Below are 57,671 nucleotides of genomic sequence, written 5' to 3' on the forward strand. Positions count from 1 at the left end.
TCCCATGCCGAACTCAGAAGTGAAACGCGGTAGCGCCGATGGTAGTGTGGCATTCGCCATGCGAGAGTAGGACACTGTCAGGCACCTATTTAGAAGAGGCCTCCCATTCGGGAGGCCTTTTTGCATTTCTGCGTTCCAAAAATCTGTCATGCCGCCGGCATTTTAGTAAAAGTGCTGGGCTATCAAGGGATTGCCCGTTACTCTTTAGCCGTTGCCGATTAACACGTGATGCTGCCAGCGAGGTATTGATGGCTACGTTGAAGGAAATTGCACAGGAGGCGGGGGTTTCGCTCGCCACGGTATCCCGGGTACTGAACGAGGATCCCAGCCTGAGCGTCAAGGAAGAGACCAAGCAGCGGATCTTCGAGATTGCTGAACGGCTGGAGTACAAGACCAGCAGCGCCCGTAAGGGGGTACACAAGAGCAAACTGCACTTTCTGGTGGTCTATGCCTATCCCCAGAGTACCGAGGTCAACGACCCTTACTATCTCGCCATCCGTTATGGTATCGAGACCCAGAGTGCCCGCCTCAATATCGAGCTGACTCATCTCTACAACTGTGGTGAAGGGCGTGAATTGAGCGCCGTGGATGGCATTCTGGTGGTCGGCACCCTCACGTCCGAGCGTCTGGCCCAACTCAGGGCTTGTTCCAGCCAGCTGGTGTTTGTCGACTGCCGTTCACAGGGAGAGTTCGACTCGGTCGATGTGGATCTTGCCCTGATCAGCCAGCAAGTGGTTGATTACTTTATCGCGCAGGGGCATCAGCGCATCGGTTATATCGGTGGCCAGGATGAGAATCCGGATCTGCGTGAATTGGCCTTCCGCGATTATGGCCAGCGGCTGGGGGTGGTGCAGGAGAGCGATCTCTATCGTGGGGACTTCTCTAGTGCCTCCGGCTACCAGTTGGCGAAGGAGATGCTGGCGGGTGACTGGCCCAAGGCGCTGTTCGTTGCCTCCGACTCCATCGCCATTGGTGTGCTGCGTGCCATTCATGAGAAGGGATTGGCGATTCCCCAGCAGATCGAGCTTATCAGCGTCAACGATATTCCGACCGCCAAGTTCACCTTCCCGCCACTCTCAACAGTGCGGATCCACTCCGAGTTGATGGGCACCCAGGGGGTCAATTTGCTGGTTGAGCGGCTGCGAGACGAGCGGAATATTCCACTCCGGGTGCTGGTACCGAGCAAGTTGACCCTGCGCGGCACCACTCGCTGATTTTAGTAAAATACTCTGCTTTTTAGTCGCACCATCTTGCGGTGGTGCGACACCTCTCCCAAGCAAACCTCTTTCCCATATCATCCAGCTATTTCATATCATATTGTTTTATAGTTGATTTTATTGCAATTCAGCCAGCTATTATCAACATCCATGCCACTCCTCCATATCTTGCCTTCCTTTATCTCCCGCTTCTGATCTCGCTCACAAAACCATCTGTTCATTGTGATCAGGTTAAAAATTTACCAATTCAAAGCTGATATTTAGTAAATGTTTGTCTAGAGTTTACCCAGTCAAAGTTGCCTTGTTCCGGGAGGACATGTGAATAACTGGGAAAACGTCCAATTCGTTGGTGAAAACAGGCTGGCTCCGCGCGCCTACTTCTTCTCTTATGCCGACCACTGGCTGGCGGCCACCATGCAGCGCGAGCTGAGCCGCCGTTTTCTGAGCCTTGGCGGCCAGTGGCAGTTCCACTACTTCGACCACCCCCTGCAGGTACCGGAGGCCTTCTATCACAGCACCATGAACGAATGGGGCCAGATCACCGTGCCCAATATGTGGCAGATGGAAGGACATGGCCAGCTGCAGTACACCGACGAAGGTTTTCCCTTCCCCATCGACGTGCCCTTCGTGCCGACCAACAACCCCACCGGCGCCTATCAGCGCAGCTTCACGCTGAGCCCGGCTTGGGACGGCGAGCAGGTAATCATCAAGTTTGACGGGGTGGAGACCTACTTCGAGGTCTATGTGAACGGCCACTATGTCGGCTTCAGCAAGGGGAGCCGCCTCACCGCCGAGTTCGATATCAGTGCCTACGCCAACATTGGCGAGAACCTGCTGTCGGTACGGGTGATGCAGTGGGCTGACTCCACCTATATCGAAGATCAGGACATGTGGTGGATGGCGGGGATCTTCCGCGACGTCTATCTGGTGGGCAAACCGGCCGCCCATGTGCAGGACTTCTTTATCCGCACCGCGCTGGCTGATGACAACCAGAGCGCTACCCTGAGCTGCGATATCCAGCTCGAGAACCTGGGGGCGGCCGCCCGTGAGCACCGTCTGGTCTGGTCGCTGCTGGATCAGGGCAACGAGATCGCCAGCGGCTCGCTCGACCATCTCGCCATCGATGGCAAGTGTGATTGCCGCTTCACGCTGGATCTGGCCAACCCCCATCTGTGGAGCGCTGAAGACCCGTACCTCTATCAGCTGCAACTCTCCCTCTACAACAGTCAGGGTGAGCTGCTGGAAGTGATCCCGCAGCGGGTCGGGGTGCGTGAAATCAAGGTCAAGGATGGCCTCTTCTACGTCAACGGCCACTACCTCAAGCTGCACGGGGTGAACCGCCACGACAACGACCACCTCAAGAGCCGCGCGGTCGGCATGGATCGGGTGGAGCGCGATATCGTGCTGATGAAGCAGCACAACCTCAACTCGGTGCGCACCGCCCACTACCCTAACGATCCTCGCTTCTACGAGCTGTGCGACCAGTACGGCCTGTTCGTGATGGCGGAGACCGACGTGGAGACCCACGGTTTTGCCAACGTCGGCGCTCTCAGCCGCATCACCGACGATCCCTTCTGGGAGCCGGTGTTCGTGGATCGCATCGAGCGCCATGTTCACGCCCAGAAGAACCACCCCTCCATCATCATCTGGTCGCTCGGCAACGAGTCCGGCTACGGCTGCAACATCAGAGCCATGTACCAGCGCTGCAAGGCGATCGACCCGACCCGGCTGGTGCACTACGAAGAGGATCGCGATGCCGAGGTGGTGGACGTGGTGAGTACCATGTATTCCCGCATCTCCCAGATGAACTGCTTTGGCGAGTTCCCGATGGCGAAGCCGCGCATCCTCTGCGAATACGCCCACGCCATGGGTAATGGCCCGGGTGGCCTTAGCGAGTACCAGCAGGTGTTCGACCGCCATCCCCACATTCAGGGTCACTACATCTGGGAGTGGTGCGATCACGGCATTCTGGATCAGGACGAGCAGGGGCGCCCTGTTTACAAGTACGGCGGCGACTATGGCGACTACCCCAACAACTACAACTTCTGCATGGATGGCCTCATCTATCCGGATCAGACCCCGGGGCCGGGCCTGCGCGAATACAAGCAGGTGATCTGCCCGGTCAAGGTGCGCGCGCTGGATCTGGAGAGCGGCAAGCTGGCGGTGGAAAACCGCTACTGGTTCTCCAATCTTGACGATATCCGCCTGCTGGTCGAAGTGAAGGCCGAGGGCGAGCTGCTGGCGAGCCAGCAAATCCGGCTGGAAGGGGTTTCCCCCGGAGCCACTACCGATCTGCAACTCGAACTGCCATCCCTCGATGGGCGGGAAACCTTCGTCCAGCTGCGGGTCATCAAGGCCACCGCCACCCGCTACAGCGCGGCGGAGCACGAGCTGGGCCAGTACCAGTTCCAACTGAAGGCATCGACTCGCCAGCTGCAGCCCTTTGCCAATCCCAACGCTACTGCGCTGCAGATTGCCGACGAGCGCCTCGCGTTGACCTTGAGCGGCAGCGGCTTCGCCCTGCGTTTTTCACGCCTCGACGGCAAGCTGGTGAGCTGGCAGCAGGATGGTATCGAGCTGATTGAGCGCTCGCCGCGCCTCACCTTCTTCAAGCCGATGATCGACAACCACAAGCAGGAGTACGAGAGCCTGTGGCACCCGAACCACCTGCAGATCATGCAGGAACACTTCCGCACCTTAAGCTGGCGTCAGCTGGGTGAGGCGGTCGAGGTGACGGTGGAGAGCCTGATCGCACCGCCGGTGTTCGACTTCGGCATGCGCTGCCGCTACGTCTACACCCTGAGCCCGAACGGTCAGCTGCACGTGGCCCTGTCCGGCCAGCCCTACGGCGGCTATGACGACATCATACCCAAGATCGGCTTCGAGCTGGGCATTCGTCAGGATCTCGACCGGGTGCACTACTACGGCATGGGGCCGGGCGAAAACTATCAGGACAGCCGCCAGAGCAACTGGATCGACAGCTTCCAGAGCACAGTCAGCGAGATGTGGGAGCACTACCCCTTCCCGCAGGACAACGGCAACCGCCAGCAGGTGCGCTGGGCGACCCTGACCAACCGTCACGGCGCCGGTCTCTACGTGCGACCCGATGCCCCCATCAACCTGAGCGTCTGGCCCTACAGCTGGGAGCATATCCACGCGGCGCAGCACATCAACGAGCTGGAGCCCTGCGGTTATCTCACCCTCAATCTGGATCACAAGGTGCTGGGGCTGGGCTCCAACTCCTGGGGCTCCGAGGTGCTGGACTCCTGGCGGGTGCGCTTCGAGCCATTCAGCTTCGGCCTGACCCTGCTGCCCATCGCCCGTGGCAACCTCAATCCGGCTGCGCTGGCCGGGCTCGATCTCACCATCAACGGCGGGAGGAACCTCGCATGATCACCCTGGACAACCTGACCCTGTTCAAAAACATCTACCGGGAGGGCAAGAAGTGGGGCCGCTGCGTGGAGGCCATCAACAACCTGCCGAACCTCAAGCCCGGTATCTGCCACTCCATCGGTGACTCCCTCACCTACCGCTTGCAGGAGGGGGCCAGCCCGGCCACCTCCCTGTTTGAGGGGCAGCGCCGCTACTTCGACGTTCATTACTACCTGGAAGGGGATGAGACGGTGGAGTGGGCAGCCAAGAGCGAGCTGGCGGTCGAGCAGGCTTATGACGATACCACCGACCGCGAGTGGCTGGCCGGTGAGGTGCGTGAGCGCCAGCAGGTCGGCAATGGGCAGGTGGTGATCTTCGAGAACGACGAGGCCTACCGCTTTGTCGGCGATGCGCCGGTGCGCAAGGTGATCATCAAGGTCACCGTCGAAGGCGGCTACTTCAAGAACAAATAACAAGCCGCCGGTTCTGCACTGACAAAGCCGGAAGGGCGGGGTTCACCCTACAACCCATACCCCGCCCTTTCGCGAGATAACTACAGGTCTGGAGATGCACCATGTCTGATTCCAAACGCAATACGATAGGCAAGTTTGGTTTGCTGTCGCTCACCTTCGCGGCGGTATTCAGCTTCAACAACGTCATCAACAACAACATCGAGATCGGTCTGGCCTCGGCCCCGATGTTCTTTCTGGCCACCATTTTTTACTTCATTCCGTTTTGCCTGATCATTGCGGAGTTCGTGTCACTGAATAAGAACTCCGAAGCGGGCGTCTATGCCTGGGTGAAGAGCTCCCTCGGCGGTCGCTGGGCCTTCATCTCCGCCTACACCTACTGGTTCGTGAACCTCTTCTTCTTCACCTCGCTGCTGCCGCGGGTCATCGCCTACGCCTCCTATGCCTTCCTCGGCTACGAGTACATTCTCACCCCGGTGGCGACCACGGCATTGAGCATGGTGCTGTTTGCCTTTGCCACCTATGTCTCCACCAACGGCGCCAAGATGCTCGGCCCCATCACCTCGGTGACCTCGTCCCTGATGCTGCTGCTGACCCTCTCCTACATTCTGCTGGCGGGTGCGGCACTGGTGGGAGGCGTGCAACCGGCTGACCCCATCACGGTAGAGGCCATGGTCCCCGACTTCAGCTGGGCCTTCCTCGGCATCACTACCTGGATCTTTATGGCAGCCGGTGGTGCCGAGTCGGTGGCGGTATACGTCAATGACGTGAAAGGGGGCTCCAAATCCTTCGTCAAGGTGATCATCATCGCCGGGATCTTTATCGGCGTGCTCTACTCCATCGCATCGCTCTTGATCAACGTCTTCGTCCACAGCGACACCCTGAAATACACCGGCGGCTCGGTGCAGGTGTTCGAGGGGCTGGCGGCTTACTTCGGCCTGCCGGAGATCCTGATGAATCGCTTCGTGGGTCTGGTCTCCTTCACCGCCATGTTCGGCTCCCTGCTGATGTGGACGGCGACCCCGGTGAAGATCTTCTTCTCCGAGATCCCGGTCGGCATCTTCGGCAAGAAGACGGTCGAGCTGAACGAGAATGGCGTGCCCGCCCAGGCAGCCTGGATCCAGTACCTCATCGTGCTGCCGCTGATGGTGATCCCGACCCTGGGCTCCAACACAGCGCAGGATCTGATGAACACCGTCATCAACATGACCGCTGCCGCCTCCATGCTGCCGCCGCTGTTCATCATGCTGTCCTACCTCAATCTGCGCCTGAAGCTCGACCACCTGCCGCGGGATTTCAAGATGGGTTCGCGCACCACCGGCATCGCCGTGGTCTCGGTGCTGATCGCCATCTTCTCGGTGGGCTTCCTCGCCTCCACCTTCCCGACCGGTGCCGACATCATGACCATCATCTTCTACAACGTCGGCGGGATCGTGATCTTCCTCGGCTTCGCCTGGTGGAAATACAACAGATACGAGGCCTCCCTCAGCGCCGAAGCACGTGCCAAAGAGGCCCAGCCGACAGCGCAGGTTGCCATGCAGACGCCATAAGCACGGCATTGAATACCAATCAAACCGGGTGGCCGTTGGCCACCCGCAAACCGTTGAACCAGAAAAGGAAAAGAGCATGAGCGAGACGATCGAGTTTGCCGAATTCAAACGGGTCGAGATGAAGGTGGGCAAGGTGCTGGAGGTGGTGCGCCACCCCGGGGCCGACAAACTCTACATCGTCCAGATCGACGTGGGTGGCGAGCGGCCGCTGCAGACCGTCACCAGTCTGGTGCCTTACTACAGCGCAGAGGAGCTGATGGGCAGCGAGGTGGTGGTACTGACCAACCTCAAGCCCACCAAAATGCGCGGCGAGCGATCCGAGTGCATGTTGCTCTGCGCCGAGACCCCGGACGAGAGCCAGAGCGTGCTGTTGCAACCGCGGGTGCCGATGGCGCCGGGCACTCCGATCGTCTGAATGGTATTGCGAGCTGGTGCGGGAGACGGTACCGGTTCAGCAACGAGGCCGCCCACGCGGCCCGATCATAACAAGAGAGTAAAGCGCGGGGCCGACAGACCCTTGCCGAACACATCACAGAGTCACAGCGCTCCCCGCAGGGAACGCGAGTCCACTGGAGGACACCATGTCTGAATCCGTACGCGGCACCATAGGCAAGTTTGCCCTGTTGTCGATGACCTTTGCCGCCGTGTTCAACGTGCGCAACATCGTCAACAACAACATCGAGCTGGGGCTCAGCTCCGCCCCCATCTTCCTGCTGGCGACCATCGTCTACTTCATCCCGTTTGTTTTCATCATCGCCGAGTTCGTCTCGGCCAATAAAAACTCCGAGTCGGGGATGTACGACTGGCTTAAAAAACCGCTCGGCACCCGGATGGCCTATCTGGGTTCGTTTCTCTACTGGTTCGTGAACCTGTTCTGGTTCGTCTCCCTGCTGCCCAACGTCATCGCCTACGCCTCCTACGCCATGCTGGGCTATGAGTACAGCTTCTCACCCATGGTCACCTCGATCATCTCCATCGTGCTGTTTGCGGCGGCGACCCATATCTCCACCAAGGGGGCGAGCTGGCTTGGCAAGATTGCCGAAATAGTGGCCTACGGGGTGTTTGCCCTGTTTGCCATCTATGTGCTGGGCGCCCTGATGGCTCTTGGCGGCGATCACGTGCCGGCCCAGCCCATCACGCTGGAGGCGATGACTCCCACCGTCAACTGGGCGACCCTCGGCATCATGTGCTGGATCTTCCAGGCGGCGGGCGGTGCCGAGACGGCGGCGGCCTACCTCAATGACGTGAAGGGCGGCCAGAAGTCCTTCATCAAGGTGATCATCAGTGCCGGCATCGTCATCGGTGCCATGTATGCGGTCGGTTCCCTGCTGGTGAACGTGTTCGTGCCGCGCGAGAGCCTCACCTATGCCGGCGGCATGGTGGAGATCTTCACCGGCATGGCGCAGTATTTCGGGCTTTCCGAGGCGCTGGTGGGCCGCTTCGTCGGCGTGGTGCTGTTTATCGCCATGTTCGGCTCCATGATGATGTGGACCTCGGCGCCGGTGAAGATCCACTTCTCCGAGATCCCGCAGGGGGTTTACGGCGAGAAGACCACCCAGCTCAACGAGCACGGCGTGCCGGTGCGCGCCGCCTGGTGGCAGTTTGTCTTCGTGTTCGCGATGCTGGTGGTCAACGGCTTCGGTTCCGAGTCGGTGCAGCAGATGATGAACACCGCCATCAACCTCACCGCCGGCACCGCCATGTTGCCGCCGATCTTCATCATGGTGGCCTACTTCGTGTTCCGCTGGAAACATGACGACACTCCCCGCGACTTCCGCATGGGGTCGCGCACCTTCGGGATGGGCGTGGTATCGGTGCTGATCGCCATCTTCGTGGTGAGCATGAGCGCCTCCGCCTTCCCGGCCGGGGTGGATCTGGTGCGCGCCTTCTTCATCAACGTCTTTATGACTGCAGTCTTCTCGGCGCTGGCCTACTGGTGGATCTCCCGCTTCGAGAAGCGGCAGTCCCGCAAGCTCGCCGGCAATGACAAGAAGATCGGCAACTGCAAGCTGGCCAGCCAGCGCTGATCGGCAGAACGAAAAAGCGAGACGGGCGGCCTTGGTCGCCCGTTTTTTTATCCATTTCGCGCCGGTTTGGCGCTATCTGGCCGCGGGTCAGCAACTTCCGCTGTTCGACAAAGCAAAGGCGTTAAGCATTGATGAACAATTAACCGCTGCACAACGTTGCGCCTCTCCGTTATCGGGGTAAGCTGGAGGTTCGTTTTAGCGGGAGGTGCCAGACATCTCCCGCTCTGTTTCTTGTCCTCCCCAATCCTGACTGTCGCTATGGCTGCAGGATGCCCTTCTGATGGAGACCTTTCGTGCGTCTGGATCCCTTTACTGTTGTGCTGATTACGGTGGTCACTCTGGCCTCCCTATTTCCCTGCGAGGGGCAGGTGGCTGTCTGGTTCGGTCTGCTGACCAAGCTGGCGGTGGCGCTCCTGTTCTTCATGCATGGCGCCAAGCTGTCGCGCCAGAACCTGCTGGCAGGCCTCGGCCACTGGCGGCTCCATCTGGTGGTGATGCTCAGCACCTTCGTGCTCTTTCCGCTGCTGGGGCTGTTGCTCACGCCGCTGGTACCGAGCTGGCTGAGCCCGGCCATCTACCTCGGTTTCCTCTATCTCTGCGCCCTGCCTGCCACCGTGCAGTCGGCTATCGCCTTTACCTCGATGGCGGGGGGCAATGTGTCGGCGGCGGTGTGCAGCGCCTCGGCCTCCAGTATCCTCGGCATCTTCCTCTCGCCGGTGCTGGTGGGGATGATGATCCACGTACAGGGGGAGGGGATCGACACCTGGCACTCCATTCAGTCCATCATGATGCAGCTGATGCTGCCGTTTGTGGTGGGCCACCTGTCGCGCCCGCTGATCGGCCGCTGGGTCGACAGCCACCGTCCGCTCATCGGCAAGCTGGATCAGAGCTCCATCCTGCTGGTGGTCTACGTCGCCTTCAGCGAGGCGGTGGTGCAGGGGATTTGGCATCAAGTAGGCTGGTACGATCTGGCCAGTATCGTGTTGCTGAGCTGCATCTTGCTGGCGCTGGTGCTCTGCTGGAACGTCTGGATCAGCCGTCGTCTCGGGTTCGACAAGGCGGACGAGATCACCATCGTCTTCTGCGGCTCGAAAAAGAGTCTGGCCAACGGGGTGCCGATGGCCAACGTCATGTTCCCCGCCGCCAGCGTCGGGGTGATGGTGTTGCCGCTGATGATCTTCCACCAGATCCAGCTGATGGTGTGCGCCGTACTGGCGCGCCGCTATCACGAGCAGGGAGAGTGATACTCGCGCCGTTTTGACTGCCATAACAAGAGGGAGGCCCGTTGGCCTCCCTCTTCTCATCTGCATGTCGACCGGCGTGCTAGCGTTTGCGCCAGACGGTCAGCTGCGCCACCGTGTGCTGGTATTTGCGGGCGGTCTCGCGGATGACGAAGGGCACATCCCGCGGCGGGCAGTGCTCCTCGAACTCCGCCGCCAGCAGCCGTTGCAGCGCCTGATAGGTGGTGAGCGCCTCGCCGTTTTCACGAATGCCGCCGAGCCAGTTGGCGGGCGGGGTATATTCCGCCAGCCATGTATAGGGGCTGGTGAGCACCAGCAGGCCACCGCTGCGCAGCCGGGGAGCGATATCCCGCAGGAAGCGGGCGGGCTCCCGCAGCCGGTCGATCAGGTTGGAGGCGAGCACCAGATCGTAGTGGTCATATTTGGGCTTGAGGTTGCAGGCATCCCCCTGACTGAAGTGGATGCGCTCAGCCTGACTCGCCCCCAGCCCGTGGCTCGACAGGCGTGCCTCGCAATACTCCACCAGTTCACCCTCCAGCGGAATGGCGTAGCGGAAGCTGTCCTGGCTGGCGAGGGCCAGCGCCACGTCGATGAAGCGGGCTGAGTAGTCCACCCCGTCCACATGCTGGAAGTGGCGAGCCAGTTCGAAGCTGGCACGACCGGTGGCGCAGCCGATATCCAGCGCCCGCTGGTGGTTGCTGCACAGCTCGCCAGCAAGATCAGCAAGCGTCTTGGCGTAGTTGGCTACCCCGAAGTGGCTCGGGCCGTACTGGAAGTCGAGGTACTGAGCGACCAGCGTGTCGGTTTCATAGGGATTCACGATAACGGGTTCCTGATAACGGGAGACCAGATAGCGGAAACCCGCATGCTGGAAGAAGTGACGCCGGAAGGCGTAACGGGATGATTTGAGCGCTTCGTTACCCGTGCTGATCCAGCTGCCCCCCTTGATCAGGGTGTGCTTGCCATCAAAGGTGGGGGTGGAGAAGTCGTCGTAGAGCGGGTGGATTTTAAAGCCGTCGAAGCCGTCGATGGCGGTGCTGGTCCACTGCCAGACATTGCCCACCAGATCGAAGAACTCCCCTTGCGGGCAGGCATCCACCGGGCAGGAGGAGGCGAAACGGGCCAGATTGATATTGCCGGGGGCTTCCGTCCAGTCCGGCTGATCGCCGGGTAGCTGTTCGCGCAGCAGCTGCCACTCCGCCTCGCTCGGCAGCTGGATTGGCAGACCGGTGCGAGCTGCCTGCCAGCGACAGAAAGCGGCCGCCTCCAGCTGATTCACCTCGACTGGCCAGTCCCAGGGCATGGCGACCTGCTCGGTCATCAGCCGCAGCTGCAATTGTTCGGGCTCGGCGGGGTCACCCACCCAGAAGGTGGGCATCTGCGCCTTGGCGTACTGGCACCAGCTCCACCCCTCTTCATCCCACCACTGTTGCTGGCCGTAGCCCCCCGCCTGGACGAAGGCGAGGTACTCGGCATTGCTCACCAGCATGCGGCTGGCCTGAAACGGGGCCAGCTCGATATGGCGCTCGCCATATTCGTTGTCCCAGCCGTAGGTGGCGTCCTGCTTGCCAAGGCGCACCTTGCCGCCGGCCACCGGCAGCAGACTGTTGGCGGGTACCTGATCAATGCGGTGGCGGACTTCGGTACAGGCGGGCCAATAAGGCTGCGGCCGCACCCAGGCGAGTGGCAACTGGCGGAGCAGCACGCTGGAGGTCTCGAGGTGGATACGCTCGTGCTCTATCCCCATCAGGATGACCCAGGCCGGGCTCTGCCAGTCGATGGGCAGGGTGAGCGGCATCTGGCGAATAAAATCGCACACCAGCGAACGGACTTTGGCCCGATAGCTGCGTAGCTCGCTGACTTTGGGCCAGTCGTAGTGGGTCTCGTCCAGATCATCCCAGCTCATCTCGTCCACCCCGATGGCGACCATGGCCTCGATGCGGGCATCCAGCCGCTGATCGATCAGGCGTGCCGCCAGCAGCTTGTTGATAAAGAAGGCGGCGGTGTGGCCGTAGTAGAAGATGAGCGGATGGCGCAGGGGGATCGCCTTGTTGAACCAGGCCCTCTCATCGGCCAGACAGTCGAACAGCGAGTCGTAGAGATCGAAGGTCTGGCAGAAGTAGGCGAGCAGCTCGCGCCGTTTCTGCTCGGGATCGCTGCCGGTCAGCAGCGGGGTGCGAGTCGGTTCCGGCAGACCGGTGGCGGTGGCATAGAGAGGGCTTGCTTGGGTCACGCTCTGGCTCCTTGTTGGCAGTGAAGACTGACAAGACAGTGGTAATGACATTACCGCAATGGAGAGCTTGGTACGCACGAAGTACCACTATTGGCTCAACAGACCGGCAGGGCAATCAAAAACTTCCACGGGCTGTCAGCATAGTGACCGGCAGGACGACCCGCCAATCAGCCAAAATCATATCCGTTCGAGAATGGTTATTTTCACCAAAATATGGTCTAAATGGCTCTCTAAATTATTCTGTCTGTTCTGGTTTAAATAGTTATTTCCTTTTGAATCATAATGTTAATTTTTGGCTCGCGCTTTGCAAAGCATGAAAACCAATTGGCCCTGGATGGCCAACACATAAGGAGGAGAGTAGTGATGAAATGGATGATGGTTGTCATGTTGATGGCTGGGCTCAGTGGTTGTCACTGGCTGGATCGGACCAGAGTGACCGGAACGGGGGCTGTGGTCGAGCGCCAGCAGGCGCTCGGTGACGGGGTGACCCGGGTGCTGGCGGGGGTGCCTGCCACCCTCCATCTGGTCGCGGGGGAGCCGCGCGGCATCCTGATCAAGGGGCAGGAGAACCTGCTGCCCTATCTGGTGCTGACCGAGAGCGGCGACAAGCTGGAGATCGAGGTGAAGGAGGGTTACCGGCTCGATCCTACCGAGCCGCTGGAGCTGACCATCACCTTGCCGGTGTTGAACGAACTGGCATTGGCCGGGACCGGTAACGGCGATCTGAGCGGCTTCAAGGGCGATGAGCTGGTGCTGTCGGTGGCCGGTACCGGTGACATCGTCGCCAGTCAGCTGGAGCTGAAACGGCTGGAAGGGAATATCGCTGGCACCGGCAGTCTGGAGCTGGGCAGCGGTTCGGCACAGGCCATCGAGCTGAACATTGCCGGATCTGGCGACGTGCTCGGGAGCGAGATGCGCGGCAACGAGGTAGAGGTCAATATCGCCGGCAGCGGTGATGTGGCGGTGCGGGCGCAGGAGACGCTGAAAGTCGGCATCGCCGGTTCAGGCAACATCGCCTACTGGGGCGATCCCGAGGTGGAGCAGCAGATCGCAGGCTCCGGCGGAGTGACCCGAGCGGGCAGTTGATATCAACCGATCACCACAACTAAAACAGGCCCGCAACGGGCCTGTTTTGATCAGAGGTGGCGGGCGTGAAAGCGCAGGTGCGCCTCGATAAAGCTCGCCACGAAGTAGTAGCTGTGGTCATAGCCCTCGTGGCGGTTGAGCTCCAGTGGCCACTCCTTGCTGGCGGCTACCTCGGCCAGCGCATCGATATGCAGCTGCTCGGCGAGGAAGGGATCATCCAGCCCCACATCTACTAGGGTGGGCAGCGGCGTGACCGGCTGGTGGCGCAGCAGCTGGCAGGCATCCCACTCCTGCCACAACAGCGGATTGCTGCCGAGATACGCCCCGAGCGCCTTCTGGCCCCAGGGGCAGCGGCTCGGGTGGCAGAGCGGGCTGAACGCCGACACCGAGCGGTAGCGACCCGGCTCCCGCAACGCGGCGATCAGCGCTCCGTGACCGCCCATGGAGTGGCCACTGATGGCGCGTCGGGTCGAGACCGGGAAGTGGGTCTCTATCAAGTCAGGCAGCTCGCGGGTGACGTAGTCATACATCTGGTAGTGCGCCTGCCAGGGGCTCTGGCTGGCGTTGACGTAGAAGCCCGCGCCCATGCCGAGGTCATAACCGGGATCGTCCGCCACCCCGTCGCCGCGGGGGCTGGTGTCCGGCGCCACCAGGGCGATGCCGAGCTCGGCGGCGATGCGTTGGGCACCCGCCTTCTGCATGAAGTTCTCATCGGTGCAGGTGAGGCCGCTGAGCCAGTAGAGCACCGGCACCTTCTGGCCGGTGAGGGCCTGAGGCGGCAGATAGATGGCAAAATTCATCTCGCAGCCGAGCACGCTGGCGCGGTGACGATAGCGCTTGTGCCAGCCGCCGAAGCTCTTGTTGCTGCTGATAATCTCCAGATTCATCGAAGGACTCCTGCACCCCGCCCGCAGTGGCGGGCGGGGTGATCATGCTCAGTAGTGGATGACGGTGCGGATGCTCTTGCCTTGGTGCATCAGATCGAATGCCTCGTTGATCTGCTCAAGCGGCATGGTGTGGGTGATGAAGTCATCGAGGCGGAACTCGCCCTGCATGTAGCGCTGCACATAGCTCGGCAGTTCGCTGCGACCGCGTACCCCGCCGAAGGCGCTGCCGCGCCAGACCCGACCGGTCACCAGCTGGAACGGACGGGTGCTGATCTCCTGACCCGCTCCGGCGACGCCGATGATGACCGACTCGCCCCAGCCCTTGTGGCAGCACTCCAGCGCTGCGCGCATCACCTTGACGTTGCCGATGCACTCGAAGGAGAAGTCGACGCCGCCATCGGTCAGTTCGACGATCACCTCCTGAATCGGTTTGTCGTAGTCGTTCGGGTTGATGCAGTCGGTGGCACCCAGCTTGCGGGCCAGTTCGAACTTGCTCTCGTTGATGTCGATGGCGATGATGCGACCGGCCTTGGCCAGACGAGCCCCGATCACCGCCGAGAGGCCGATGCCCCCCAGCCCGAAGATGGCGACGCTCTCACCCTCTTTCACCTTGGCGGTGTTCATCACGGCGCCGATGCCGGTGGTGACGCCACAACCGAGCAGACAGACCTCTTCCAGCGGGGCGGCCGGGTCCACCTTGGCGATGGAGATCTCCGGCAGTACCGTGTATTCGCTGAAGGTGGAGGTGCCCATGTAGTGATAGATGGGCTGGCCATCTTTCGAGAAGCGGGTGGTGCCGTCCGGCATCAGCCCCTTGCCCTGGGTGGCGCGGATCTTCTGGCAGAGGTTGGTCTTGCCGGATTTGCAGAATTTGCACTCGCCGCACTCGGGGGTGTAGAGCGGGATCACGTGATCGCCGACTTTGACGCTGGTGACCCCTTCGCCGACCGATTCGACGATGCCGCCCCCCTCGTGGCCGAGAATGCAGGGGAAGACCCCTTCCGGATCTTCACCTGAGAGAGTGAAGGCATCGGTGTGGCAGACACCGGTGGCGACGATGCGCACCCGCACCTCGCCCGCTTGCGGCGGCATGACCTCGACCTCTTCGATGGAGAGGGGCTGACCCGGGCCCCAGGCGATGGCGGCTTTACACTTGATGCTTTGAACCTGTGCCATGAATGACATCCTTCTTGTTGAGCAGGGTGAACAGAGATGAGTTCGGACAGTCAGTGTAGTTTCCCGCCGATTTGGTGATAATGAGGGCAAATCTCAAATCACTTTTACACACAGGTAATAATGTTCGGCTGGGAAGGGATCTGTGAATTTGTCAGCGTGGCGGAGCAGGGGGGCTTTACCCCGGCGGCGCGCAAGCTGGGAGTGTCGGTGGCGCAGGTCAGCCGTCAGGTGGCACAGCTGGAAGATCGGCTGCAGGCCAAGCTGCTGCTGCGTACCACCCGTCAGGTGCGGCTCACCGAACTTGGCGAGATTTACTATCGCCACTGTCGTCAGCTGCTGGACAACCTCTACGAGGCGGAGCTGGCGGTGGGGCGCCATCAGGCGGTACCGCAAGGGTCGCTGCGCATCACGGCACCCGTCTCCTACGGCGAGAGCCGCATCGCCCCGCTGGTGAACGACTTCATGGTGCGTTTCCCCCAGCTGGAGGTGACCCTCAACCTCACCAACCAGCTGCTGGACCTGGTGCACGAAGGCTACGATCTGGCGCTGCGGCTTGGCCACCTCAAGGATTCGACGCTGGTGGCACGCAAGCTGGCGCAGCGGGTGCCCTATGTCTGCGCCTCACCGGCCTACACCGCTCGCCACGGCATGCCCAACAGCCTCTCCGAGCTGACCCGCCACACCTGTCTGGTGGGCAACAGCGACGAGTGGCACTTCACTCTGGATGGCCGCCCCCACAGCGTGCGGGTGCGCGGCCTGCTGCAGTGCAACAGCGGCCACGCCCTGCTGGATGCGGCGCTCAAGGGAATCGGCATCATCCAGCTGCCGGACTACTACGTGAGCGACCATCTGGCCCGAGGCGAATTGATCGAGCTGCTGCCCGAACTGCGGGCCCCGGCGGAGGGGATCTGGGCCCTCTATCCCCATAACCGCCACCTCTCCCCCAAGGTGCGGATGCTGGTGGACTACCTCGCCGAGCGGCTGAGCGACCCGCACCAACCGGCACTGGTGATGCCTATAGGCTAGGGCGTCTCTCGCTCGTTGGCTCACTGGTGGAAATCTCATGGCCAGAAAATAAAAGAGCCCTTGAGGAATCAAGGGCTCTTTTGCAGGCAACAACCGGATAGTCAGCGACCCATCATTCGATGTTCTGGATCTGCTCGCGCATCTGCTCGATCAGGACTTTCAGCTCGACGGCGGACTGGGTCACTTCGGCGTTGATGGACTTGGAGCCAAGCGTGTTCGACTCGCGGTTGAACTCCTGCATCATAAAGTCGAGACGACGGCCGCAGGCGCCACCCTTTTTCATGATCTTGTTGGTTTCGCTGATGTGCATCTCCAGACGATCCAGCTCTTCGGCCACGTCGATCTTCTGGGCCAGCAGCACGATCTCCTGCTCGATGCGGGCCGGATCCAGCTCAACCTTGGCTTCGGCCAGACGGTCGGTGAGCTTCTGGCGCTGCCACTCGATGATCTGCGGCAGGTGGACGCGCACCTTCTTCACTTCCACCTGAATACCGGCCAGACGCTGCTCGATCAGCGCCTTGAGGTTGGCCCCTTCGCTGGCGCGGGAGGCGAGGAAATCTTCCATGGTCTGGTCAAAACCGCCGAGCAGCTCGGTGGCGACCGCGTCCATGTCCTGCTCGGCGGCAGCCATGACGCCCGGCCAACGCAGTACGTCGACCGGATTGAGTTGGCCCTGACCCGCCTCTTTCATTACCCAGCTGGCGCTGTCGATGATGAGCTTGGCCAGCTCTTCATTGATGTGCAGCTGGCTGGCTGCGGCCTGAGCAGCCTCGAAACGCAGGTTGCACTCCACCTTGCCGCGCTGCAGTTTGGCGCGGAAACGCTCACGCAGTACCGGTTCCAGGCTGCGCAGTTGCTCCGGCAGGCGAATGTAGGTTTCCAGATAGCGCTGGTTGACCGAACGAATTTCCCAAACGGCTGTGCCCCAGTCGCCCTTGAATTCCTTGCGGGCGTAGGCGGTCATGCTGTGAATCATTGATTGTTCCGGGCTTGATGAAGTGTGCGGCCAGTATACTCAGCCCGGCCCTGCTCGTCAGCCGATGCCGTGGTTTTAGCGGCTGATATTTGGGGCGGGATCACTTATAATCCCCCGCCAATTTGAGCCAGCCCAGAGGTCCGTTCCATGTCACGTCCAAGCGATCGCAGTGCCGCGCAACTTCGCCCGGTTACCATTACCCGCAATTTCACCAAACATGCAGAAGGCTCAGTGCTGGTGGAGTTCGGTAACACTCGCGTGCTCTGCACCGCCAGCGTCGACACCAGCGTGCCTCGCTTCCTGAAAGGGAAGAACCAGGGCTGGGTGACTGCAGAATACGGCATGCTGCCGCGCTCCACCCACTCCCGGATGAACCGCGAAGCGGCCTCCGGCAAGCAGAGTGGCCGCACTCTGGAGATCTCCCGGCTGATCGCCCGCTCCCTGCGCGCAGCGGTAGACCTGACTGCGCTGGGCGAGCACTCCATCACAGTTGACTGTGACGTGCTGCAAGCCGATGGCGGCACCCGCACCGCCTCCATTACCGGTGCCTGCGTGGCGCTGGTGGATGCGCTGAACTGGATGGTCGAGAAGGGCATGATCAAGCAGAGCCCGCTCAAGCAGATGATCGCCGCCGTCTCCGTCGGCATGTATCAGGGAGAAGCCATCTGCGATCTGGAGTACATCGAAGACTCCGCCGCCGAGACCGACATGAACGTGGTGATGACCGAAGATGGTCGCATCATCGAAGTGCAGGGCACTGCGGAGGCCGAGCCCTTCACCCATGAAGAGCTGCTGGAGATGCTGGCGCTCGCCAAGGGCGGCATCGCCGACATCATTGCGCTGCAGAAGCAGTCGCTCTCCTGATTTTAAAAACGCGGCATTGACCGCGTTTTTTTATACCCCCACACAAGACAACGACAAGCCAAGCAAGGAGCCAGAATGAAAGCCTACCAGCGTCAATTTATCGAATTCGCCCTGGAGAAACAGGTCCTCAAATTCGGTGAATTTACCCTGAAATCCGGTCGTAAAAGCCCCTACTTCTTCAACGCCGGTCTGTTCAACAGCGGCCGCGATCTGGCCCGTCTCGGCCGCTTCTATGCCGCCGCCCTGATGGATGCCGGTATCGAGTTCGATGTGCTGTTTGGCCCGGCCTACAAGGGGATCCCCATCGCCTCCGCCACCGCCGTGCAGCTGGTGGAGCAGCACGATGTGGACGTGCCCTGGTGCTTCAACCGCAAGGAGGCCAAGGATCACGGCGAGGGCGGCAATCTGGTGGGCAGCCCGCTCAAAGGTCGCATCATGCTGGTGGACGATGTCATCACCGCCGGTACCGCCATCCGCGAATCCATGGATCTGATCCAGGCCAACGGCGCCTCGCTGGCGGGCGTGCTGATCGCGCTGGACCGTCAGGAGAAGGGCAAGGGCGAACTCTCCGCCATTCAGGAAGTGGAGCGTGACTACGGCGCCCACATCATCGCCATCATCCAGATGAGCGACTTGATCCAGTATCTGGAAGAGAAGCAGGCCGAACAGCCGGAGCTGGCAGCGCAACTGGCGGCCATGAAGGCTTACCGCGCTCAGTACGGTATCTGAGTTCAGCTCACACCGCGCAATAGCTGAATGCGGCGCCCGTTTGCTCTCTGGCAGCAAACGGGCGCCGTTTTTTCATCTGCAAAAAGTGGATCATGTGGCTTGAGCTTGCCCTTACAGTAAAGGTTAGGGTTTGCCAGTCGGCGTTTTGTGGTGCCGACGGGTTCCGGGGAGGAACAACATGACCACTCATCTTCAATCACCCATTCATCTGCAGTTGCCGCTCAGCGGCATGAGCTGCGCCAACTGCGCAGGCCGCATCGCGACCAGCCTCAACAAACTCGACGGGGTATCGGCCACCGTCAATTTCGCGCTGGAGCAGGCGGCCATCGAGTTGGCCAGCCCCGACCGCCTGCCTGTGGTGCTCGACAGTATCAAGAGTCAGGGTTACGACTACGGCAGCGAGACCCTTTTGTTTCAAATTACCGGCATGACATGTGCCGGTTGTTCGGCCCGCCTGAACAAGATGCTGGCGGCGCTGCCCGGCGTTATCTCGGCCGAGGTCAACTTCTCCATCGAACAGGCCCGGGTCGTGCTGGTCCCCGGGATGCAGACCCCGGCCGCTTTGCGCGAGCAGATCGAAGCGCTCGGCTTTGGTGCTCAGCTGGCACAAGGCTCGGCCAGTGGCCGCCGCCAGCAGTTGCTGGAGCGGGAAGCGCAGGAGGCCGCCACAGCCCGTCAGGCTCAAACTCGGGTCATCGTCTCGGCTTTGCTGACGTTGCCGCTGCTGGTGGGGATGCTGGCCATGGCCGGACTGTTCCCCTGGCATCTACCCGCCTGGCTGGAGCTGCTGCTCGCCACCCCGGTGCAGTTCTGGATCGGCGCCCGCTTCTATCGCGGTGCCTGGCTCGCCATCAAGAACCGCGCAGCCAATATGGATGTGCTGGTAGCAACCGGCACCAGCGCCGCTTACTTCTACAGCCTCTATCTGTTGTTGACGCTGGGGATGGCTGCTAGCGGCAAGCTCTATTTCGAGGCGAGCGCCATCATCATTACCCTGATCTCCCTCGGCAAGTTGCTGGAGGCACGGGCCAGACGCAGCACCCAGTCCGCCATTCGCGAACTGATGGCGCTGCGGCCGGAAACCGCCACCGTCTGGCGTGGCGAGAGCTGGCAAAGCGTCGCCATCGACGAGGTGCTGCGCGGCGATCGGCTGCGGGTGCTGGTGGGCGAGCGGGTGCCGGTGGATGGCAAAATCGTTAGCGGCGCCAGCGAACTGGACGAATCGATCCTCACCGGCGAGAGTCTGCCGGTGCCGCGCAGTGCGGGCGACAAGGTGCTGGGCGGAGCCATCAACCGCTCCGGCGTGCTGGAGATCGAAGCCACGACCGTGGGGGAGGATTCCAGCCTCAGCAAGATCATCGCGCTGGTGGAGAGTGCCCAGATGGGCAAGGCACCGCTGCAGCAGCTGGTGGACAAGGTCTCCGCCGTGTTTGTGCCGGTGGTGATGGCCATTGCCCTGTTCACCCTGCTGGTGTGGTACGCCATCAGCAACGACTTCGGTCAGGCGCTGCTGGCAGCGGTGGCGGTGCTGGTGATCGCCTGCCCCTGTGCGCTGGGGCTGGCGACCCCGGCGGCCATTGTCACCGGCACTGGCGTCGCGGCGCGCCACGGCATCCTGATCAAGGATGTGGATACCTTGCAGAAGGCCCACGCCATCAAGGCGCTGATCTTCGACAAGACCGGCACGCTCACTCAAGGCAAGCCTGTACTGGCGAGCTGGAGTGGCACTGCCGATCAGTTGCGTCTCGCCGCCGCCCTGCAGCAGGCGAGCGAACACCCGCTGGCGCTGGCGATGCGCGAGGCGGTCGGCAGCGGGGTGGCACTGCCTCAGCCCGACGCGGTCGAGGTGCGGGTCGGTGCCGGCATAGTCGGTCAGGTGGCGGGCCACAGTGTCGCCATCGGCAATGGTTCCCTGCTAGCCCAGCTCGGCATTGAACCGCCGCAACAGGATGAACAAGCCGCCGATGGGGCGACCCGGGTTTGGGTTGCCATCGACGGTGCTGTGGTTGGTATCGCTGCTTTGGCCGATACCCTGCGCCCCGAGAGCCCGGAAGCCATCGCCACCCTGCGCCAGCGCGGCATCGCCAGCTGGCTGGTGAGCGGCGATGCACCGGCGCCGGTGGCCCATATCGCCGCCAAGCTGGGGCTGGACGGGGCCTTTGACTCCGTGCTGCCAGCGGGCAAGGTGGAGAAAGTGGAGGCGCTGCGGGCGCAAACCCGCGGGATGGTGGCCATGGTGGGGGACGGGGTGAACGACGCCCCGGCGCTGGCGGCGGCGGATGTCGGTATCGCCATGGGCTCCGGCTCCGACGTGGCGATGGAGACCGCTTCCATCACCCTGATGCGCTCTGATCCGCGGCTGGTGGCCGATGCCATCGACATCTCGGCGGCGACCTGGCGCACCATACAGCAGAATCTGTTCTGGGCCTTCGTGTTCAACATCATTGGCATTCCGCTGGCGGCGCTAGGCTACCTGAGCCCCGAGCTGGCGGGGGCGGCCATGGCCCTGAGCAGCATCACCGTTTTGAGCAATTCCCTGTTATTGAAACGCTGGCAGCCCAGGGCGGCGCACGGGCCAGCATCCAACCCGATCAGTAAGGAGGCATAAATGAACATCAGCAAGGTTGCCAAGGCCACTGGGCTGACCGCCAAGACCATCCGTTATTACGAGAGCATTGGCCTCATCACAGCCCCGGTACGCAGTGACAACGGTTATCGCAGTTACACCGAGGGGGCGCTGCGCGAGCTGCGTTTCGTCAAGCGGGCGCGGGAGACCGGCTTCAATCTGGAAGAGTGTCAGGAGCTGCTGGCACTCTATCGGGACGAACACAGAACCAGCGCCCAGGTGAAGAAGCTGGCGCAGGAGAAGATCGTCGATCTGCGCGCCCGCATTGCCGGTTTGCAGGCCATGCTTACCTCCCTGGAAGGGTTGGTTTGCTGCTGCCACGGGGATGAAAATCCCGAGTGTCCGATCCTCGATGAATTGGAGAAGGGGTGAGCAAGGACTCACCTGCCAGCGCAGAAGAAATCGTTATTGATTGATTAACTTCTTAATAAGCGGCGCTTTATTGTTGCGGGTCAGGGGGTAATGGTAGACTGCTCGGCTCTTGTACAGGAGTACTCAGTTGACCCAGAGTGTGACACGTCAGGTTAAGCAGGCCATCATGGCCCAGCTCTATACCCATGCATCGTTCAGTCTCCCCTGTTTGGGCGTGTTGGCATTTGGCTGGAGTCTGCTGTTTCACGACTATCTACCCGCCATCGAAGCACTCGGTTGGCTGGCAGGCACTTTCCTGTGGCTACTGGGTCGGGGCTGGCACCTGCGCTGGCGCCGAGCCCGCCTGCACCAGACGCCGTTGCCGGTGCTGGAGCGGGAGCTCTTTATCGGAGCCACCATCACCTCCATCATCTGGGCCCTCGGGGTGCTGCTCTACATGGACAAGCTGCCCGATACCTACCGGGCCGCCATGATGATGCTCTCCAGTCTCATTCTTACCGGCAGCGCCATCATGCTGTTTGGCAGCCGCCGCACCCTCTATGGTTCCGCCCTGCCGCTGGGCATGGCGATGCTGTTCGAGCTGGGCAATGGCAACGAGCAGGAGCGGATTGTCTCCTGCATGCTGGCGGGCTATCTGTTTGTCTTTCTGCCGACCCTGTTGCGCCGGATGCGGCGGGATCAGATCGCCTCGCTCCACCACCGTTTCTCCAACGCCGAGCTGGTGGCCGAACTGAAGGCGGTCTCCGAGCATTTGCGTCTCACCTCCCGCCTCGACGGCCTGACCGGCATCGCCAACCGCGCCCATCTCGACGACTCTCTGGAGCGGGCCTGGCGGCGCTGCCATCGCGCCCGGGCGCCGTTGTCGCTGGTGCTGGTGGATGTGGATTACTTCAAGCAGTTCAACGATCTCTACGGCCATCAGCTGGGGGATGACTGTTTGCAACAGGTGGCTGGTTTGCTGGCCGAGGTGGAGCGGCGCGAGGACGATCTGGCGGCCCGGTACGGGGGCGAAGAGTTCGCCTTGCTGCTGCCCTGCACCGGCATGCAGGGGGCACTGCAGGTGGCCGACAATGTGCGGCAGGCGCTCAAGGAGCTGGCCATCCCGCACCAGAAGTCACTGGTCTCCGGTCGGGTCACATGTAGTTTTGGTGTTGCGACACTGATACCGGACAACAGCATGAAAATCGCCGATTTGATCCAAAAAGCGGATGCGGCCCTGTATCAGGCCAAGCATAATGGGCGGGATCGAATCGAAGTAGCCTTGATGGGTAAGGTTGCCTGAATTTAACGTGACAGATTAAAGAGGTTGTCTATGCAATGTCATCGTATCGAAGAGCTGCTGGAGTTGTTGCAGCCTGCCTGGATCAAGGAACAGGATCTCAGCCTGGTGCAGTTTGTTGCCAAACTGGCCCAAGAAGCGGGATTTGAAGGGCCTCTGTCCGAGCTGACCGACGACATGCTGATCTATCACCTCAAGATGCGGGAATCCGACAAGCAGGCGATGATCCCCGGTCTGGCCAAGGATCATGTGCCCGATTTCAAAGAGGCACTGCTCAAGGCTCGCGGAATCAAGTGAATCTTTAGCGGAAGCGCATCACCTCGTGGTGATGCGCTTTTTTGTTGCCGAAAATTGCGATCCAACCCCAATATTAGATACATCTAATCCACACAATTAGCATGCTGTTTAAGATATAATCCGCTCCATAACAAATAAGGGAGCGATGTCTTGCAATGGCCGACCACGATAAAATCGATATCAAGGACGTCACCAACAAGGGCGTAACCGGGACCTTCAACCCCAATACGTTCAAAGCCAGCGACGACAGATTCAACCCGGGCAACCGCATCTATGTGCGGGCCCAGAAAGGGTATTGGCAGCGGATGCGCAAGGCCATGGGCTGGTTCTTTGTGGCGCTGTTCGTGCTGCTGCCCTGGCTGCGTTACGACGGGCGACAGGCGGTGCTGTTCGACCTCGGTCACCAGCAGTTCCATATCTTTGGCGCCACCATCTGGCCGCAGGATCTGACCCTGCTCGCCTGGCTCTTCATGATCGCCGCCTTCGGACTCTTCTTTATTACCACCTTCCTCGGTCGGGTCTGGTGTGGCTATCTCTGCCCGCAGACGGTCTGGACCTTCATGTTCATCTGGTTTGAAGAGAAGCTGGAAGGGCCCGCCAACAAGCGGCGCAAGCTGGACGAGGCGCCCTGGAGCGGCGAGAAGCTGGCTCGCAAGGGGGCCAAGCATCTGGCCTGGCTGGCGATCTCGCTGGTGACCGGCCTGACCTTCGTTGCCTACTTCCAGGATGTAACTGAACTGGTGCCGGACCTCTTCACCCTGCAGGCCAGCGGATGGGTGTTGTTCTGGGTGATCTTCTTCACCATCATTACCTACGGCAACGCGGGCTGGATGCGTGCCATCATGTGTATCCACATGTGCCCCTATGCCCGCTTCCAGTCCGCCATGTTCGACAAGGACACCTTCATCGTCGGTTATGACACCAAGCGTGGCGAGACCCGTGGCGCCCGTTCCCGCAAGGCGGATCCCAAGGCGATGGGGCTGGGTGACTGTATCGACTGCGATCTCTGCGTGCAGGTCTGCCCGACCGGTATCGATATCCGCGACGGCCTGCAGTACGAGTGCATCAACTGCGGTGCCTGCGTCGATGCCTGCGACCAGACCATGGAGCGGATGGGCTACCCGAAAGGGCTCATCAGTTACACCACAGAGCACAAGCTGGCCAACGACTCCACCCATGTGGCGCGGCCCAAGTTGATCGGTTACGGGCTGGTGATGGCGGTGATGCTGGGGGTATTTGTCTACAACGCCATGTCCATCATGCCGATGGGGCTCGATATCCTGCGGGATCGCAACCAGCTGTTCCGCGAAAACAGCGAGGGGCTTATCGAGAACACCTACACCCTCAAGATCCTCAACAAGACCCTGCAGTCCCAGACCTACCAACTGGATGTGGAGGGCTTGCCCGAGTATCAGTGGTTCGGCCCCCGTGAAGTGACCCTGAAGGCGGGCGAGATCTATACCCTGCCGGTCAGTCTGGCGGTCGACCCCTACAACCTGAAACGACCAACGCTGGATATCCAGTTCGTGCTGAAGCGGGAGGGAGCTGCCCCTGATGACAGCAAGGGCAACCTGCGCCAGGGCAGCAAGTTTATCAGCCGGCTGTAACTGCATGTGGTGGTGTGCCGGATGTGACACCAATCCGGTCACCAGCGAGCACGGCAATGGCGGTCAGTAGTGATAGAATGGGGCGCAACGGCGCCCCTTTCTTATGGTGGATGACATGCGTTTCAACTATTCCGACCTCAATCCCGACCTCATCATGGATGCGCTCGATCTCAGTGGCCTGCGACTCGACTCCGGCCTCATCGAGCTCAACAGCTACGAAAACCGGGTCTATCAGTTTCAGGATGAGGATCGTCGCCGCTATGTGGTGAAGTTCTACCGTCCCGGCCGCTGGAGCCGGGCCCAGATCCTCGAAGAGCACGAGTTTGCCACCCGTCTCGCAGAGGCTGAGATCCCGGTCGCCGCGCCGCTCGCCTTCGCGGGCGAGACCCTGCTGGAGCACGAGGGCTACCCCTTTGCCATCTGGCAGAGCGTCGGTGGCCGCCAGTTCGAGGTGGATAATCTCGACCAGCTTGAGTGGGTGGGGCGTTTCCTCGGTCGCATTCATCAGATCGGCGCCAGCAAGCCGTTTCACCATCGGGTGCGGCTCGATGTGGAGAGCATGCTGCATGAACCGCGTCAGCTGCTGGCGTCTGGCGAGTGGCTGCCAAGCGGGCTGGCGAAGCAATTCTTCGGGGTACTCGACGAGCTGATCAAGCATGTCAGCGACGCCATGACCCTGGATGTGGCGCAGATCTCCCTGCATGGCGATTGCCACCCGGGCAACATCCTCTGGCGCGATGGCCCCATGTTTGTCGACCTCGATGATTGCCGCACCGGCCCCGCGATTCAGGATCTCTGGATGATGCTGAGCGGCGAGCGCCACGAGCAGCAGATCCAGCTCGATACCCTGCTGGCGGGCTACGAGGAGTTTATGGAGTTCGACTCGCGGGAGCTGGCGCTGATCGAGCCGCTGCGGGCGATGCGCATCGTTCACTACATGGCCTGGCTGGCACGGCGCTGGGAAGATCCTGCCTTCCCCCGTCACTTCCCCTGGTTCAATACCGATCACTACTGGCGTCAACAGATAGCGACACTGCACGATCAGCTGGAGGCACTCAAGGCGCCACCGTTGAGCCTGATGCCAAACTGGTGAAATAGAAGGGATCTTGCGAGGAAAGCGGGACTCGATCTCCGGCCCTGACCATTGACGTCAGCATGGCGAAACAATAGGCTTGGCACTGCTTCGGTTCGCCGGGCGTGCCTCACAGTGATCCCTTAACAGGAAACATCATGAAAAAAATCCTATTTTTCCTTGCTGCCATGCTGATGATCCCCATGGTTCACGCCGCCCCCGAGTTCAAGGAAGGCGTCAACTACGATGTGGTGAAACAGACTGGTACCGCCCAGCCGGAAGTGATGGAGTTCTTCTCCTACTACTGCCCGCACTGCGCCACCTTTGAACCGATCGTCGAGCAGATGAAAGCCGAGCTGCCCAAGGGCGTCACCCTGAAGAAGAACCCGGTCGGTTTCCTCGGTCGTGAAATGGGCCCGGAGATGCAGCGTGCCTACGCCGTTGCCAGCCTGCTCAACGCCGAAGCCAAGCTGACCCCGGCCATCTTCAACAAGATCCATGTTCAGCGTCAGCCGCCGATGAGCCGCGATGACGTGAAGCAGCTATTCGTCGCTAACGGTGTACCGGCCGAAGAGTTTGACGGTGCCGTCGACAGCTTTGCCGTGTCCGGCATGGTCTCCCAGTTCGATCGCAACATGGAGAGCTACAACATCCGTGGCGTACCTGCCTTCCTGGTGAACGGCAAGTACATGATCAAGATTGAATCCATCTCCTCTCAGGAGCAGTTCAACCAGCTGGTGAAATTCCTGCTGGCCAAGAAAGACTGATACCCCTTGAGTCGATAAAAAGCCCGCCGGTGTGAACCGGCGGGCTTTTTGTTTTCTGGCGATTTCGAAGATCAGACCCCGACGTGGAACGCCTGTTTGAGGTTGCGGATAAACTCCGCATCCCGGCAGAGGGTCTTGCCCGGGCTGTCGGAGATCTTGGCAACCGGGCCGCCATTGCACTCGATCAGCTTGAAGACGATGTTCATCGGGCTGACACCGGGCAGATCGCAGGTGAGCTTGGTGCCGATGCCGAAGCTGGTGTTGATGCGGCCACGGAAGTGGCGGAACAGCTGCACCGCCTTGTCGAGGTTGAGCCCGTCGGAGAAGACCAGGGTCTTGTCGGTGGGGTCGATGCCGAGCCGCTGATAGTGGCTGATCGCCTTCTCGCCCCACACCACGGGATCGCCGGAGTCGTGACGCAAGCCCTGATAGCTGCTGGCCAGCTCGAAGTCGAAGTCCCGCAGGAAGGCATCCATGGTGATGCAGTCGGTCAGGGCGATGCCGAGATGGTCGGTGAACTCGTCCAGCCAGCTGGTGAGGGCAGCGCGCTGGCTGTGCTCCAGCGGGAAGCCGAGCTGCTGGTGCGCCTGGAACCACTCATGGGCCTGGGTGCCGACCGCGGGCAGCTTGTACTTCTGGGCCAGCATGTAGTTGCTGGTGCCGCGAAACGCCGGCAGCCGCTCCTTGAGGCGACCCACTACCGCATCCTGTACCGCGTGAGAGAAGCGGCGGCGGGTGCCGAAGTCGATGAGGTTAAACTCGCTCATCTCGTCGCTGCTCAGCTCCTTCTCCAGCTTGTCGATCTTCTGATCGAGCCGCTCCAGCGCGTGGCTGACGCCGAACTGGGGGTAGCGGAAGCGGTTGCGCATCTCGCTGATGATGGCGAGCACCGGGATCTCCCACAGGATCACATCCTGCCAGGGGCCCTCGACCCGCACATTGATGCGGCCATCCTGCTCGAACACCTTGAGCAGGGAGGCGTCGAGCGGCTTGCGGCGCAGGTGGTCGAGGTAGTCAGGGGTGAAGAAGGGACGCTCGGCCAGAAAATCGAGCTCTGGCCTGGTCAGTCGCAGGGAACCGGCGAGGCGCAGTTGCTCCTCGATCTGCCCCATCATGGGCAGCAGATCCTCTTCATTGCGGCTGTGAAACTCGGCCACCACCTCGGCATCCGGATAGCGATGGAACACCGCCTGCTGCATATGCAGCTTGTAGGCGTCGGTGTCGAGCAGGCTGGTGAGGATTGGGGGCATATCAGGCTCCTCGCAGACTGGTGAGCACGATGGAGCTCCCCTGCCGCATATGTAACGTGCAGGCGTCGGTGTCGAGCAGGCTGGTAAGAATCGGTGGCATATCAGGCGTCCAGCAGGCGTTGTACATCGATCAGGGTCTGGGCCAGTTCGGCGCCAGCCTCAATCATCTGGGTGTGGGCGCTGGCAACCGTCGCGGGGGCGATGCCACGGCAGGCATCGAGATGGACGATCACCCGGAAACCGGCGCGGCGCAGTTGCAGCACGCTGGTTTTGACACAGTAGTCGGTGGCGAGGCCGCCGACCAGTACGGTATCGACCTTGCGGGCTTGCAGGAATTCGATGAGTCCGGTGCTGCGCCGTTCGGCCAGGTCGTGGAAGCAGGTGCCGTAGGGATGGAGATCCGGTTCGACCCCCTTCCAGACGAAGAAGTCATAGTCGATGGGAGCGGGTAGGCCGTCGAGCAGCTCGAAGCCTTTGCTACCCGGTACGCAGTGCACCGGCCAGGTGAGGTCGGCGTTGGGCAGATCCAGCGGCAGCAGCATGCCGGCGGGGTCAGAAACGGCCCAGTCGGCATTGGCAGGGTGAGAGTCTTTGCTGCCGATCCGCAGCGTGGCGAGGGTGGCCTGAGCGTTGAGCGCAGCCACAATATCATCACCGCCCGCGACGGGCAGTTCGTTCGGGCAGAGGGGGGTAAAGCCCTTCTGCGCATCAATATCCAGGCTGGCGACGGTTCCCATGATTGGCTCCTGCACATACTATTCGTGTGATATTATCTACCAAACATTAATGGAAGGCGAGCAGGGCGATCGGCATGCTGAGAATGAGTCTGGATATGGTGGTGCTGCGGTTGCATGAGGAGCGGCTCGAGCTGCTGCTCGAGACCCGCGATCGCCCCCCCTTTGCCCACTGCTGGCAACTGCCGGCGCTGCGCATCGACGAGACCCGGGATCGGGATCTGGATGCCGCCCAGCGCCGTCTGCTGGCGGAGTGGGGGCTCGGTCACTGCTACAGCGAGCAGGTCTGCACCCTCGGCAATCTGGAGCGGGATCCCCGCGGCTGGTCCACGACCCTGGTCTATCTCTGTCTGGTCGATCCGGAAGTGGAGGCGATCCACGGTTGCTGGCATCCGCTCGCCAACCTGCCGGGGCTGAGCCTCGCCTTCGACCATGTCCAGCTTATCGCCAAGGGACTGGAGCGGCTGCGGATCAAGAGCCGTTACAGCACCCTGCCGCTGCAACTGCTGGGGCCCGAGTTCACCCTCTCCGAGGTGCAGCGCGCCTTCGAAATCATCCTGCAAACACCCATGAATACGGCGGCATTTCGCAAGCGGATCCATCGCGCCGACATTCTGGTGGATACCGGCCGCAAGCGCACCGGCAAACAGCGTCCTGCCATCCTCTACCGGCTGGAGAGCCCCTGCTGCGTGATGTTCGATCAGGTGATGCACGGAGCGGAAGCATGAGTAAGACCAGCGTGCACAAGGTGCTGGTGAGTGCCTGCCTGCTGGGTCAGCCGGTGCGTTACGACGGCCAGAGCAAGGGGATTGTCAGCGACTGGCTGAGTGCGCTGGGTGCCGAGGGGCGGGTGCTGGCCTTCTGCCCCGAAGTGGCGGGCGGTTTGCTGACCCCGCGCCCTCCTGCCGAGCGGCAGGGCGAGCGGGTAGTGACGGCGAGCGGGCTGGATGTGACTGCCGAGTTTGATCGCGGCGCCGCGCTGGCGTTGGCTATTTGTCAGACGCAGGGCATTCGCTTCGCCCTGCTGAAAGAGGGGAGCCCCTCATGTGGCAGCGGCCGTATCTATAACGGCCGCTTCGAAGGGGTCTCTGTGGCGGGCGAGGGCAAGACCACCGCCCTGCTGCGCCGCCACGGGATTGCTGTCTTTTCCGAAGATCAGTTGGCCGAGTTGGCTTCTGCGCTCTCTTTGGATTCCTCCCCGGATTTGGCGGCAACCGGCAGCGGCGTCTGACCGCTCTGCCACCCCTCCAGCACCTCGTCTTTCTCCTGCCAGCGCTGGTTTAGCCACTCCTGAAAACCGCGCTTGAACTGCTTGTCATTGAAGTAATCCCCAATGAGCGCCTCATCCACCGGCAGCTCTTCGATCCGCACCTGAATGCGTTTCACCCGCCCCATCAGGAAGTCCTTGAACGGGGTCTCGGCGTTGTCCGGATAGCGGATGGTGACGTTGATCAGGCTGTCGAACTGCTCGCCCATGGCTGCCAGCGTAAAGGCCAGTCCTGCCGCTTTGGGCGGCATCAGGTGGCGATAGCGGGAGCGGGCAGCATCCCGTTTCTGCTCGGTGAAGCGGGTCCCTTCCACGAAATTGATGACGGTAGTGGGGATATGGCGAAACTTCTCGCAGGCATTACGGGTTGTCTCGATATCCTTGCCGCGCAGGTGCGGGTTGCGCAGCAGGAATTCCCGTGAGTAGCGGCGCATAAAGGGCATATCGAGCCCCCAGCAGGCGAGCCCCAGCAGCGGGATGTAGATGAGCTCGTGCTTCATGAAGAACTTGGGCACCGGCAGCCGATCCCGGAACTGGTGGCCGAGCACCACGATGTCGGTCCAGCTCATGTGGTTGCTGATGATGAGATACCAGCCATCCTTGCGCAGCCTGGTGCAGTCCTCCACCTGCCAGTCGATGCGGGTGGTGAGGCGTATCACCAGCGCGTTGCAGGCCAGCCACAGGCGCATGAAGCGGTTGTTGAGGCGGCTGCAGGCGCGGCCAAAGGCTGGCACCGGCAGCAGCAGTTTGGCCAGCGAAACCAGCAGGATCAGGCTGGCGCACAAGGCGGTAAAGAGAATGGTCAGGCCGGCGCTGATGAGCAGCACCAGCGGGCCGGGAAGCATGGATAACATGAGTGTTTACTGCGCCTTGGTTGCCAGCAGCTGGTTCAGGGTCTGGTCCTTCTCGTGCCAGATCCCGTTCAGCCACTGCTGAAACTCTTGTTGGAACTCGGGGTCATTGAAGTAATCCCCCACCAGTTTGCGGTCGATCGGCAAATAGCGGATCTGAACCTTGATTTGCCCGACCCGGCCACACATGAAATCCCAGTAACTGGGAATGCCCTCCGGGTAGGCGATGGTGACATCTACCAGTTGATGCAACTGGTCACCCATGGCGGCCAGAGTAAAGGCGATGCCGCCTGCGCGCGGATGGAGCAGGTGACGATAGGGCGAACCCTGCTTCTGATGTTTGCCCTTGGTGAAGCGGGTGCCTTCGACGAAGTTCATCACACTCACTGGAATGTGGCGGAACCGGGCACAGGCTTTACGGGTTGTCTCTATGTCTTTTCCCTTCAGATGGGGATGCTTTTCCAGAAATTTCCTGGAATATCGCCGCATGAAGGGGAAGTCGAGCGCCCACCATGCCAGACCGAGAAAAGGTACCCAAATCAGCTCTTTCTTGAGGAAAAACTTCAGGAAGGGAATTTTTTGGTTAAAAACCCGCTGCAGTACCAGTATGTCGACCCAAGATTGATGGTTGGCAATCACCATATACCACTCATTCCGGCGCCCTTTGTCCACTCCGACCACATCGAAAGGGGTTCTGATGATGGTTTTCTGGATCAAATTGTTGAAACCGATCCAGCAGCTGGCACAGCCATCCAGCAGCCAGTTGCAGAGGGTACGCCACCCTTTGATGGGGAGCAGAAGTTTGAGCAGACCCAGCGAGAAGATGGGAACAAACCAGAAGAGGGTGTTGAAAAAATAGAGCAGGGTGGAGAGGCTGCCGCGCAGTCGCTCTATCAGCTTGTTGGGCATGAGTCGGGTCCGTCTTGCTGTCGATAAAGGGCCATCAAGTGGTCAGATCTGTGGCCATAATATCAGCCGTTGGCCCGTGAGACCATTCAGAGCAGTTATGGGGGCGGACTCACCCTTTCCCATCTGTCAGCTGCTGCGCAGTCGCGATAGCAGCCGATCCATGGCCCGGTAGCCGAGCGCCTCGATAAGATGCTCTTTGCCGATGGCGGGTTGTCCGGCCAGATCGGCGATGGTACGCGACACCCGCAGGATGCGGTGCCAGGCCCGGATACTGAGCCCCAGCTTCTGGATGGCACTCTCCAAAAATTCGGCATCTTGCGGTGATAGTCGGCAAATATCCTCTATCTCGCGGCTGTCAAGCAGGTTGTTGAGCTTGCCGCTTCGGCTCAGCATCCGCTCCCGTGCCGCCAGCACCCGATCACGGATCTGCCGGCTCGACTCCCCCCGCTCCGCCTTGCCGGTCAAGCTCCCCTTGGGCAGCAGCGGCACCTCCACCGTCAGGTCGAAGCGGTCGAGAAAGGGGCCGGAGAGCTTGCCGAGGTAGCGCAGGATCTGATCCGGGCTGGAGCGGGTCTGGCCGTCACCATAGTGGCCGCAGGGGCTGGGATTCATGGCGCCCACCAGCTGGAAGCGGGCGGGGAAATCCACCTGACGGGCGGCCCGGCTGATGGTGATGTGGCCCGTCTCCAGCGGCTCGCGCAGGGAGTCGAGCACCTTGCGCTCGAACTCGGGCAGCTCGTCGAGAAACAGCACTCCGTTGTGGGCCAGCGATATTTCGCCGGGTCTTGGGTGGCTGCCGCCTCCCACCAGCGCCACCGCCGAGGCACTGTGGTGCGGCGTGCGATAGGGCCTGTGATGCCAGTGACCAGCGCGCGGGGTGAGACCTCCGATGGAGTGGATGGCGGCGGTCTGCTGCGCCTCCTGCTCGCTGAGCGGTGGCAGAATGCCGGGCAGACGGCTGGCCAGCATGCTCTTGCCGGTGCCGGGCGGGCCGATGAACAACAGGTTGTGGCTGCCGGCGGCGGCGATCTCCAGCGCCCGTTTGGCCTGTGATTGGCCGATCACATCCTGCAGATCCGGTACATCGGGCAGGCTCTCCGCGCTTTGTTGATCCGGCAGTGGCAGCTCGTACTGGCCGGCCAGCCAAGCGGTGACGGCCAGCAGTTGGTGAGCGGTGCGCACCTCGGCATCCTGAATGAGGGACGCTTCGGGGCCGTTCTCCTGCGGCACCAGCAGGGTGCGCCCCGCATCGCGGCAGGCGAGTACGGCGGGCAGCACGCCGAGCACGGGGCGAATTTCGCCGGTCAGGGCCAACTCCCCTAAAAATTCGTGATCGAGCAGATATTTTGCCGGTATCTGCTTGGAAGCGGCGAGAATGCCGATAGCGATAGCCAGATCGAAGCGGCCTCCCTCCTTGGGCAGATCGGCGGGGGCCAGATTGACCGTGATGTGTTTGCTCGGGAACTCGAAATTGCCGTTGAGCAGGGCGCTGCGCACCCGATCCCGCGACTCCTTCACCGAGGTTTCCGGCAGGCCGACCATGTTGAAGGCGGGCAGGCCGTTGGAGAGGTGAACTTCCACTGTAACTTGCGGGGCCGCGATCCCGAGGCTGGCACGGCTATAAACCACAGCTAATGACATAAATCCCGTCCTTGAGTTGATATATGTTCTGACTAACTGCTTTTTGTTGGTTTTTTATTCCAGAGTTCTGGCTGGGGAATAGCCAAAATCAGTGGGTTGTCATAGAAAAAAGTCTTGCCCAATAAAAAACACCGTGCTAGTTCTAATAGCCATTCGCGGTAGAAACCGCCCCAATTTCACAGGATTTCCGGTTGTAACTATGAACATGGCCTCCCGTTTCGTCAGCATTATTGTGGTCCTAGTGGTGATTATTATCTCACCGCTCGGGGCTCGTTTAGCTGCACGGAACAAGGGATAGACCCACCACCGGACAGAACGAAACAAGCGACCCCCGAGCCTCACAGCCCGGGGGTTTTTTTTCGACCAAAGGACAGGATTTTCCACATGAACGGCGCGCAGTTTTTGGTACAGGCTCTCAAGAAACAGGGTGTGACCCAGGTGTTTGGTTACCCGGGCGGGGCCATCATGCCGGTCTACGATGCCCTGTATGACGGTGGTCTGGCCCATCAGCTCTGCCGCCACGAGCAGGGTGCCGCCATGGCCGCGGTCGGTTATGCCCGCGCCTCCGGTCAGGTGGGGGTCTGCATCGCTACTTCCGGCCCCGGCGCTACCAATCTGGTAACCGGTCTGGCGGAGGCGCTGCTCGATTCGGTGCCGCTGGTGGCCATCAGCGGTCAGGTGCCCTGTTCTGCCATCGGCACCGATGCGTTTCAGGAGGTCGACGTGCTCGGCATGTCCCTCTCCTGCACCAAGCACTCCTTCATGGTGACCGATGCCGCCGATCTGGGGCGGGTGTTGGCAGAGGCTTTCGCCATCGCCACCGAAGGGCGCCCCGGCCCTGTGCTGATCGATCTCCCCAAGGATGTACAGCTGGCTGCCGTGCCGCCCCAGAGCCCGCTGTTTGCGGTGGAAGAGCCGGAGGCGCTAATCCCCTCGGAGCTGACCGCCGCCCGCACCCTGCTGGCTGCCGCCGAGCGCCCGGTGCTTTACGTCGGTGGCGGGGTGGGCATGGCCAATGCCGAGCAGCAACTGCGCGACTTTGCCGCCGCAACCGGCATGCCTGCGGTCACCACCCTCAAGGGGATCGGCGCGCTCGACCCCGATAGCCCCGTTTACCTCGGCATGCTCGGCATGCACGGTACCAAGGCGGCCAACTATGCGGTGCAGCAGTGCGATCTGCTGCTGGTGGTGGGTGCCCGTTTCGACGACAGGGTGACCGGCAAGCTGGAGGAGTTTGCTCCCGAGGCCAAGGTGATCCATCTCGATGTGGACGCCGCCGAGTTCGGCAAGCGCCGCGCTGCCGAGGTGGGTATCACCCAGGATCTCAAACAGGTGCTGCCGCGCCTCGCCATGACTCTCGACATCGCCCCCTGGCGTGAACACTGCGCCGCCATGGCCCGCGAATATGCATTTCGCTACGACCACCCGGGTCAGGCCATCTACGCCCCGGCTCTGCTCAAGCAGCTCTCTGCCCGGCTGCCGGAGAGCAGCGTGGTGGCCTGCGATGTGGGTCAGCACCAGATGTGGGTGGCCCAGCACATGCGCTTCACCAGCCCGCGCAACCACCTCTCCAGCGCCGGTCTGGGTACCATGGGCTTTGGTCTGCCCGCCGCCATCGGGGCCAAGATGTCGCGCCCGGAGGATGAAGTGGTGCTGGTGAGCGGCGACGGCTCTTTCATGATGAACGTGCAGGAGCTTGGCACCATCCGCCGCGCCCAACTCAAGGTGAAGATGGTGCTGCTTGACAACCAGCGCCTCGGCATGGTGCGCCAGTGGCAGGAGCTATTCTTCGACGGCCGCTACAGCGAGACCATCCTTTCCGACAACCCCGATTTCGTCGCCCTGGCTGCTGCTTTCGGCATCCCCGGCGAAACCATCACATGCAAGGAGCAGATAGCCGGAGCCCTCGATCGCCTGCTGGCAAGCGAGAGTGCCTACCTGCTGCATGTGGCTATTTCAGAGGAAGAAAACGTCTGGCCCCTGGTTCCACCGGGAGTCGCCAACCACCAGATGATGGAGCAACGCCCATGAACCCGCACACCCTTGCCCAGCCAGCATTTGCACAACACACCCTGCATATCCACGCCCAGCCCAGACCCGAAGTGATGGAGCGGGTACTGCGGGTGGTGCGCCACCGCGGCTTCAATCTCTGCGCCTTGAATATGGAGCAGGATTGCCAACAGCTGCGGATCACGGTTACTGTCGAGTCGGTGCGTCCCATCCAGCAGTTGTGGAGCCAGCTGGTGAAGCTGGTGGACGTCTCCCGGGTCGATGCACTGGAACAGCAACCCCGGATCAGAGCTTAAGGAGCAAAGCCAATGTCACAGCCTTCCCAATCCGCCACTCACCCGCAATACATCTGGTTCAACGGCAAACTGGTGCCCTGGCAGGATGCCCAGGTACATGTGATGAGCCACGCCCTGCACTACGGCTCCTCGGTGTTCGAGGGTGTGCGTGCCTACGATACCCCCAAAGGCACCTGCATTTTCCGTTTGCAGGAGCACACCCGCCGCCTGTTCGACTCCGCCAAGATCTACTGGATGGACATCCCCTACAGCGAGTCCGACGTGAATGAAGCCTGCCGCACCGTGGTGCGCGAGAACGGCCTGAAGAGCGGCTACCTGCGCCCGCTGGCCTTTGTCGGCAACGTGGGGCTGGGGCTGCATCCACCGCTGGATGCCAAGGCCGACCTGATGGTGGCCGCCCTGCCGTGGGGCGCCTATCTGGGGGAAGAGGGGCTGAAGAACGGGGTGGATGTCTGCGTCACCTCCTGGAACCGACTCGCTCCCAACACTATTCCCACCGGCGCCAAGGCGGGCGGCAACTATTTGTCATCCCAGCTGATCAGCCGCGAGGCCAAGCGCAACGGCTTCGCCGAGGGGCTGGCACTGGATGTGAATGGCTACCTGAGCGAAGGGGCGGGGGAGAACCTGTTTCTGGTGAAGAACGGCGTGCTGTTCACCCCGCCCGCTACCGCTGCCATCCTGCCCGGCATCACCCGCGACACCATCATGACGCTGGCCCGCGATCTCGGTTACGAGGTGCGCGAGCAGGCGCTGCCTCGTGAAGCGCTCTATGTCGCAGACGAGATCTTCATGACTGGCACGGCGGCCGAGGTGACCCCGGTGCGCTCCGTTGATCGAATGAAGGTGGGTGCTGGCAGCCGTGGCCCGGTGACCGAGCAGCTGCAGAACGCCTTCTTCGGCCTGTTCAATGGCCAGACCGAGGACAAGTGGGGTTGGCTGACGCCCGTCAACGACTGATGAGAGAGGGGAGGCGCTGTGCCTCCCCGAGTCGCTTCCGGTGAGGGCTCTGCGCTGTGCCCTCACCAGGATCGATTCCCGATCCGAGAGTCACTTTTTCATTTTCAAAGATAATGAGCCCGCTGGGCATTCAGGGAGTAGAGACAATGCCGAAGTTGAGATCCGCCACCACCACCCACGGACGTAACATGGCCGGGGCCCGCGCCCTGTGGCGTGCCACCGGAATGACCGATCAGGATTTCGGCAAACCCATCATCGCCGTGGTCAACTCCTTCACCCAGTTCGTGCCGGGCCACGTCCACCTCAAGGATCTGGGCCAACTGGTGGCGCGGGAGATCGAGGCCGCAGGCGGGGTGGCCAAGGAGTTCAACACTATCGCCGTGGATGACGGCATCGCCATGGGCCACGGCGGCATGCTCTATTCCCTGCCATCCCGGGAGCTGATTGCCGATTCGGTGGAGTACATGGTCAACGCCCACTGCGCCGACGCCATGGTCTGTATCTCCAACTGCGACAAGATCACCCCGGGGATGCTGATGGCCGCCCTGCGCATCAACATTCCGGTGATCTTCGTCTCCGGCGGCCCGATGGAAGCGGGCAAGACCAAGCTCTCCGACCAGATCATCAAGCTGGATCTGGTGGACGCCATGATCCAGGGCGCCGATCCCAAGGTCTCCGACGCCCAGAGCGAACAGGTGGAGCGCAGTGCCTGCCCCACCTGTGGCTCCTGCTCCGGCATGTTTACCGCCAACTCCATGAACTGTCTGACCGAGGCGCTCGGCCTTTCCCAGCCGGGCAACGGCTCCATGCTGGCAACCCACGCCGATCGCGAGCAGCTGTTCAAGCTGGCGGGCCAGCGCATCGTGACGCTGGCCAAGCGCTGGTATGAGCAGGACGATGCTTCGGCACTGCCGCGCAATATCGCCACCAAGGCGGCGTTCGAGAACGCCATGGCGCTCGACATCGCCATGGGTGGCTCCACCAATACCGTGCTGCACCTGCTGGCAGCGGCGCAGGAGGCGGGCGTCGACTTCACCATGGCCGATATTGACCGCATGTCGCGCAAGGTGCCACAGCTCTGCAAGGTGGCGCCCTCCACTCAGAAGTACCATATGGAAGATGTGCACCGCGCCGGTGGCGTGGTCGCCATTCTGGGCCAGCTGGAAAAAGCGGGTCTGGTGCATGGGGATACTCGCACCGTGCTGGGTTGCTCTCTTGTCGAACAGCTCAATGAATATGACGTCAGCCGCCAGCCGAGTCAGGAGGTGGTGGACTTCTACCGCGCCGGCCCTGCCGGTATCCGCACCACCAAGGCGTTCAGTCAGGATTGTCGCTGGCCAGAGCTGGATCTGGACAGAGCCGAAGGGTGCATCCGCTCGCTGGATAACGCCTACAGCCAGGAGGGCGGCCTTGCCGTGCTTTCCGGCAACCTCGCGGTCAACGGCGCCATCGTAAAGACCGCCGGGGTGGATGAGGAGAACCTCACCTTCCGTGGTCCGGCCCGGGTGTTCGAGAGTCAGGAGAGCGCGGTGAGCGGCATCCTCGACGGCACCGTGAAAGCGGGCGAGGTTGTGGTGATCCGCTACGAAGGGCCGAAAGGGGGCCCAGGCATGCAGGAGATGCTCTACCCCACCACCTATCTGAAATCCATGGGATTGGGCAAGGCGTGCGCCCTGATCACCGATGGCCGCTTCTCCGGCGGCACCTCGGGCCTCTCTATCGGCCACGTCTCGCCGGAAGCCGCTTCTGGCGGCACCATAGGTTTGGTGGAGGATGGCGACATCATCAGCATCAATATCCCGGCCCGCAGCATGGTGCTGGAGGTGGCCGACAGCGTGCTGGCTGCCCGCCGTGTTGCCGTTGAAGCCCGTGGCTGGAAGCCGCTCGATCGTCAGCGTCAGGTCTCCTTTGCCCTGCGCGCCTACGCCATGTTCGCCACCAGCGCTGATAAAGGCGCGGTGCGTGATCGCTCAATGCTGGGGGAATAAATCATGGTCTCTGCGGCGGATTATCTACGCAAGGTGTTGCTCTCCCCCGTCTACGAGGCGGCGCGGGTCACCCCCTTGCAAACCCTGAAGAAACTCTCCGAGCGGCTCGGCAACCACGTCAGCCTGAAGCGGGAGGATCTGCAACCAGTCCACTCCTTCAAGCTGCGCGGTGCCTACCACAAGATCGCCACCCTGACCGAGGAGCAGAAAGCGCGCGGCGTCATCGCCGCCTCTGCAGGTAACCACGCGCAGGGGGTCGCCCTGTCGGCCGCCAAGCTCGGTATCAAGGCGATCATCGTGATGCCCAAGACTACGCCGGACATCAAGATCGATGCGGTGCGCCGGCAGGGCGGCAACGTCATGCTGTTCGGCAACAGCTTCGACGAGGCCTACGGCGAGAGTCGCCGCCTCGCCGAGCTGGAGGGCTACACCCTGATCCCGCCGTTTGACGACGTCGAGGTGATCGCCGGGCAGGGCACCATCGGCAAGGAGCTGCTGGAGCAGGATACCCACCTCACCCACGTGTTCGTGCCGGTGGGCGGCGGCGGGTTGGCCGCCGGGGTGGCGGTCTATATCAAGCAACTGCTGCCGGATGTGAAGGTGATCGGGGTGGAGGCGGAGGGTTCCGCTTGTCTCAAGGCTGCCATGGCGGCCGGTGAACCGGTCAATCTGGAGCGGGTCTCGCTGTTTGCGGACGGGGTGGCGGTCAAGCGCATCGGCGAGGAGACCTTCCGCCTTTGCAATCAGTATCTGGACGAGGTGGTGACCGTTTCCAACGACCAGATCTGCGCCGCGCTGAAAGACATCTTCGACGACTGCCGTGCCATCGCCGAGCCGTCGGGGGCCCTGTCGCTGGCGGGCCTCAAGGCCTACAGCGAGCGGGAGCAGGTCAGGGGTGGCCGGATGGCGGCCATTCTGTCCGGTGCCAACGTCAACTTCCACAGCCTGCGCTACGTGTCGGAGCGCTGCGAGATTGGCGAGAAGCGCGAGGGCATGCTGGCGGTGACCATCCCCGAGCGCAAAGGGGCCTTCCTCGACTTCTGCCGTCAACTCGGGCCGCGCATGGTGACCGAGTTCAACTATCGCTACGCCGATGCCGAGCAGGCGTCGCTGTTCGTCTCGGTGCGCCTCACCGGTGGTGACGAGGAGCTCAGTCAGATCATCGATCAGCTCGGCGGCAACGGCTACCCGGTGGTCAACATGACCGAAAGCGAGCTGGCCAAGAACCACGTGCGCTACATGATTGGCGGCCGCCCGGCCCGGCCCCTCGGCGAACGTCTCTACAGCTTCAAGTTTCCGGAGCAACCGGGCGCCCTGATGCGCTTTCTGGAGACCCTCGGCTGTCGCTGGAACATCAGCCTGTTCCACTACCGCAACCACGGTGCCGACTACGGCCGGGTGCTCTGCGCCTTCGAGCTGCCGGACGAGGACGTAGCAGCCTTCCACGACTACCTGCACGAGATTGGCTACGGCTGGAAAGAGGTGAGCGACGACCCCGCCTACCGGCTGTTCCTGGCCAGTTGAGCAAGAGGGTTGCTACGACCAGTCCAGAGGGAGGTGCCATGCCTCCCTTTTTTATATGTCGGGCGTAGAGAAGTTATTGCAGGGTAACCCCTGCCCATGGTTTTACTGACAAAACAATGTGAACCGCTGTGCTGGCGATTTTTACGCCGGATATTGCAGGCAAGCTCACACTCCTGATGGGCTGGTCATTTGAGGCTGCCTTCGGATGGGATACCCTGATCGGCGGAGAGGCCGCCTGACGGCTTCACACAGGGAGAGTGCGCACTCAGGCGCCCATAACGACTTATTGCAGAGGCAAAAATATGAATAAATCCATGCTTGCCGTGTTGGTCAGCGGTTTGCTGGCGGCCGGCGCCGTTCACGCCGCCGCTCAGGACAATACCTGGTATGTCGGTGGCAAGGCCGGTTGGTCCAACTATTACGGTGTTGATCATAACCAGTATGCCGAGTCGATAGCCCAGACGCTGGGCAATACCAGCGAGAACACGGACGATCTGGGACTGGGTCTGTTTGCCGGTTATCAGCTCAACCCCAATCTGGGTTTCGAGTTGGGTTATGACTGGCTTGGCAAATACGATACGACCTCGGGTACCGGCGCCAATACCCTCAACACCGAAGCCAAGAGCCAGATGATTCAGGCCACCATGAAGATCAGCTTCCCGGCAACGAATGTGCTCGATCTTTATGGCCGACTGGGCGGTGCTTATGCCTGGACTGAAAGTGAACTCAGCTTCGCCAATGTCAGCGAGACCGGTAAAAAGCATGGTGCCGCCTTTGTCGGGGCGCTGGGTGCCGAATACGCCATCGATCGTGACTGGGCCGCCCGTCTGGAGTACCAGTACACCACGCCGCTGGGGGATGCCTCTCTCGATCGCTCCGGCATCGAGCTGGATAACGGCCTGATCTCGTTCGGCATGCTCTATCGTTTCGGTCAGCAAGGGGGTGAGGTTGCTGTGCCGGCGCCCGCTCCGGCTGCTGAACCGGCTCCGGCTGTGGTGGTGGAACCCAAGACCTTCAGCCTGAGTTCCGATGTGCTGTTCGAGTTCAACAAAGCGACCCTGAAACCGGCTGCCAATCAGGCGCTCGATACCCTGTTCGGCCAGATTGTGGCGGCCAATCCGAAAGATGGTGTCGCAACTGTCATCGGTTATACCGACCGTATCGGCTCCGACAACTACAACCTGGCTCTTTCCGAGAAGCGGGCCCAGAGCGTGGCCAGCTATCTGGTATCCAAAGGTTTGTATGCCGACAAGGTGCGGGTCGAGGGGCGTGGCAAGGCCAATCCGGTCACTGGCAGCAGCTGTGCCAGCAGCTCCAAGCAGGAGCTGATCGCCTGTCTGGCTCCGGATCGTCGGGTTGAAATCCATCTGGAAGGGGTTTCCCAGCCGGCGCAGTGATGCTGTGGCAGAGATGGGATTCGAGAAGAACGGGAGGCCAGGCCTCCCGTTTTCTATGGTCAGCGTGATCGGATGGTGGTGGCGCAGACCTGGGTTGCCAACATCATGAGCTATCGAATCTTTTCCTAATAGGAATAGTTATTATATTTCCAAGAAATTACAGGATAAAAAAATAGAATTAAACTTTGCGCCTGAAGATCCTTTTGGTTAGAATCTCTGCGTGTTATCAATAGACAGGTAAATATTATGGACTGCGACAGTTGTAGCCGATTGCAAATCGCGATGCGGGTTTACCAGAGCTGAGGCCGAATATTTTATCTTCTCTCTCACTCTGATTGCTCGAATCACAAGCATAGAGTGCAGCATCTATATGAGTCAGCATCGACTCTCACAACCTCTTCATCCCGCCTTCATCAGGGATTTCGGTTGTAAATCTGGATCGTTCCGCTCATCTGCGAGCCATGCGCGCCTCGCGACCCCTGCAATTGAACGCTTCATCACATACTCCCGGTGCCCGTCAGGGCCGTCACAGCGTTGGAACCATGTATCTGTGTCGTGGTCGGGAAGGGATCAAGCGTAAAATAACAAGATGGATAATTTCATATTGAAAACTATTTCGTTTTCGATAGGACAGGTTTCAAATTAAAATAATTGACGTGATTGATTAATATAATTCGGTCGTAACAAGGGTTGCATCGAAATATTTCCATGGGCGTGGTTTTCTCCGATATACGTACCCGCCAGAAATCACTGATACTATTTCCTGTCCGCATCCCGTTATTTCAAGCTGTCGTAATCCTTATTTTCTTTATGGATGTATGCCGCTCTGGTTGCGGGATCACCGTATTGGTAGGTCGATAATGCAGACCCATGGCCATGCTTGCCAACGACAGTGTGTATCGCTGTCTATGGTATGTCCGGCCCTATCTCCACCCCACTCGGAGGATATCGTATGACCGAAGAGCCCAAACCTCGACCCTCGGGGTCCATACCTCTCCACGCCTGACCCCCCTGCGGGTAACAGGATATGGAGTCCTGACCCCTGATCTGACCCGACTATGCCAGTGAGCGCGACGGCAGACGTTTGTCTGACGGGCAGCCCCGTGCACGCCAGTTGATCGTGCCGGCAACGCATCGGGTTTACTGCCTTCGATATCAGTACTGACGCCAGGCCTGGCCCGCGACAGGGCCCTGCTGCAAGCGAAAATCAGGATTTAAAGTTATGAAGCAACAACATACTGCCAGCCGGCACAAGCAACAGGGGTTCGTCGCCCCGGGCCGTGCCAATGAGAAGCTCTCCTCTCGGGTGCTCGACGAGGCCGACAAGTCTCTCGAATACACCCTTACTGCCGTGCGCGGCAATATTGATGGCCTTACCGCGACCGAGGCTGCCAACCGTCTGGTCCAGTTTGGCCCCAACGAGGTGACCCACGACAAGCCGCCCCATCCATTGATCCAGCTGCTGCAGGCGTTCAAAAACCCGTTTGTGATGGTCTTGATGGTGCTTGGGCTGGTCAGTTATGTGATGGACGTGCTGATGGCCGAGCCGGGTGATGAGGACTGGGTCAAGGTGATCATCCTCGGTGTCATGGTGGGCCTGAGCGGTCTGCTGCGCTTCTGGCAGGAGTACCGTTCGGCCAAGGCGGCCGAGGCGCTCAAGTCACTGGTGCGCAACACTGCCACTGTACAGCGTCGTCCCTCGCCGGGCGCTACCCCCCAGCGCAAGGAAGTGGCAATGACCGAGCTGGTGGCCGGAGACATAGTGCACTTGCAGGCGGGAGACATGATCCCCGCCGACATCAAGCTGATTGAATCCCGCGATCTCTTCATCAGCCAGGCGGTGCTGACCGGTGAAGCACTGCCGGTGGAGAAGTATGACACTCTGGGAGCTGTGGCCGAGAAGTCGGCAGACGGCAACAGCACAGGGGACGTGGGGTTGCTCGATCAGCCCAACATCTGCTTCATGGGCACCAACGTGGTGAGCGGTACAGCCAAGGCTGTGGTCGTGGCCACCGGCAGCGACACCTACTTCGGTTCGCTGGCCCGCAACGTGGTGAGCCACAAGCGCATCGAGACCAGTTTCGATCGCGGCGTCAACAGCGTCACCAGGCTGCTTATTCGTTTCATGCTGGTGATGGTACCCATCGTCTTTATGCTGAGTGGTATCAGCAGTGGTGACTGGATGTCTGCACTCACCTTCGCGCTGGCGGTGGCGGTGGGGCTCACCCCCGAGATGCTGCCGATGATCGTTTCTGCCAACCTGGCGCGGGGGGCGGTGGCCATGGCCAAGCGCAAGGTAGTGGTCAAGCGTCTCAACTCGGTGCAAAACTTCGGTGCCATGGACGTGCTCTGCACCGACAAGACCGGCACCCTGACCCAGGACAAGATCATCCTCGAGCACCACTACGACGTGCGTGGCAACCGGGACGACCGGATCCTGCAGTTGGCCTGGCTCAACAGTTATCATCAGAGCGGCATGAAGAATCTGATGGACATCGCCGTGATCGAGCACGCCGATGCACTGGGGGCTGGCTGCAAGCCGGCGGGTTACAGCAAGGTGGATGAGTTGCCGTTCGACTTCGTGCGCCGGCGCCTGTCGGTGATCGTACAGGATGAGCGTGGCCAGCAGCTGATGGTTTCCAAGGGGGCGGTCGAGGAGATGCTCTCCGTCTCCAGCCACATTGATGATGGCAAGCAGATCCGAGAGCTGGATGAGATTGAGCGCCGTACCTTGCTGCGTCGCAGTGAAGAGTACAACGCCGACGGTTATCGGGTGTTGATCGTGGCTACCCGAGAGATCCCGGCTGCCGAGTGCAAGCAGAGCTATCGCACCAGTGACGAGGTCAATCTGGTGGTGCGCGGTTTCCTCACCTTCTTCGATCCGCCCAAGGATTCAGCCGCACCGGCCATTCGTGCGCTGAACGACTATGGCGTAGCGGTAAAGGTACTGACCGGCGATAACCCTATCATTACCAGCAAGGTGTGTCGTGATGTTGGTCTGGAGCCCGGTGTACCGCTGCTCGGCAAGGATATCGAAGGAATGGATGACGTGGCGCTGTGCGAGGTGGTCAAGCAGACCACCATCTTCGCCAAGCTCACCCCGCTGCAGAAGTCGCGGGTGGTGAAGGCGCTGCAGGCCAACGGCAACACCGTCGGTTTCCTCGGTGACGGCATCAACGATGCACCGGCGCTGCGGGATGCGGACGTGGGGATCTCGGTGGACAGCGGTGCCGATATCGCCAAGGAGACCGCCGACATCATCCTGCTGGAGAAGAGTCTGATGGTGCTGGAGGAGGGGGTGATCAAGGGGCGCGAGACTTTTGGCAATATCCTCAAGTACCTCAACATGACCGCCAGCTCCAACTTCGGCAACGTCTTCTCGGTGCTGGTGGCCTCCGCCTGGCTGCCATGGGCACCCATGCTGGCGATGCAGATGTTGATCCAGAACCTGGTGTATGACGTCTCCCAGATGCTGCTGCCCTGGGACAAGATGGATCCCGAGTTCCTCAAGCGGCCGCGCAAGTGGGAGGCGAGCAACATAAAGCGCTTCATGCTGTGGCTCGGCCCGACCTCGTCGGTGTTCGATATCAGCACCTACTGCCTGATGTGGTTCGTGTTCGGCGCCGGCGCTCTCTATGCCACTGCCAACGGCAGCATGGATCCGCTGGTCAACGGTCAGGCCATCATGAACTCCGGCTGGTTCATCGAGGGACTGGTGTCGCAGACCCTGGTGGTGCACATGTTACGTACCCGCAAGATCCCGTTCCTGCAGAGTACCGCTACCCTGCCGGTGCTGCTCTCCACCTCCATCGCTATCGCCATCGGCTGCTACCTGCCGTTCTCGCCGGTGGCGGAGCACTTCGGCTTCATCACCCTGGATGGGCCCAAGTACTTCATGTGGCTGGTGATTACCATGCTGGCCTACATGGGGCTGACCCAGACCATCAAGAGCATCTACATCAAGCGCCACGGCCAGTGGTTCTGATGCGGATCTAGTGGAAGCGCCGGTATGATAGCGGCGCGACAGAAAAAAGAGAGCCAGCCCGCACAAGCGGACTGGCTCTCTCTATTTGGTGTGACCTGACTCCCTTGTTGGAGAGTACCGGTCTGTGGCTTATAGCTTGAACAGCGGGCGCAGGCGGATGCCGATCAGGCTGCCGGCGAGGGCCATCAGCATCCAGACCCAGCCGTGCAGGCTGCCTGAGGCGGTACCGTCGAAGAAGCCGCCGAGGTTGCAGGCGCTGTACATGGCGCCCATCCCCATCAGCAGGCCGCCGATGATGGAGGCCAGGCTGTTGCCGAGCCGCATCGGGGCGAAGGTGCCGCCACCGCTGATGCAGCGCGCCAGCATGGCCCCCAGAATGCCGAGCCAGAACATGCCAACCATGGGGTTGATGAAGAGCGGTTGGGCCAGCTTGGGGTGGCCCTCGAACAGGCCGAACAGGGAGGCACCGCGCAGCGCCATGTCATAGACGGCGCCGGTGATGGTCCAGGCCGAGCCGTGCAGGGCGACGACAGTGGAGTTGAGTATGGCGATGATGATGCCGCCGGTCAGCACGGTGAAGCGGCCGTCGCGCCAGAACAGGTTGCCGCCGCTGAAGAGGGGCTTGAGCTCGCCGGTACGTTTTAGCTCGCTGTTGCGAAACAGCAGGAACAGCGCGGCGACCAGCGCCAGGTTGAGCAGCATGCCGCTCCAGATATTGCCAGTCAGGTCTTTTGCCAGCACCACATGGCTGGAGAAGGTGGCCTCCAGTTCGGGGCGGAACTGGTTGCTGATCAGGGTGCCGATGCCGTAGCAGAGCAGCACCAGCCAGAAGCGGGGTTGCCCCTCGCCGCAGCAGTAAAGGGTGCCGGTGGCGCAGACGCCCGCCAGCTGCATGCCGATGCCGAACAGGAAGGCACCGACGATGAAGGAAATGCCGATGGCCATCACGTTGCCCACCATGGCGTCGCCAAACAGGGCGTGGCTAAAGGAAAGGAAGCAGGTGAACAATAGAATTTCGATGGCGATGGTGAGCAGGTGAACCCGCACATAGTAGCTGTTGCGCTTGGTCAGCATCTCGCGCCAACCGAATACGATACCGAAGCGGCTGAAGGAGAGGGTGAAGCCGAAGCCGAATCCGATCAGGGCCATCAAAGCCCATTTCATACCAAAGGTGTTGCCGAGCCAGAGTAACGCTCCCCCCGCGATTGCCACGATGGGGAGCGACCATTTTCGATTCATGCCTGTTGATCCTTATAGCTGGATGGAGAATAGGGAGTGCGGATCCTATTCCCACATTGAGTCCAAGGCTACCGGTTTAACAGGCCAGGAGGCGAGAAAATGGCATATCGCTTATGACTACTTTGTTATCTACGGATTTGATTTTGAAAGCTTTATATTGCTCGTTGCAGCGGGGCGCTTGCCGTTACGCAGCCCATCGAGCGTGAAGATCAGCAGTGCGCTCCAGATACAGGCGAAAGTGAGAGCCTTGTCCATTGCCAGCTCCTCGCCGTAGAGAGTGACCGCGAGGATGAACATCAGGCTGGGGCCTATGTACTGGAAGAAGCCCAGGGTGGATAGCTTGAGCCGGGTCGCAGCGGCGGTGAAACAGAGCAGGGGGGCTGTGGTGACGGCGCCTGCAGCGATCAGCAGCAGGTTGAGGTGCCAGTCATTCTGGGTGAGGTGGCTGGTGGGGCTGTCGGCAAATCCCCACAGATAGATGGCTGCCGGTGGCAGCATGATCATGGTTTCGATCAGCAGGCCGGTAAGTGCATCGAGGGCCAGCTTTTTGCGCACCAGACCATAGATGGCGAAGCTCGACGCCAGCACCAGTGCAATCCAGGGCAGGGAGCCAAAGGCGATGAGCTGGATCGCCACTCCGGCAAAGGCCAGCGCCACCGCCCACCACTGCAGCCGGCGCAGTTTCTCGCTCAGAAACACCATCCCCAGCAGCACGTTGAACAGCGGGTTGATGTAGTAGCCGAGGCTGGCATCCAGCATGTGCCCGTTGTTGATGGCCCAGATAAACAGCAGCCAGTTGCCGCCAACGGTGACCGAGGTAAACGCCAGGGTGAGCAGCACTTTTGGCTGACGCAGCACGGCCTGCACCTTGTGCCACTGGCGGCCTGCCAGGGTGAGCACCATCAGCAGCACGCAGGACCAGATCATCCTGTGGGTCAGAATTTCGGCAGCCGGGACGGCAGAGATGGTTTTGAAATAGATGGGGGCTATGCCCCAAAGGGTATAGGCGCACAGGGCGTAGATGACGCCCTGGCGCTGGATCTGTTGCGGCATGCGGATGACCTTTACTGATGCGTTGGATGCGGGAAAACATCGCAAAAAATCAGTGTAGCGATCCTTTATCGAGGAAAGAAGCGAATAAACGAAGTTTGAGAATACGGTTGGAAGCGGGTCATCCTTTGCCGCGACGGATCTTGTCGACGTCCATCAACAGCCACAACATCAGAGCGATGGCAGAGATCCAGGGGCCCCAGGTCACGTAGGCCTCGCCGTGCCCCAGCACGAAAAACAGCAGGGGCAACCCGATCACCAGAAAAAGTACGCTTCCCAGAAAAAATAGCATTTTTGTCTTTATATTTAATGGCTTGCTTATTTGATGATTATATCGATTGTGCTGCCTGATGGAAGGCCAAAATGCAAAAGGGGGGATTTATCCCCCCTTGCTGATGATGATGGCTATTTATACCTTTATTCGAGCTGGATCCAGGTACTTTTCAGCTCGGTGTACTTCTCCAGCGCGTGCAGCGACTTGTCGCGACCGTTACCGGACTGCTTGAAGCCGCCAAACGGCATGGTCATGTCGCCGCCATCCCAGTTGTTGACGAACACGGTGCCGGCGCGCAGGGCGCGGGAGCCCTTCACCGCCTTGTTGAGATCCGCTGTCCAGATCGCCGCCGCCAGCCCGTAGTCGGTGTCGTTGCCAAGGGCGATGGCTTCTTCCAGCGTGTCGAAGCCGGTCACCGCCAGCACAGGGCCGAAAATCTCCTCGCGGAAGATACGCATCTGCGGGGTTACCTCATCGAAGATGGTGGGCTCGATATAGAAGCCGCCGCTCTCAAGATTGGTGCGTTTGCCCCCCAGTAGCAGCTTGGCCCCCTCCTGCTTGCCAATCTCGACATAGCGCAGCACCTGCTCCATCTGGATGTGATCTACCATGGCGCCGATGCGGGTAGCGGGGTCGAGCGGGTTGGCCGAGATCCATTCGCGGGCGTGGGCCAGCAGCCTTTCCATAAACTGCGGCTTGATGCTGTTTTGCACCAGCAGCCGGGAGGCGGCGGTGCACACCTCGCCCTGGTTGTAGAAGATGGCGCTGGCCGCGCTTTTGGCGGCGGCGTCCAGATCCGGCGCATCCGCCAGTATGATGTTGGGGCTCTTGCCGCCGCACTCCATAAAGGCGCGCTTGAGGTTGGACTTGCCGGAACACTCCACCAGGTGCTTGCCGATTTTGGTGGAGCCGGTGAAGGTGATGCAATCCACATCCATGTGCATGGCCAGCGCTTCGCCCACGGTATGGCCAAAGCCGGGCAGTACGTTGAACACGCCGTCAGGAATGCCGGCCTCCTTGGCCAGACCTGCGATACGCAAGGCGGTCAGGGGGGACTTTTCGGAAGGTTTGAGAATGACCGAGTTGCCGGTAGCGAGCGCCGGCCCCAGCTTCCAGCAGGCCATCACCAGCGGGAAGTTCCATGGCACGATGGCGGCGACCACCCCGAGCGCTTCGCGGGTCACCAGCGCCAGGGCGGATTCCTCGACCGGAGCGACCTGATCGTAGATCTTGTCGATAGCCTCGGCGTTCCAGGCGATGCAGTTGGCTGCAGCAGGGGCATCGTATCCCATGGCATCGCCGATGGGCTTGCCCATGTCCAGCGACTCCAGCAGTGCCAGCTCCACCTTGTTGAGACGCATCAGTTCGGCGAAGCGCTGCATGATCAGCTTGCGCTGTTTCGGCGCCATGCCGCTCCAGCGCTTGTCATTGAAGGCTTTACGAGCGGCCTGTACCGCCAGTTCGGCATCGGCGGCATCGCACGCTGCTACCCTGGTCAGCAGCTTGCCGTTGGCCGGGTTGATACAGTCGAAGGTGGCACCATTGACGGCATCCCGATAGCTACCGTTGATAAAGGCTTGTGAGGGCAGGGTCAGATGGGCGGCCTTGTGTTGCCACTGGGCCAGGGTCAGGTCACTCATGTTCACTCCTTGAACCGGCAAAAGTCATTGTCCGCGTATCAATATGCTAAACATCCGGCCACTTGTAAATCCACTTTGTAACAATTCATTAAACATTGGTGACTGGCTGACCCCTTATCACCCAGTTAGAAACTGGCGGGAGTATTGGCCGAAATCAATACGCACTCCTGCCCGCCCACATTGCGAAAACGGTGGGGAGTGCGGCTGTCGAAGTAGTAGCCATCGCCCGGTGTCAGCAGGTAGATCTGCTCGCCCACGGTCACTTCAACCTCGCCCTTGATGACGATGCCGCACTCTTCACCCTCGTGGCTCAGCATGTCGTCGCCGGTATCGGCGCCCGGTGGCAATACTTCCTGCATCATGCCGATAGCGCGGTTGGCGCGGCTGTGGCCCACCAGTCGATAGCTGATGGGATGCGTGCCGAGATCAGGCATGTCGGCGGCGCGGAAGATCACTTCGGAGTCCATTTCAGTCTCTTCGGTAAAGAAGCTGGCCAGTGACATGGGGATCCCTTCCAGCACCTTGCGCAGGGAGGCAACTGACGGGCTCACCTGATTCTTTTCGATCTGGGAGATGAATCCGTTGGTCACGCCCGAACGTTTGGCCAGCTCACGCTGGGAGAGGGCCGCCTTGGTGCGAACCGCCTTGAGACGGTGACCGATATCCATCGATAGACACTCCTTGACTGTTTACTATTATTAAATTTGTGTTAAATATCTTATACCACCCTGTAGAGCCATCTAGCTAGGGGTGGCATCAGACAGGGCGATCATGAGCCCTTTTTTATGGATTCAGGTGTTTAATTTAATGGGCAATAGCCAATAGTTGCTAAACACCTTAAGGATGAGGTGACCATGAAACCGATCAGCGACATCAATACCCCCTCCGACATGTCCGCTTTCTGGATGCCGTTCACCGCCAACCAGCAGTTCAAGGCGGCGCCGCGCATCCTGAAGTCGGCAGAGGGGATGTATTATCACTCAGAGGATGGCCGCAAGATACTGGATGGCACTGCCGGACTCTGGTGTTGCAACGCGGGCCATGGTCGGCGCGAGATTGCCGAGGCGGTCTCCCAGCAGATTTCCCACCTCGATTTTGCCCCCACCTTTCAGATGGGCCACCCCCTGCCGTTCGAGCTGGCTAACCGGCTGGTGGAGATCGCTCCCCAGGGCTTTGGCCATGTCTTCTACACTAACTCCGGCTCAGAATCGGTCGATACCGCGCTCAAAATCGCACTGGCCTGGCAGCGGGCCCGTGGTCAGGGCACCCGTACCCGGTTGATTGGCCGCGAGCGGGGCTACCATGGCGTCGGTTTTGGCGGCATCTCGGTGGGGGGCATTCCCGGTAATCGCAAGTGGTTTGGCTCCCTGTTGACCGGGGTGGATCATCTACCCCATACCCTCAATATCGCCAAGAATGCCTTCACCAAAGGACTGCCCGAGGAGGATGTGGCGCTGGCCGACGAGCTGGAAAAGATCGTCTTTCTGCACGATGCCAGCAATATCGCGGCGGTGATCGTCGAGCCCATCGCTGGTAGTACCGGCGTGCTGATGCCGCCCAAAGGCTACCTCAAGCGGCTGCGCGAGATCTGTACCAAACACGGCATCTTGCTGATTTTTGACGAGGTGATCACCGGTTTCGGTCGCCTCGGCTCCCCCTTTGCCGCACAGGAGTTCGATGCCATCCCCGACATGATCACCTGCGCCAAGGGGCTCACCAACGGCGCTATCCCCATGGGAGCTGTGCTGGTGCAAAAGCATATTTATGACGACATGATGGCGGCAGGCAAAGGAGCCATCGAGCTGTTCCACGGCTACACCTACTCCGGCCACCCGGTGGCTGCCGCTGCCGGTCTCGCGACCCTCGAGATCTATCGCAACGAGAACCTGCTTAGCCGCGCCGCGGATCTGGCGGGCTACTGGGAGGAGGCGGCCCATTCGCTGAAGGGCTGCAAGCATGTGAAGGATGTGCGCAACTACGGGCTGGTGGCCGGTATCGAACTTGAATCCATGCCGGATGCGCCGGGCAAGCGCGCCTATGAGGTGTTTGTCCGCTGCTTCGAGAAGGGGGCGCTGATCAGGGTGACCGGCGACATCATCGCTCTGTCGCCACCTCTCATCATCGAGCGCAGCCAGATCGATGATCTCTTCACCCTGCTGCAGGATGCCCTGCAGGCACAACCCTAACCCATTTGATGGCCCCGCACTGGCGGGGCCTTGCGTTGTTTTGCTCAGCGCATTTACCACATCAGTTATCACGGAGGATACATGACATACAGGGTCAGCAACTTCATCAACGGCCAGCCGCAGGAGAGTCGTAGCGAGCGCCAGGGCGCCATCTTCAACCCAGCCTGCGGCAAGCAGCAGGGAAGCGTCGGGCTTTCCAGCGCCGCCGAGTGTCAGGAGGCGATCGCCATCGCCGAGCGTGCCTTTGCCGACTGGTCGCAAACCCCGCCGCTGGTGCGGGCTCGGGTCTTTTTCCGCTTCAAAGAGTTGATGGAGCAGCACAGGGACGAGCTGGCCGAGCTCATCAGCCGCGAGCACGGCAAAGTCTTCTCCGATGCGCAGGGTGAGTTGACCCGCGGGTTGGAGGTGGTGGAGTTTGCCTGCGGCATTCCCCATCTGCTCAAGGGGGAGCACTCCCTCAACGTCGGTCGCGGGGTAGACAGCTACTCCATGATGCAGCCGGTCGGGGTCTGCGCCGGTATCACGCCGTTCAACTTCCCGGCCATGGTGCCGCTCTGGATGTTCCCGGTCGCCATCGCCTGCGGCAATACCTTTATTCTCAAACCCTCCGAGAAGGATCCCTCGCTCTCGCTGCGGATGGCCGAGCTGCTCAAGGAGGCCGGTCTGCCGGACGGGGTGCTCAACGTGGTGAACGGTGACAAGGAGGTGGTGGATGTGCTGCTGACCGACCCGCGGGTCGGCGCCGTGTCGTTTGTCGGCTCCACCCCCATCGCCCAGTACATCTATGCCACCGCCTCGGCCCACGGCAAGCGAGTGCAGGCGCTGGGCGGCGCCAAGAACCATATGGTGGTGATGCCGGATGCTGATCTCGATCAGGCGGTCTCAGCTCTGATGGGGGCTGCTTATGGGGCGGCGGGCGAGCGCTGCATGGCCATTTCGGTAGCCGTGGTAGTGGGTGACGAGACCGCCGATGCCTTGGTAGCCAAACTGACACCGCTCGTTGAGAAGCTGCGGGTGGGCCCGGGGCTGGGCCAGAGCCCGGAAAACGAGATGGGGCCGCTTATCAGCAAGGAGCATCTGGCCAAGGTGCGCGGTTATGTGGATCAGGGGGTGGCCGAAGGGGCCGCGCTGCGGGTCGATGGCCGCACGCTGAACCACGAAGAGGGGTACTTTATTGGTGGCTGCCTGTTTGACGAGGTGACGCCAGAGATGCGGATCTACCGCGAGGAGATCTTCGGCCCGGTGCTCTCCATCGTGCGGGTGCCGGACTACGAGACGGCACTGCGCCTTATCAACGAGCACGAGTACGGCAACGGTACCGCCATCTTTACCTGTGACGGCGACACCGCGCGGGACTTCACGGCGCGGGTGCAGGTCGGTATGGTAGGGGTGAACGTTCCCATTCCGGTGCCGATGGCGTTTCACAGCTTTGGCGGCTGGAAGCGCTCCATCTTCGGGCCGCTCAACATGCACGGGCCGGATGGGGTTCGCTTCTATACCCGGATGAAGACGGTGACGGCGCGCTGGCCCCAGAGCCTGCGCAGTGGTGCCGAGTTCTCCATGCCAACCATGAAGTGATGAGCCCAGGGCTCACCACCATGATTTGATTCTCTTGCCCCCGCAGATCGCTGGTCTGCGGGGGCACTTCTGTAAAGGAGCAACAGATGCGATTGGGAATTCTCGATTGTGACCGGCTGGATCCCGATCTGGCGGATCGTTTTGGCCCCGTCTACTCCGAGATGTTTATCAGGGGGTTTCAGCCGTTGGCACCCGAGCTGGAGTTTCGGGTCTGGTCAGCCATCGATGGCGAATTGCCGGAAGATCTGCATGAGTGCGATGCCTGGCTTATCACAGGTTCGCGCCACGACGCCTACAGCGATATCCCCTGGATCCAGGCACTGCGCGGCTGGATCCGCCGTGCCCATGATGCCGACGTCAAGCTGGCCGGGATCTGTTTCGGCCATCAGGTGATCGCCCAGGCGCTCGGTGGCGAGGTGGTGAAGTCCACCAAGGGGTGGGGGCTGGGGGTATCGGTTCACCCCATGCTGGAAGATGCCCCCTGGATGGCGCCGGCGCGGGATCAGATCCGCATTCTGGCGAGCCATCAGGATCAGGTGGCGCAGCTTCCCCCCGGAGCAACCCGGCTGGCGGGCAACGATTTTTGTCCTAACTTCATGTTCCTGCAGGGGGACAACATAGTGGCCATTCAGGGGCACCCGGAGTTCTCGGTGGAGTACAACCGGGCGCTGATCGAACGGCGCCGTGGCCTGCTGCCCGACGAGCGTTACCAGAGCAGCCTCTCCTCGCTGGAGGGGGAGGTGGATTCGACCACCATGATGCAGTGGTTGCTGCAGTTTTTGGGGATCCTGCCGCTGCGGGCCGGTGCGGCCTGAGCCCGGTTTGTCAGCGACCCCCTTCGGGTGCTAGATTTTGTAGCAAAATGAAGGATCAAGCGCTGCGATGTCGGGATCGGATGATACACTGGCCGCCCTTTGTGGCGGCCTGTTTGTCTGGCGTGATCGCCGCACCAGCTTGAGAGGGTGAAGCCTTGAAACTACAGCAATTGAAGTACTTGATCGCGATCCGGGACCACAACCTCAACGTCTCGGTGGCATCCGATGCGCTCTATACCAGCCAGCCCGGGGTCAGCAAGCAGATCGGCCTGCTGGAGAGCGAGCTGGGGGTGCGGATCTTCGAGCGCCGTGGCAAGCATCTGCACCGCATCACCCCAGTGGGTGAGGAGATCATCAAGTGCGCCGAGGCGATGCTCAATATCGAGAGCAAGATCAAGGCGATCTCCCGCGAGTATCTGGATCCGACCGTGGGCACCCTCAACATCCACACTACCCACACCATCGCCCGCTATCTGCTGCCCAAATCGGTTACCTACTTCACCAAGAAGTACCCCAAGATCTCGTTCCACCTCCATCCGGTGATGTCGGCGAGCAAGGAGCAGATCAGCAAGGGTTACTCCGATTTCTCCATCGTTGCCCACGAAATTGGCTTCGACAAGGAGCTGATCGCGCTGCCCGCCTACCTCTGGACCCTCTCTCTGGTGGTGCCGCAGGATCACCCTCTGGCCAAGGTGAAGAAGCCGACGCTGGAGCAGCTCTGCCACTACCCCATCCTCAGTTACGAGAGCGGAGCCACCGGTCGTCAGGTGCAGGATGAGGTGTTTCAGGCGGCGGGACTGACCCCGAGCTACTACATGACGGTGATGGATGCCGGGGTGATCAAGCGCTACGTGGAGTTGGGCTTTGGCATCGGCATCATCTCCTCGCTGGTGGCCAACGACACCGACAGCCCCGGGCTGGTCTCCATCAATCTGGAGCACCTGTTCAAGCCCTGCCCGGCGCAGATCTGCTTCAGCAAGAGCATTCTGCTGCAGAACTACATGTATGACTTCATCAGCTCCTTCTCGCCCCACCTCACCAAGGAGGTGATCCAGAGCGTGATGCAACAGCCAACTCAGGCTCGCATCGACGAGCTGCTGGCCGGGGTGGAGCTGCCCATCTATTGATCCCGATCGGATTCCCGATCGCTGCCGGTTGTCTCTTCTGTCAGGCTGAGCTCTACTCGGGGTTCAGCCTGTCTCTTTTGGGCTATCTCCATCGTCCGAGGTCTCTATGTCCCGCATTCTGCTGCTTGCCAATCTCAACTGTGATCATGTGCTCTCCCTCTCCGAACCGCTGGTGGCGGGGGCCCGGCTGCAATATGTGGATCAGGGGCGCAGGTTGGGCGGCGGCGCCGCCAACACCGGCATCGGGCTGGTGTGGGCGGGTCATGAGGTGACCATCGCCTCCCGCATCGGGCTGGACGAGACCGGCGACTGGTTGCTGGAGCAGGCGGCCGGTTACGGGCTGGATTGCAGCCATGTGGAACGATTTGGCGGCGAGACCGGCGAGCTGCTGATCCTGGTGGACTCCACCGGCGAGCGCACCATACTGCGCCGCCCGCGACGTCCCGATCTGCCCGGCGATGTGCCGCTGGAGGGGGTGGATTGCCTCTATGTGAACTATCCCGGCACCGCCATCATCAGTTACATGCGCCAGATGCTCGGCAAGAGCTTTGTGGTGGCCCAGTATCCCAAGGGTGGGCAAGCGCGCCGTCCCTGCCACGTGCTGGTGGCCTCCCGTTCCGATCTCGGCGAGGTGAGCGATCCCTGGCTGCATGCCCGCCAGCTGGCGGGGGAGCAGCTCGAGTGGCTGGTGTTGACTGAAGGTAAGGCAGGTGCTGTGGCCATCCATGGCGAGGAGCAGATCAGGGTCGCCGCCCGGCCTGTCTCGGTGGTCGATACCACGGGAGCAGGGGATGCCTTCGCTGGCGGCTTGATCCATGGTCTGGCACGGGGTATGGCAATCAAGGATGCGTTGCAGTGCGCGGTGGACTGGGGGGCGTTTGCCGTCGCCTCCGAGAGCTCGATCCCCTCGGTCGCGCTGAAAAACTGGCTGAAACAGCCTCATTGAGCAACCTCTCTGCCAGCCGATTGAGGGGCGGAGTGCGGGCCATATAGCTGCAGATCGAAGGGGCTTGGCGAAGGGCTCGGTTAGGGTGATTTACCCGCCATAAAGCGGGCAAACGCCGGGCTAACCCGGCAAGTTTGCGATCAATCAAAGAAAGTGTCGATTTATGTGCATCTTCATCGACACCCGGTTGTGCTGCTCTTAACCTTGTCACTCCGCAACTCAGATTAAGAGACAGGCCCCCTCTGGTGGACAGAGGCAAACCGGTTGTCTCCTGCCTCTTAGCTCAATGTTGTCGTCCTGATTCCTGGCTTGTAGTAAGAGGCAAGTGCGACCATGCAACTGACACGATTTACCGACTACGCCCTGCGTACCCTGACCTTCCTGGCGGTGCAGCCGGGCGATCGCCTGTCGACCATTACCGAAGTGGCCGATACCTTCGGCATCTCTCGCAACCACGTGGTCAAGATAGTGCACCAGCTTGGCATCAAGGGGTACATCGAGACGGTGCGTGGCAAGCATGGCGGTATCCGGCTCGGTCGCTCCGCAGTCTCCATCAACCTGCGCGATGTGGTGATGGACATGGAGCATGTGCTCTGTCCGGTCGACTGCAAGCGTGAGAACTGCCGTCTCTCCGGCGGCTGCCGCATTCAGGGCATCCTGCGCCGCGCCATGAACGCCTTCCTCGAAGTGCTGGGTGAGTACACCCTGGCCGATGCGGTGCGCGATCCGACCCGTCTCTGTCACCTGCTGGGCATTGAGCAGGAGTCCATTCTGGCGATGGCCTGACCGGCAGAAAACAAGAACAGATATAAAAGCAAAAGGGGCCAGCTGGCCCCTTTTGCTTTTCAGCGACTACCCGGCTGGCGGATCAGGGTGATGGCGCCGTGCAGACAGGCTAGGCCGCAGGCACCGCAGCCATTGCAGGCATCCATATTGACGTTGATGCCGTCGGCGGTGGCCTTGATCGCCTGCTGGGGGCAGGCATCTTCACAGAGCAGGCAGTAGAAGCCCTGCCGTGCCTGACAGCTCTCCTCGATCTGGACCCGGGTCTGCACCTGACGGCCCAGTTGCAAGTCGAGTGCTCCGGTCGGACAGGCTCTGGCGCAGCTGCCGCAGTAGCTGCACTGACCGCA

48 protein-coding genes (1 of these 48 running past the window's edge) are annotated in these 57,671 nt (G+C 60.9%); 33 read left to right on the forward strand and 15 right to left on the reverse strand.

Annotated elements, in window-relative coordinates:
• Positions 1 to 248 precede the first annotated feature (248 nt).
• The 7 genes from ebgR (at position 249) to G5171_RS13915 (ending at position 9,880) form a co-directional block, all read left to right on the forward strand.
• The gene (ebgR, locus tag G5171_RS13885) at positions 249 to 1,214 is read left to right on the forward strand and encodes a transcriptional regulator EbgR (protein WP_421260328.1); all 966 of its coding nucleotides are present in this window, start codon (positions 249 to 251) and stop codon (positions 1,212 to 1,214) included.
• Positions 1,215 to 1,535: 321 nt separating this feature from the next.
• Complete coding sequence (gene ebgA, locus G5171_RS13890; protein ID WP_421260329.1) at positions 1,536 to 4,610, forward strand: beta-galactosidase subunit alpha; 3,075 nt, start codon at positions 1,536 to 1,538, stop codon at positions 4,608 to 4,610.
• Positions 4,607 to 5,062 (forward strand): beta-galactosidase subunit beta, encoded by a 456-nt coding sequence (locus tag G5171_RS13895; RefSeq protein ID WP_421260330.1) that lies wholly within the window; start codon positions 4,607 to 4,609, stop codon positions 5,060 to 5,062. The genes ebgA and G5171_RS13895 overlap by 4 nt, the downstream gene beginning before the upstream one ends.
• Before the next feature lie 101 nt (positions 5,063 to 5,163).
• Positions 5,164 to 6,609 carry an amino acid permease gene (locus G5171_RS13900; protein ID WP_421260331.1) on the forward strand — a complete coding sequence of 482 codons (1,446 nt, stop codon included), beginning with the start codon at positions 5,164 to 5,166 and terminating at the stop codon, positions 6,607 to 6,609.
• A 76-nt stretch (positions 6,610 to 6,685) separates the two neighbouring features.
• Positions 6,686 to 7,024, forward strand: a complete 339-nt coding sequence (locus tag G5171_RS13905) for a tRNA-binding protein (protein WP_421260332.1) — start codon at positions 6,686 to 6,688, stop codon at positions 7,022 to 7,024.
• Between the two features lie 166 nt (positions 7,025 to 7,190).
• Positions 7,191 to 8,636, forward strand: coding sequence for an amino acid permease (locus G5171_RS13910; protein WP_421260333.1), 1,446 nt, complete (start codon positions 7,191 to 7,193; stop codon positions 8,634 to 8,636).
• Positions 8,637 to 8,929: 293 nt separating this feature from the next.
• Positions 8,930 to 9,880 (forward strand): bile acid:sodium symporter family protein, encoded by a 951-nt coding sequence (locus G5171_RS13915; RefSeq protein ID WP_421260334.1) that lies wholly within the window; start codon positions 8,930 to 8,932, stop codon positions 9,878 to 9,880.
• A 79-nt stretch (positions 9,881 to 9,959) separates the two neighbouring features.
• Here G5171_RS13915 and ovoA read toward each other — a convergent pair whose 3' ends face one another.
• Positions 9,960 to 12,110, reverse strand: coding sequence for a 5-histidylcysteine sulfoxide synthase (ovoA, locus tag G5171_RS13920; RefSeq protein ID WP_421250936.1), 2,151 nt, complete (start codon positions 12,108 to 12,110; stop codon positions 9,960 to 9,962).
• 363 nt (positions 12,111 to 12,473) lie between these two features.
• On the opposite strand from ovoA, the gene G5171_RS13925 reads away from it, so the two are divergent.
• On the forward strand, positions 12,474 to 13,196 hold the full coding sequence (locus tag G5171_RS13925; RefSeq protein WP_216979864.1) for a head GIN domain-containing protein: 723 nt from the start codon (positions 12,474 to 12,476) through the stop codon (positions 13,194 to 13,196).
• 50 nt (positions 13,197 to 13,246) lie between these two features.
• Here the strand turns inward: G5171_RS13925 and fghA are convergent, their stop codons facing one another.
• Entirely contained in the window at positions 13,247 to 14,083 is an 837-nt protein-coding gene (gene fghA, locus G5171_RS13930; RefSeq protein WP_421260335.1) for an S-formylglutathione hydrolase, read from the reverse strand.
• Positions 14,084 to 14,131: 48 nt separating this feature from the next.
• Positions 14,132 to 15,259 carry an S-(hydroxymethyl)glutathione dehydrogenase/class III alcohol dehydrogenase gene (locus G5171_RS13935; protein WP_120416233.1) on the reverse strand — a complete coding sequence of 376 codons (1,128 nt, stop codon included), beginning with the start codon at positions 15,257 to 15,259 and terminating at the stop codon, positions 14,132 to 14,134.
• Between the two features lie 120 nt (positions 15,260 to 15,379).
• Between G5171_RS13935 and G5171_RS13940 the strand changes: the two genes are divergently transcribed.
• Entirely contained in the window at positions 15,380 to 16,285 is a 906-nt protein-coding gene (locus tag G5171_RS13940) for a LysR substrate-binding domain-containing protein (RefSeq protein ID WP_043851532.1), read from the forward strand.
• Positions 16,286 to 16,397: 112 nt separating this feature from the next.
• On the opposite strand, the gene G5171_RS13945 is transcribed toward G5171_RS13940, so the two are convergent.
• A complete protein-coding gene (locus G5171_RS13945; protein WP_005342032.1) occupies positions 16,398 to 17,261 on the reverse strand; it encodes a YicC/YloC family endoribonuclease in 864 nt (287 codons plus the stop codon).
• Between the two features lie 147 nt (positions 17,262 to 17,408).
• On the opposite strand from G5171_RS13945, the gene rph reads away from it, so the two are divergent.
• The 9 genes from rph (at position 17,409) to G5171_RS13990 (ending at position 26,874) form a co-directional block, all read left to right on the forward strand.
• A complete protein-coding gene (gene rph, locus G5171_RS13950) occupies positions 17,409 to 18,125 on the forward strand; it encodes a ribonuclease PH (protein WP_005339589.1) in 717 nt (238 codons plus the stop codon).
• A gap of 75 nt (positions 18,126 to 18,200) precedes the next feature.
• Entirely contained in the window at positions 18,201 to 18,854 is a 654-nt protein-coding gene (gene pyrE / locus G5171_RS13955) for an orotate phosphoribosyltransferase (protein ID WP_010676102.1), read from the forward strand.
• A 178-nt stretch (positions 18,855 to 19,032) separates the two neighbouring features.
• Positions 19,033 to 21,462, forward strand: a complete 2,430-nt coding sequence (locus G5171_RS13960) for a heavy metal translocating P-type ATPase (RefSeq protein WP_421260336.1) — start codon at positions 19,033 to 19,035, stop codon at positions 21,460 to 21,462.
• Positions 21,463 to 21,852 carry a Cu(I)-responsive transcriptional regulator gene (cueR, locus tag G5171_RS13965; protein ID WP_005356117.1) on the forward strand — a complete coding sequence of 130 codons (390 nt, stop codon included), beginning with the start codon at positions 21,463 to 21,465 and terminating at the stop codon, positions 21,850 to 21,852.
• A gap of 127 nt (positions 21,853 to 21,979) precedes the next feature.
• Positions 21,980 to 23,134: a GGDEF domain-containing protein gene (locus G5171_RS13970; RefSeq protein ID WP_005339596.1), complete on the forward strand. Its 1,155-nt coding sequence runs from the start codon at positions 21,980 to 21,982 to the stop codon at positions 23,132 to 23,134.
• A 30-nt stretch (positions 23,135 to 23,164) separates the two neighbouring features.
• Positions 23,165 to 23,428 (forward strand): YihD family protein, encoded by a 264-nt coding sequence (locus G5171_RS13975; RefSeq protein WP_005339598.1) that lies wholly within the window; start codon positions 23,165 to 23,167, stop codon positions 23,426 to 23,428.
• Between the two features lie 155 nt (positions 23,429 to 23,583).
• Positions 23,584 to 25,035 carry a cytochrome c oxidase accessory protein CcoG gene (ccoG, locus tag G5171_RS13980; RefSeq protein ID WP_421250933.1) on the forward strand — a complete coding sequence of 484 codons (1,452 nt, stop codon included), beginning with the start codon at positions 23,584 to 23,586 and terminating at the stop codon, positions 25,033 to 25,035.
• A 103-nt stretch (positions 25,036 to 25,138) separates the two neighbouring features.
• Positions 25,139 to 26,128 carry a serine/threonine protein kinase gene (locus G5171_RS13985; protein ID WP_040095068.1) on the forward strand — a complete coding sequence of 330 codons (990 nt, stop codon included), beginning with the start codon at positions 25,139 to 25,141 and terminating at the stop codon, positions 26,126 to 26,128.
• A 137-nt stretch (positions 26,129 to 26,265) separates the two neighbouring features.
• Positions 26,266 to 26,874 carry a thiol:disulfide interchange protein DsbA/DsbL gene (locus tag G5171_RS13990; protein WP_041209469.1) on the forward strand — a complete coding sequence of 203 codons (609 nt, stop codon included), beginning with the start codon at positions 26,266 to 26,268 and terminating at the stop codon, positions 26,872 to 26,874.
• A 71-nt stretch (positions 26,875 to 26,945) separates the two neighbouring features.
• Here G5171_RS13990 and pncB read toward each other — a convergent pair whose 3' ends face one another.
• Complete coding sequence (gene pncB, locus G5171_RS13995; protein ID WP_005342020.1) at positions 26,946 to 28,124, reverse strand: nicotinate phosphoribosyltransferase; 1,179 nt, start codon at positions 28,122 to 28,124, stop codon at positions 26,946 to 26,948.
• A gap of 101 nt (positions 28,125 to 28,225) precedes the next feature.
• Positions 28,226 to 28,861, reverse strand: coding sequence for a nicotinamidase (locus G5171_RS14000; protein WP_005357452.1), 636 nt, complete (start codon positions 28,859 to 28,861; stop codon positions 28,226 to 28,228).
• A 74-nt stretch (positions 28,862 to 28,935) separates the two neighbouring features.
• On the opposite strand from G5171_RS14000, the gene G5171_RS14005 reads away from it, so the two are divergent.
• Together G5171_RS14005 and G5171_RS14010 are read left to right on the forward strand one after the other, a co-directional pair.
• On the forward strand, positions 28,936 to 29,586 hold the full coding sequence (locus tag G5171_RS14005; RefSeq protein ID WP_005339607.1) for an NUDIX hydrolase: 651 nt from the start codon (positions 28,936 to 28,938) through the stop codon (positions 29,584 to 29,586).
• The gene (locus G5171_RS14010) at positions 29,583 to 30,089 is read left to right on the forward strand and encodes a DUF523 domain-containing protein (protein WP_421250932.1); all 507 of its coding nucleotides are present in this window, start codon (positions 29,583 to 29,585) and stop codon (positions 30,087 to 30,089) included. Before G5171_RS14005 ends, G5171_RS14010 begins: the two co-directional genes overlap by 4 nt.
• Here G5171_RS14010 and G5171_RS14015 read toward each other — a convergent pair.
• The 3 genes from G5171_RS14015 to G5171_RS14025 all read right to left on the reverse strand — a co-directional run bounded on the left by G5171_RS14015 (position 30,014) and on the right by G5171_RS14025 (position 33,526).
• The gene (locus G5171_RS14015; RefSeq protein ID WP_421260337.1) at positions 30,014 to 30,979 is read right to left on the reverse strand and encodes an acyltransferase; all 966 of its coding nucleotides are present in this window, start codon (positions 30,977 to 30,979) and stop codon (positions 30,014 to 30,016) included. The genes G5171_RS14010 and G5171_RS14015 overlap by 76 nt on opposite strands.
• A gap of 6 nt (positions 30,980 to 30,985) precedes the next feature.
• Positions 30,986 to 31,885 (reverse strand): acyltransferase, encoded by a 900-nt coding sequence (locus tag G5171_RS14020; RefSeq protein WP_043851522.1) that lies wholly within the window; start codon positions 31,883 to 31,885, stop codon positions 30,986 to 30,988.
• A gap of 126 nt (positions 31,886 to 32,011) precedes the next feature.
• A complete protein-coding gene (locus G5171_RS14025; protein WP_421260338.1) occupies positions 32,012 to 33,526 on the reverse strand; it encodes a YifB family Mg chelatase-like AAA ATPase in 1,515 nt (504 codons plus the stop codon).
• 384 nt (positions 33,527 to 33,910) lie between these two features.
• Between G5171_RS14025 and ilvG the strand changes: the two genes are divergently transcribed.
• From ilvG to mgtA, 7 genes are all read left to right on the forward strand, one after another.
• Positions 33,911 to 35,557: an acetolactate synthase 2 catalytic subunit gene (gene ilvG / locus G5171_RS14030; RefSeq protein ID WP_421260339.1), complete on the forward strand. Its 1,647-nt coding sequence runs from the start codon at positions 33,911 to 33,913 to the stop codon at positions 35,555 to 35,557.
• On the forward strand, positions 35,554 to 35,832 hold the full coding sequence (ilvM, locus tag G5171_RS14035) for an acetolactate synthase 2 small subunit (RefSeq protein WP_005342011.1): 279 nt from the start codon (positions 35,554 to 35,556) through the stop codon (positions 35,830 to 35,832). Before ilvG ends, ilvM begins: the two co-directional genes overlap by 4 nt.
• Positions 35,833 to 35,844: 12 nt before the next feature.
• Entirely contained in the window at positions 35,845 to 36,789 is a 945-nt protein-coding gene (locus tag G5171_RS14040; RefSeq protein ID WP_421223251.1) for a branched-chain amino acid transaminase, read from the forward strand.
• A gap of 146 nt (positions 36,790 to 36,935) precedes the next feature.
• Positions 36,936 to 38,777, forward strand: coding sequence for a dihydroxy-acid dehydratase (gene ilvD, locus G5171_RS14045; RefSeq protein ID WP_139741313.1), 1,842 nt, complete (start codon positions 36,936 to 36,938; stop codon positions 38,775 to 38,777).
• A gap of 3 nt (positions 38,778 to 38,780) precedes the next feature.
• On the forward strand, positions 38,781 to 40,301 hold the full coding sequence (gene ilvA / locus G5171_RS14050; protein WP_279465475.1) for a threonine ammonia-lyase, biosynthetic: 1,521 nt from the start codon (positions 38,781 to 38,783) through the stop codon (positions 40,299 to 40,301).
• 302 nt (positions 40,302 to 40,603) lie between these two features.
• Positions 40,604 to 41,698 (forward strand): porin OmpA, encoded by a 1,095-nt coding sequence (gene ompA / locus G5171_RS14055; protein WP_216979884.1) that lies wholly within the window; start codon positions 40,604 to 40,606, stop codon positions 41,696 to 41,698.
• A gap of 1,222 nt (positions 41,699 to 42,920) precedes the next feature.
• Positions 42,921 to 45,683 carry a magnesium-translocating P-type ATPase gene (gene mgtA, locus G5171_RS14060; RefSeq protein ID WP_236347826.1) on the forward strand — a complete coding sequence of 921 codons (2,763 nt, stop codon included), beginning with the start codon at positions 42,921 to 42,923 and terminating at the stop codon, positions 45,681 to 45,683.
• Between the two features lie 129 nt (positions 45,684 to 45,812).
• Here mgtA and G5171_RS14065 read toward each other — a convergent pair whose 3' ends face one another.
• The 5 genes from G5171_RS14065 to G5171_RS14085 all read right to left on the reverse strand — a co-directional run bounded on the left by G5171_RS14065 (position 45,813) and on the right by G5171_RS14085 (position 50,554).
• Complete coding sequence (locus G5171_RS14065) at positions 45,813 to 46,922, reverse strand: YeeE/YedE thiosulfate transporter family protein (RefSeq protein ID WP_421260340.1); 1,110 nt, start codon at positions 46,920 to 46,922, stop codon at positions 45,813 to 45,815.
• A 129-nt stretch (positions 46,923 to 47,051) separates the two neighbouring features.
• Entirely contained in the window at positions 47,052 to 47,975 is a 924-nt protein-coding gene (gene rarD / locus G5171_RS14070) for an EamA family transporter RarD (protein ID WP_005342001.1), read from the reverse strand.
• 118 nt (positions 47,976 to 48,093) lie between these two features.
• Positions 48,094 to 48,264 (reverse strand): hypothetical protein, encoded by a 171-nt coding sequence (locus G5171_RS14075; RefSeq protein WP_005341999.1) that lies wholly within the window; start codon positions 48,262 to 48,264, stop codon positions 48,094 to 48,096.
• 125 nt (positions 48,265 to 48,389) lie between these two features.
• The gene (locus G5171_RS14080) at positions 48,390 to 49,886 is read right to left on the reverse strand and encodes an aldehyde dehydrogenase (protein WP_421212423.1); all 1,497 of its coding nucleotides are present in this window, start codon (positions 49,884 to 49,886) and stop codon (positions 48,390 to 48,392) included.
• 125 nt (positions 49,887 to 50,011) lie between these two features.
• Positions 50,012 to 50,554: a cupin domain-containing protein gene (locus tag G5171_RS14085; RefSeq protein ID WP_005341995.1), complete on the reverse strand. Its 543-nt coding sequence runs from the start codon at positions 50,552 to 50,554 to the stop codon at positions 50,012 to 50,014.
• A 186-nt stretch (positions 50,555 to 50,740) separates the two neighbouring features.
• Between G5171_RS14085 and G5171_RS14090 the strand changes: the two genes are divergently transcribed.
• The 6 genes from G5171_RS14090 to G5171_RS14115 all read left to right on the forward strand — a co-directional run bounded on the left by G5171_RS14090 (position 50,741) and on the right by G5171_RS14115 (position 57,324).
• Complete coding sequence (locus tag G5171_RS14090) at positions 50,741 to 52,072, forward strand: aspartate aminotransferase family protein (protein WP_421250925.1); 1,332 nt, start codon at positions 50,741 to 50,743, stop codon at positions 52,070 to 52,072.
• 81 nt (positions 52,073 to 52,153) lie between these two features.
• Positions 52,154 to 53,650, forward strand: a complete 1,497-nt coding sequence (locus G5171_RS14095) for a CoA-acylating methylmalonate-semialdehyde dehydrogenase (protein WP_337073269.1) — start codon at positions 52,154 to 52,156, stop codon at positions 53,648 to 53,650.
• 86 nt (positions 53,651 to 53,736) lie between these two features.
• A complete protein-coding gene (locus G5171_RS14100; protein WP_421260341.1) occupies positions 53,737 to 54,465 on the forward strand; it encodes a glutamine amidotransferase-related protein in 729 nt (242 codons plus the stop codon).
• 155 nt (positions 54,466 to 54,620) lie between these two features.
• Positions 54,621 to 55,592, forward strand: a complete 972-nt coding sequence (locus tag G5171_RS14105) for a LysR substrate-binding domain-containing protein (RefSeq protein WP_033114758.1) — start codon at positions 54,621 to 54,623, stop codon at positions 55,590 to 55,592.
• A gap of 106 nt (positions 55,593 to 55,698) precedes the next feature.
• Positions 55,699 to 56,538 carry a PfkB family carbohydrate kinase gene (locus G5171_RS14110; protein WP_421260342.1) on the forward strand — a complete coding sequence of 280 codons (840 nt, stop codon included), beginning with the start codon at positions 55,699 to 55,701 and terminating at the stop codon, positions 56,536 to 56,538.
• Positions 56,539 to 56,871: 333 nt separating this feature from the next.
• Positions 56,872 to 57,324, forward strand: a complete 453-nt coding sequence (locus G5171_RS14115) for an Rrf2 family transcriptional regulator (protein ID WP_005341983.1) — start codon at positions 56,872 to 56,874, stop codon at positions 57,322 to 57,324.
• Between the two features lie 59 nt (positions 57,325 to 57,383).
• On the opposite strand, the gene G5171_RS14120 is transcribed toward G5171_RS14115, so the two are convergent.
• Positions 57,384 to 57,671: the 3' portion of a ferredoxin-type protein NapF gene (locus G5171_RS14120; RefSeq protein WP_216979892.1), read on the reverse strand. Its footprint extends 234 nt past the window's final position; 288 of the gene's 522 nt are visible here — the last part of the coding sequence; its start codon lies off the right edge, out of view; it ends in the stop codon at positions 57,384 to 57,386.

This window comes from Aeromonas sp. 600774 (genome assembly GCF_049175075.1).
Taxonomy (GTDB): Bacteria; Pseudomonadota; Gammaproteobacteria; order Enterobacterales; family Aeromonadaceae; genus Aeromonas; species Aeromonas veronii_A.

Coding starts and splice junctions, on each gene's coding strand:
- rph (WP_005339589.1), top strand. CDS start 17,409: ATGTCACGTCCAAGCGATCGCAGTGCCGCGCAACTTCGCCCGGTTACC.
- G5171_RS14080 (WP_421212423.1), bottom strand. CDS start 49,886: ATGAGTGACCTGACCCTGGCCCAGTGGCAACACAAGGCCGCCCATCTG.
- G5171_RS13895 (WP_421260330.1), top strand. CDS start 4,607: ATGATCACCCTGGACAACCTGACCCTGTTCAAAAACATCTACCGGGAG.
- pyrE (WP_010676102.1), top strand. CDS start 18,201: ATGAAAGCCTACCAGCGTCAATTTATCGAATTCGCCCTGGAGAAACAG.
- G5171_RS14075 (WP_005341999.1), bottom strand. CDS start 48,264: ATGCTATTTTTTCTGGGAAGCGTACTTTTTCTGGTGATCGGGTTGCCC.
- G5171_RS14085 (WP_005341995.1), bottom strand. CDS start 50,554: ATGGATATCGGTCACCGTCTCAAGGCGGTTCGCACCAAGGCGGCCCTC.
- G5171_RS14100 (WP_421260341.1), top strand. CDS start 53,737: ATGCGATTGGGAATTCTCGATTGTGACCGGCTGGATCCCGATCTGGCG.
- G5171_RS13935 (WP_120416233.1), bottom strand. CDS start 15,259: ATGGCACAGGTTCAAAGCATCAAGTGTAAAGCCGCCATCGCCTGGGGC.
- G5171_RS13940 (WP_043851532.1), top strand. CDS start 15,380: ATGTTCGGCTGGGAAGGGATCTGTGAATTTGTCAGCGTGGCGGAGCAG.
- G5171_RS14110 (WP_421260342.1), top strand. CDS start 55,699: ATGTCCCGCATTCTGCTGCTTGCCAATCTCAACTGTGATCATGTGCTC.
- G5171_RS14095 (WP_337073269.1), top strand. CDS start 52,154: ATGACATACAGGGTCAGCAACTTCATCAACGGCCAGCCGCAGGAGAGT.
- G5171_RS13945 (WP_005342032.1), bottom strand. CDS start 17,261: ATGATTCACAGCATGACCGCCTACGCCCGCAAGGAATTCAAGGGCGAC.
- G5171_RS13960 (WP_421260336.1), top strand. CDS start 19,033: ATGACCACTCATCTTCAATCACCCATTCATCTGCAGTTGCCGCTCAGC.
- G5171_RS14005 (WP_005339607.1), top strand. CDS start 28,936: ATGCTGAGAATGAGTCTGGATATGGTGGTGCTGCGGTTGCATGAGGAG.
- G5171_RS13905 (WP_421260332.1), top strand. CDS start 6,686: ATGAGCGAGACGATCGAGTTTGCCGAATTCAAACGGGTCGAGATGAAG.
- ompA (WP_216979884.1), top strand. CDS start 40,604: ATGAATAAATCCATGCTTGCCGTGTTGGTCAGCGGTTTGCTGGCGGCC.
- ilvA (WP_279465475.1), top strand. CDS start 38,781: ATGGTCTCTGCGGCGGATTATCTACGCAAGGTGTTGCTCTCCCCCGTC.
- ilvG (WP_421260339.1), top strand. CDS start 33,911: ATGAACGGCGCGCAGTTTTTGGTACAGGCTCTCAAGAAACAGGGTGTG.
- G5171_RS14065 (WP_421260340.1), bottom strand. CDS start 46,922: ATGAATCGAAAATGGTCGCTCCCCATCGTGGCAATCGCGGGGGGAGCG.
- G5171_RS13975 (WP_005339598.1), top strand. CDS start 23,165: ATGCAATGTCATCGTATCGAAGAGCTGCTGGAGTTGTTGCAGCCTGCC.
- G5171_RS14000 (WP_005357452.1), bottom strand. CDS start 28,861: ATGGGAACCGTCGCCAGCCTGGATATTGATGCGCAGAAGGGCTTTACC.
- rarD (WP_005342001.1), bottom strand. CDS start 47,975: ATGCCGCAACAGATCCAGCGCCAGGGCGTCATCTACGCCCTGTGCGCC.
- mgtA (WP_236347826.1), top strand. CDS start 42,921: ATGAAGCAACAACATACTGCCAGCCGGCACAAGCAACAGGGGTTCGTC.
- ccoG (WP_421250933.1), top strand. CDS start 23,584: ATGGCCGACCACGATAAAATCGATATCAAGGACGTCACCAACAAGGGC.
- G5171_RS14115 (WP_005341983.1), top strand. CDS start 56,872: ATGCAACTGACACGATTTACCGACTACGCCCTGCGTACCCTGACCTTC.
- ilvD (WP_139741313.1), top strand. CDS start 36,936: ATGCCGAAGTTGAGATCCGCCACCACCACCCACGGACGTAACATGGCC.
- G5171_RS14020 (WP_043851522.1), bottom strand. CDS start 31,885: ATGCCCAACAAGCTGATAGAGCGACTGCGCGGCAGCCTCTCCACCCTG.
- cueR (WP_005356117.1), top strand. CDS start 21,463: ATGAACATCAGCAAGGTTGCCAAGGCCACTGGGCTGACCGCCAAGACC.
- G5171_RS14010 (WP_421250932.1), top strand. CDS start 29,583: ATGAGTAAGACCAGCGTGCACAAGGTGCTGGTGAGTGCCTGCCTGCTG.
- ilvM (WP_005342011.1), top strand. CDS start 35,554: ATGAACCCGCACACCCTTGCCCAGCCAGCATTTGCACAACACACCCTG.
- fghA (WP_421260335.1), bottom strand. CDS start 14,083: ATGAATCTGGAGATTATCAGCAGCAACAAGAGCTTCGGCGGCTGGCAC.
- G5171_RS14015 (WP_421260337.1), bottom strand. CDS start 30,979: ATGTTATCCATGCTTCCCGGCCCGCTGGTGCTGCTCATCAGCGCCGGC.
- G5171_RS13985 (WP_040095068.1), top strand. CDS start 25,139: ATGGTGGATGACATGCGTTTCAACTATTCCGACCTCAATCCCGACCTC.
- G5171_RS13925 (WP_216979864.1), top strand. CDS start 12,474: ATGAAATGGATGATGGTTGTCATGTTGATGGCTGGGCTCAGTGGTTGT.
- G5171_RS14025 (WP_421260338.1), bottom strand. CDS start 33,526: ATGTCATTAGCTGTGGTTTATAGCCGTGCCAGCCTCGGGATCGCGGCC.
- G5171_RS13990 (WP_041209469.1), top strand. CDS start 26,266: ATGAAAAAAATCCTATTTTTCCTTGCTGCCATGCTGATGATCCCCATG.
- G5171_RS14090 (WP_421250925.1), top strand. CDS start 50,741: ATGAAACCGATCAGCGACATCAATACCCCCTCCGACATGTCCGCTTTC.
- G5171_RS14040 (WP_421223251.1), top strand. CDS start 35,845: ATGTCACAGCCTTCCCAATCCGCCACTCACCCGCAATACATCTGGTTC.
- ebgR (WP_421260328.1), top strand. CDS start 249: ATGGCTACGTTGAAGGAAATTGCACAGGAGGCGGGGGTTTCGCTCGCC.
- pncB (WP_005342020.1), bottom strand. CDS start 28,124: ATGCCCCCAATCCTCACCAGCCTGCTCGACACCGACGCCTACAAGCTG.
- G5171_RS13900 (WP_421260331.1), top strand. CDS start 5,164: ATGTCTGATTCCAAACGCAATACGATAGGCAAGTTTGGTTTGCTGTCG.
- G5171_RS13910 (WP_421260333.1), top strand. CDS start 7,191: ATGTCTGAATCCGTACGCGGCACCATAGGCAAGTTTGCCCTGTTGTCG.